This window comes from Reichenbachiella sp. (genome assembly GCF_039941815.1).
Classification (GTDB): Bacteria; Bacteroidota; Bacteroidia; order Cytophagales; family Cyclobacteriaceae; genus Reichenbachiella.
Genome location: NZ_JBDVDW010000061.1, coordinates 346029 through 403699 on the forward strand (window position 1 = coordinate 346029; position 57671 = coordinate 403699).

Annotated in this window: 51 protein-coding genes (1 of these 51 only partly in view); 15 read left to right on the forward strand and 36 right to left on the reverse strand. The window is 41.0% G+C overall.

Translation table 11 applies throughout. The features are described from left to right. The 7 genes from ABJF11_RS15515 to ABJF11_RS15545 all read right to left on the reverse strand — a co-directional run. On the reverse strand, window positions 1-1636 hold the 5' portion of the coding sequence (locus ABJF11_RS15515) for a hypothetical protein (RefSeq protein WP_348120912.1). Its footprint begins 92 nt before the window's first position; the window shows 1636 of its 1728 coding nt (coding positions 1-1636); it begins with the start codon at window positions 1634-1636; its stop codon lies off the left edge, out of view. Window positions 1637-1705: 69 nt separating this feature from the next. Beyond that, complete coding sequence (locus ABJF11_RS15520; RefSeq protein WP_348120913.1) at window positions 1706-2692, reverse strand: hypothetical protein; 987 nt, start codon at window positions 2690-2692, stop codon at window positions 1706-1708. Continuing rightward, complete coding sequence (locus ABJF11_RS15525) at window positions 2693-4675, reverse strand: FG-GAP-like repeat-containing protein (protein ID WP_348120915.1); 1983 nt, start codon at window positions 4673-4675, stop codon at window positions 2693-2695. Between the two features lie 98 nt (window positions 4676-4773). Continuing rightward, complete coding sequence (locus tag ABJF11_RS15530) at window positions 4774-5559, reverse strand: response regulator transcription factor (protein WP_348120916.1); 786 nt, start codon at window positions 5557-5559, stop codon at window positions 4774-4776. Between the two features lie 3 nt (window positions 5560-5562). Continuing rightward, window positions 5563-6654 (reverse strand): histidine kinase, encoded by a 1092-nt coding sequence (locus ABJF11_RS15535; RefSeq protein WP_348120917.1) that lies wholly within the window; start codon window positions 6652-6654, stop codon window positions 5563-5565. Between the two features lie 42 nt (window positions 6655-6696). Continuing rightward, entirely contained in the window at window positions 6697-7107 is a 411-nt protein-coding gene (locus ABJF11_RS15540; protein WP_348120918.1) for a hypothetical protein, read from the reverse strand. A gap of 124 nt (window positions 7108-7231) precedes the next feature. Further along, entirely contained in the window at window positions 7232-7840 is a 609-nt protein-coding gene (locus ABJF11_RS15545; protein WP_348120919.1) for a DNA-3-methyladenine glycosylase, read from the reverse strand. Window positions 7841-7908: 68 nt separating this feature from the next. Here ABJF11_RS15545 and ABJF11_RS15550 point away from each other — a divergent pair, with 68 nt between their 5' ends. The 3 genes from ABJF11_RS15550 (at window position 7909) to ABJF11_RS15560 (ending at window position 11398) form a co-directional block, all read left to right on the forward strand. Further along, window positions 7909-8787, forward strand: a complete 879-nt coding sequence (locus ABJF11_RS15550) for a DUF2911 domain-containing protein (protein WP_348120920.1) — start codon at window positions 7909-7911, stop codon at window positions 8785-8787. 184 nt (window positions 8788-8971) lie between these two features. After that, the gene (locus tag ABJF11_RS15555; RefSeq protein WP_348120921.1) at window positions 8972-10798 is read left to right on the forward strand and encodes a hypothetical protein; all 1827 of its coding nucleotides are present in this window, start codon (window positions 8972-8974) and stop codon (window positions 10796-10798) included. Window positions 10799-10816: 18 nt separating this feature from the next. Then, complete coding sequence (locus ABJF11_RS15560) at window positions 10817-11398, forward strand: FISUMP domain-containing protein (protein WP_348120923.1); 582 nt, start codon at window positions 10817-10819, stop codon at window positions 11396-11398. Window positions 11399-11400: 2 nt separating this feature from the next. On the opposite strand, the gene ABJF11_RS15565 is transcribed toward ABJF11_RS15560, so the two are convergent. From ABJF11_RS15565 to ABJF11_RS15575, 3 genes are all read right to left on the reverse strand, one after another. After that, window positions 11401-12240 carry a tetratricopeptide repeat protein gene (locus tag ABJF11_RS15565; protein WP_348120924.1) on the reverse strand — a complete coding sequence of 280 codons (840 nt, stop codon included), beginning with the start codon at window positions 12238-12240 and terminating at the stop codon, window positions 11401-11403. A 30-nt stretch (window positions 12241-12270) separates the two neighbouring features. Further along, window positions 12271-13131 (reverse strand): alpha/beta hydrolase, encoded by an 861-nt coding sequence (locus ABJF11_RS15570; protein WP_348120925.1) that lies wholly within the window; start codon window positions 13129-13131, stop codon window positions 12271-12273. A 96-nt stretch (window positions 13132-13227) separates the two neighbouring features. Then, window positions 13228-15393: a glutamine synthetase III gene (locus tag ABJF11_RS15575; protein ID WP_348120926.1), complete on the reverse strand. Its 2166-nt coding sequence runs from the start codon at window positions 15391-15393 to the stop codon at window positions 13228-13230. 231 nt (window positions 15394-15624) lie between these two features. On the opposite strand from ABJF11_RS15575, the gene ABJF11_RS15580 reads away from it, so the two are divergent. Continuing rightward, window positions 15625-16329 carry an RsmE family RNA methyltransferase gene (locus tag ABJF11_RS15580; RefSeq protein WP_348120927.1) on the forward strand — a complete coding sequence of 235 codons (705 nt, stop codon included), beginning with the start codon at window positions 15625-15627 and terminating at the stop codon, window positions 16327-16329. Here ABJF11_RS15580 and ABJF11_RS15585 read toward each other — a convergent pair. The 5 genes from ABJF11_RS15585 to ABJF11_RS15605 are packed head-to-tail and all read right to left on the reverse strand — an operon-like array spanning window position 16326 to window position 19117. Further along, complete coding sequence (locus ABJF11_RS15585) at window positions 16326-16856, reverse strand: acyl-CoA thioesterase (RefSeq protein ID WP_348120928.1); 531 nt, start codon at window positions 16854-16856, stop codon at window positions 16326-16328. The two genes, ABJF11_RS15580 and ABJF11_RS15585, sit on opposite strands and share 4 nt — an antisense overlap. Beyond that, on the reverse strand, window positions 16849-17373 hold the full coding sequence (locus ABJF11_RS15590) for a DinB family protein (RefSeq protein ID WP_348120930.1): 525 nt from the start codon (window positions 17371-17373) through the stop codon (window positions 16849-16851). The genes ABJF11_RS15585 and ABJF11_RS15590 overlap by 8 nt, the downstream gene beginning before the upstream one ends. Window positions 17374-17378: 5 nt before the next feature. Then, on the reverse strand, window positions 17379-17861 hold the full coding sequence (locus tag ABJF11_RS15595) for a hypothetical protein (RefSeq protein ID WP_348120931.1): 483 nt from the start codon (window positions 17859-17861) through the stop codon (window positions 17379-17381). A 3-nt stretch (window positions 17862-17864) separates the two neighbouring features. Then, window positions 17865-18377 (reverse strand): gamma carbonic anhydrase family protein, encoded by a 513-nt coding sequence (locus ABJF11_RS15600; protein WP_348120933.1) that lies wholly within the window; start codon window positions 18375-18377, stop codon window positions 17865-17867. A gap of 23 nt (window positions 18378-18400) precedes the next feature. Continuing rightward, window positions 18401-19117 carry a pyridoxamine 5'-phosphate oxidase family protein gene (locus ABJF11_RS15605; protein ID WP_348120935.1) on the reverse strand — a complete coding sequence of 239 codons (717 nt, stop codon included), beginning with the start codon at window positions 19115-19117 and terminating at the stop codon, window positions 18401-18403. A 35-nt stretch (window positions 19118-19152) separates the two neighbouring features. Between ABJF11_RS15605 and ABJF11_RS15610 the strand changes: the two genes are divergently transcribed. From ABJF11_RS15610 to ABJF11_RS15625, 4 genes are all read left to right on the forward strand, one after another. Beyond that, window positions 19153-20586 carry a PLP-dependent aminotransferase family protein gene (locus tag ABJF11_RS15610; protein WP_348120937.1) on the forward strand — a complete coding sequence of 478 codons (1434 nt, stop codon included), beginning with the start codon at window positions 19153-19155 and terminating at the stop codon, window positions 20584-20586. 146 nt (window positions 20587-20732) lie between these two features. After that, window positions 20733-21875 (forward strand): FIST N-terminal domain-containing protein, encoded by a 1143-nt coding sequence (locus ABJF11_RS15615; RefSeq protein WP_348120938.1) that lies wholly within the window; start codon window positions 20733-20735, stop codon window positions 21873-21875. Continuing rightward, on the forward strand, window positions 21872-22753 hold the full coding sequence (locus tag ABJF11_RS15620) for a HAMP domain-containing sensor histidine kinase (RefSeq protein WP_348120939.1): 882 nt from the start codon (window positions 21872-21874) through the stop codon (window positions 22751-22753). The genes ABJF11_RS15615 and ABJF11_RS15620 overlap by 4 nt, the downstream gene beginning before the upstream one ends. Window positions 22754-22823: 70 nt before the next feature. Continuing rightward, complete coding sequence (locus ABJF11_RS15625) at window positions 22824-23240, forward strand: VOC family protein (RefSeq protein ID WP_348120941.1); 417 nt, start codon at window positions 22824-22826, stop codon at window positions 23238-23240. Window positions 23241-23365: 125 nt separating this feature from the next. On the opposite strand, the gene argH is transcribed toward ABJF11_RS15625, so the two are convergent. From argH to ABJF11_RS15705, 16 genes are all read right to left on the reverse strand, one after another. Next, window positions 23366-24700, reverse strand: coding sequence for an argininosuccinate lyase (gene argH / locus ABJF11_RS15630; RefSeq protein WP_348120995.1), 1335 nt, complete (start codon window positions 24698-24700; stop codon window positions 23366-23368). A gap of 61 nt (window positions 24701-24761) precedes the next feature. Further along, on the reverse strand, window positions 24762-25841 hold the full coding sequence (locus ABJF11_RS15635; RefSeq protein ID WP_348120942.1) for a M20 family metallo-hydrolase: 1080 nt from the start codon (window positions 25839-25841) through the stop codon (window positions 24762-24764). Further along, entirely contained in the window at window positions 25826-26611 is a 786-nt protein-coding gene (gene argB / locus ABJF11_RS15640; RefSeq protein ID WP_348120943.1) for an acetylglutamate kinase, read from the reverse strand. Before argB ends, ABJF11_RS15635 begins: the two co-directional genes overlap by 16 nt. A gap of 18 nt (window positions 26612-26629) precedes the next feature. After that, window positions 26630-27571, reverse strand: coding sequence for an N-acetylornithine carbamoyltransferase (locus ABJF11_RS15645; protein ID WP_348120944.1), 942 nt, complete (start codon window positions 27569-27571; stop codon window positions 26630-26632). Between the two features lie 91 nt (window positions 27572-27662). Continuing rightward, a complete protein-coding gene (locus ABJF11_RS15650; protein WP_348120946.1) occupies window positions 27663-28790 on the reverse strand; it encodes an aminotransferase class III-fold pyridoxal phosphate-dependent enzyme in 1128 nt (375 codons plus the stop codon). Next, window positions 28791-29597 carry a pyrroline-5-carboxylate reductase gene (gene proC / locus ABJF11_RS15655; protein WP_348120948.1) on the reverse strand — a complete coding sequence of 269 codons (807 nt, stop codon included), beginning with the start codon at window positions 29595-29597 and terminating at the stop codon, window positions 28791-28793. A 16-nt stretch (window positions 29598-29613) separates the two neighbouring features. Then, window positions 29614-30579: an N-acetyl-gamma-glutamyl-phosphate reductase gene (gene argC, locus ABJF11_RS15660; RefSeq protein WP_348120949.1), complete on the reverse strand. Its 966-nt coding sequence runs from the start codon at window positions 30577-30579 to the stop codon at window positions 29614-29616. Beyond that, the gene (gene argG, locus ABJF11_RS15665; RefSeq protein ID WP_348120951.1) at window positions 30576-31760 is read right to left on the reverse strand and encodes an argininosuccinate synthase; all 1185 of its coding nucleotides are present in this window, start codon (window positions 31758-31760) and stop codon (window positions 30576-30578) included. The genes argC and argG overlap by 4 nt, the downstream gene beginning before the upstream one ends. Next, on the reverse strand, window positions 31757-32377 hold the full coding sequence (locus ABJF11_RS15670) for a GNAT family N-acetyltransferase (RefSeq protein WP_348120953.1): 621 nt from the start codon (window positions 32375-32377) through the stop codon (window positions 31757-31759). Before ABJF11_RS15670 ends, argG begins: the two co-directional genes overlap by 4 nt. Before the next feature lie 283 nt (window positions 32378-32660). Then, window positions 32661-33650, reverse strand: a complete 990-nt coding sequence (locus ABJF11_RS15675) for a GSCFA domain-containing protein (protein WP_348120954.1) — start codon at window positions 33648-33650, stop codon at window positions 32661-32663. A gap of 634 nt (window positions 33651-34284) precedes the next feature. Continuing rightward, a complete protein-coding gene (locus ABJF11_RS15680) occupies window positions 34285-38985 on the reverse strand; it encodes a glycosyl hydrolase family 18 protein (protein WP_348120956.1) in 4701 nt (1566 codons plus the stop codon). Between the two features lie 309 nt (window positions 38986-39294). After that, complete coding sequence (gene rplI, locus ABJF11_RS15685) at window positions 39295-39738, reverse strand: 50S ribosomal protein L9 (protein ID WP_348120957.1); 444 nt, start codon at window positions 39736-39738, stop codon at window positions 39295-39297. A gap of 9 nt (window positions 39739-39747) precedes the next feature. Further along, window positions 39748-39999, reverse strand: a complete 252-nt coding sequence (gene rpsR, locus ABJF11_RS15690; protein WP_348120958.1) for a 30S ribosomal protein S18 — start codon at window positions 39997-39999, stop codon at window positions 39748-39750. Beyond that, entirely contained in the window at window positions 39996-40352 is a 357-nt protein-coding gene (rpsF, locus tag ABJF11_RS15695; RefSeq protein WP_348120959.1) for a 30S ribosomal protein S6, read from the reverse strand. The genes rpsR and rpsF overlap by 4 nt, the downstream gene beginning before the upstream one ends. Before the next feature lie 151 nt (window positions 40353-40503). Beyond that, complete coding sequence (gene surE / locus ABJF11_RS15700) at window positions 40504-41274, reverse strand: 5'/3'-nucleotidase SurE (protein ID WP_348120960.1); 771 nt, start codon at window positions 41272-41274, stop codon at window positions 40504-40506. 99 nt (window positions 41275-41373) lie between these two features. Beyond that, complete coding sequence (locus tag ABJF11_RS15705) at window positions 41374-42006, reverse strand: DUF4136 domain-containing protein (RefSeq protein ID WP_348120961.1); 633 nt, start codon at window positions 42004-42006, stop codon at window positions 41374-41376. Between the two features lie 178 nt (window positions 42007-42184). Here ABJF11_RS15705 and ABJF11_RS15710 point away from each other — a divergent pair, with 178 nt between their 5' ends. Together ABJF11_RS15710 and nspC are read left to right on the forward strand one after the other, a co-directional pair. Continuing rightward, window positions 42185-43387 carry a saccharopine dehydrogenase family protein gene (locus ABJF11_RS15710; RefSeq protein ID WP_348120962.1) on the forward strand — a complete coding sequence of 401 codons (1203 nt, stop codon included), beginning with the start codon at window positions 42185-42187 and terminating at the stop codon, window positions 43385-43387. After that, window positions 43387-44514, forward strand: coding sequence for a carboxynorspermidine decarboxylase (gene nspC / locus ABJF11_RS15715; protein WP_348120963.1), 1128 nt, complete (start codon window positions 43387-43389; stop codon window positions 44512-44514). The genes ABJF11_RS15710 and nspC overlap by 1 nt, the downstream gene beginning before the upstream one ends. Before the next feature lie 21 nt (window positions 44515-44535). On the opposite strand, the gene ABJF11_RS15720 is transcribed toward nspC, so the two are convergent. Beyond that, window positions 44536-46404, reverse strand: a complete 1869-nt coding sequence (locus tag ABJF11_RS15720) for a T9SS type A sorting domain-containing protein (protein ID WP_348120964.1) — start codon at window positions 46402-46404, stop codon at window positions 44536-44538. A 97-nt stretch (window positions 46405-46501) separates the two neighbouring features. Next, entirely contained in the window at window positions 46502-47347 is an 846-nt protein-coding gene (locus ABJF11_RS15725) for a PASTA domain-containing protein (RefSeq protein WP_348120965.1), read from the reverse strand. Window positions 47348-47567: 220 nt separating this feature from the next. Between ABJF11_RS15725 and ddlA the strand changes: the two genes are divergently transcribed. Beyond that, entirely contained in the window at window positions 47568-48644 is a 1077-nt protein-coding gene (gene ddlA / locus ABJF11_RS15730) for a D-alanine--D-alanine ligase (protein WP_348120967.1), read from the forward strand. On the opposite strand, the gene ABJF11_RS15735 is transcribed toward ddlA, so the two are convergent. The 3 genes from ABJF11_RS15735 to ABJF11_RS15745 form a co-directional block, all read right to left on the reverse strand. After that, window positions 48645-51587 carry a choice-of-anchor J domain-containing protein gene (locus ABJF11_RS15735; protein WP_348120969.1) on the reverse strand — a complete coding sequence of 981 codons (2943 nt, stop codon included), beginning with the start codon at window positions 51585-51587 and terminating at the stop codon, window positions 48645-48647. 142 nt (window positions 51588-51729) lie between these two features. Beyond that, the gene (locus tag ABJF11_RS15740) at window positions 51730-51993 is read right to left on the reverse strand and encodes a NifU family protein (RefSeq protein WP_348120970.1); all 264 of its coding nucleotides are present in this window, start codon (window positions 51991-51993) and stop codon (window positions 51730-51732) included. A 27-nt stretch (window positions 51994-52020) separates the two neighbouring features. Then, the gene (locus ABJF11_RS15745; protein WP_348120972.1) at window positions 52021-53109 is read right to left on the reverse strand and encodes an Mrp/NBP35 family ATP-binding protein; all 1089 of its coding nucleotides are present in this window, start codon (window positions 53107-53109) and stop codon (window positions 52021-52023) included. Between the two features lie 132 nt (window positions 53110-53241). Between ABJF11_RS15745 and dnaG the strand changes: the two genes are divergently transcribed. The 4 genes from dnaG (at window position 53242) to ABJF11_RS15765 (ending at window position 57624) form a co-directional block, all read left to right on the forward strand. Next, complete coding sequence (gene dnaG, locus ABJF11_RS15750; protein ID WP_348120974.1) at window positions 53242-55161, forward strand: DNA primase; 1920 nt, start codon at window positions 53242-53244, stop codon at window positions 55159-55161. A gap of 11 nt (window positions 55162-55172) precedes the next feature. Continuing rightward, a complete protein-coding gene (locus ABJF11_RS15755) occupies window positions 55173-56378 on the forward strand; it encodes a bifunctional 3,4-dihydroxy-2-butanone-4-phosphate synthase/GTP cyclohydrolase II (RefSeq protein WP_348120975.1) in 1206 nt (401 codons plus the stop codon). Then, window positions 56371-56985 carry a hypothetical protein gene (locus ABJF11_RS15760; protein ID WP_348120976.1) on the forward strand — a complete coding sequence of 205 codons (615 nt, stop codon included), beginning with the start codon at window positions 56371-56373 and terminating at the stop codon, window positions 56983-56985. Before ABJF11_RS15755 ends, ABJF11_RS15760 begins: the two co-directional genes overlap by 8 nt. Window positions 56986-57117: 132 nt before the next feature. After that, entirely contained in the window at window positions 57118-57624 is a 507-nt protein-coding gene (locus ABJF11_RS15765) for a hypothetical protein (RefSeq protein ID WP_348120978.1), read from the forward strand. Window positions 57625-57671: the final 47 nt, after the last annotated feature.

The window sequence follows — 57671 nt, forward strand, 5'->3', positions numbered from 1 at the left end:
AATAAACTCTGTAGGTTCCCTTTTCAAGCATGAATGTTTCATTGAATTCTCGGTTTTTTCTGGCACCACCACCATGCTCTGAATTTCGATAGTCCATTTCCCAAACTATCTTACCGGTATCCATGTTTTTGATGAATCCATAATCATACATCTCTCCACCACTTCCTTCGCCAAGACCGATTACTCTTACTCTTGAATCACCGTCTAAAGAAAATGTTTTCTTCACAAGAGCTCTGTCTCCCACCATGGTAATTACGGCAAGTTCATTCTTGTTTTTGTACTCTTCTGGGTGAAATGGAGCTACATTTTTCAAGTCAGACTCATTGGTTGCCCAAAGTGTGATTCCCCACATTTCAGGTTCATACGGTTGACTTGAGTTCCAATCGCCATAGGCATGGGAATCATCCGTAGCATAGTAGACAATATAGTCGCCGGCATCAAGTGTGATAACCTCTTCTACATATCTGTTTTTATCTGCTCCTCCACCATGTCTGGTCTTGTATGGTTTCATTCTCCAGATTCTTTCACGCGTGGTGGCATCCACGATCCAACCGAAGTCAGCCATGTTATCACCACTTCCTTCTTCTCCCAGACAATAGATTCTGACGTCCATATCTTTTTTGATAGTGATCCCTTTTGCCAACATCTCGTCATCTCGTGCTCGAGTAAGGGCGACTATTGGCTTCACAGTTTTTGGTTCCTGATAGGCTACCACGTTTTTCTTGTTTTTGGCATCAGCCCAAACTGAAATTCCCCAAAATTGGATGTCGTCTGGTGGAAGTGCATTCCATCGCTCGAATGAATGCGAACCGTCTGTGGTATAGTTAACAAGATAACTACCTGCGGGTAGCGTGATTTTTTTGTTTACCTTCAAATTTTTTCGAGCCCCACCAGCATATCTTGAATCTCTATAGTCCATTTCGAAGACTCTCTTCCTTGAATTTGCATCCATAATCCAGGCGTAATCAAACATCTCGTCATCATCACCTTCTCCCAAAGCATATACTTGTAGCTCAGTTGACGCGGTCAGGGTAAACCCCTCACTGAATCGTTCATTGTCTCGTGTTTTGATTATTGATACTATGGCTTCATTTTTCTTGCTATCTACAAACTTGGAAGCGTCCTCGGGTTTGATCCCGGTACCGGTAAGTTTTATAAAAAGGTCATCTTGTGCTCTTCTTCTGTAGGTTTCTTTTTGCCTCGAGCCAAATAGCCAGTCCATCGTTTCGCTGAATCCATTGAGTGACCAATCATTGTCCCAATCTCGTCTGTTATTCCAATTGCGACTGTCGTACATGCCAGCAAAATAGAGTTCATAATTGCCTTTATCCAATTTCAATTTGGTACGAAACTCAAAAGGGCCATCCACATCCGCATCTTCTCCTTTCATATAGTCAAATAGATGCCATACCACTTCACGCGTCTCAGCATCTACAATCCAACCGTAGTAGATGAGCAGTTTCCAATTATCTTCAAATACGGCTCCAGCCCCCGTGATTTCTACATCCCCTGTTTGAGATACACTGAAGCCTTGAATCTTAACTTCTTTTGGATAAACATCTCCTACTGAGATTGATTGTGCAAAGCTTGTAGAACACATGAGTAGCGCCAGCACAATTGTATTTAATACTTTCATAGTCATAATGAGTTTTTTCTTTCACAACTAAGATGACCATGGTTTGAAAAAAGTTCTAGTGTCGTGAATTTATTTTTCAAATACTGACATTTCTTTAATTTCTGACATGGGGATGCTATAAATATTATCAAATCCATTTTGAAAGTTTTCCATTTGACTTATTAGACTTTCAACACTCTGTATGGCCTCGCTCCTATATCTATTGCTAGTAAAGTACATGGTACGACCATCTGCGGAGACAAAGGGACAGTAATCAAGCTGACTAGAATTGATACCCTGGCTTAGATGGATGGCGGGTTGCCACAGACCATCCTTTCCTTTGAGTGAGAGATAAAGGTCTCCTCCGCCAAAGCCATCAGTACGACCATAAGAGCTAAATAACAGGTACTGCTCTGCGGGATCTATGAAGGCATTAAACTCATAGGTGGATGAATTTATTGCGCTATCCAAACTCAAGGATTTTTGATATTTCCCATCTTGCCAACGACTCATATAGATATCTTCTTTTCCCTTACTGTCCGATCTGGTGGCTGTAAAATACAGATTACCATTATTTGAAATGGACGGATAATATTCGTCTCCGGGTCCATTGATTGTGGAATTCATGGGAACGGGTCGTCCCCAACCTGAGTTGTCTTTTGGGACATACCAAATGTTGAAGTCTCCTGATTCATCTCCTTTTTCCAGGGGTCTATCCGATGCAAAAAAAAGCCGATCCTGTGAGGGGTCAAACATGGGTTCGAGGTCTTTGTAGACTCCCGAAAAAGAAACTACTTTCGGACTACTCCACTTTCCTGAGGTCCTTTTCATTTCTACGATCATTCGAACACCGTCTTTGTAATCGTGCATTGAAAACAAGAGGTGATTTCCATCCTTCGAAATAGTCATGTCACGTTCCTTAAATATAGTGCTAACCTGTCCGGGTAGAAACAGTTCTGGATCCTGAGCCATAGTACGAATGGAATGAAGAAGGACTAGTACCACTAGCCCCTTCTTCAACCATTCTACCGAAGAATTCTTTTCAAATCTCCTTGTTGTTGTGGTGGTAGATATCATTTATTTCTGAATTAATAATTTTACAACTTCTTTAGTTTTATTGCCATAGGCAATCAAGGTATACTGACCCGGACTCAAGCCAAGCGCTTCCAAATGTAAAGACGAAGTGCCTAAAGTGGTCATGCTTTGGCTCTTGATCAATCTTCCATCTATCGCACGTATTTCTAATTTTTCGATTACAAATTCAGATTTGAAGTTTATCCAATCTGTAGTGGGATTTGGATAAACAATCATTCTTGGTTCAATACCCTTCTTCTCTACATCCAGCAAGGTAGCTCTGACTTTTACATAGTCAGTTTTGATTTTCTTTGCTGATTTGTCGCCGTATTTCACTACCAAACTTACCGTATAGTCACCTGTCTCATTATAGCTAGTGGTGGCATCAGCTTCTGTAGCATCTACTTCGCCATCATTATCAAAATCCCACTCATAGGTCACTGATTCGCCTTCTGGATAGATGGACAAATCTTTGAATTCGATTGTACTTCCGGCAAGGTATAAGTCTTCGCTTAACGCAAAATCTGCTCTCAGAAAATCAGCTGGGACTGATTCTTTTGCCTCTATGATTTCATCAATGGAAATATTGTCAAGAATCTCAGAATTACCATTAGGCCAGATTATCTCTACTTCATCAACTTTCGTAGCGTCACCAAGCCCAAAATGGGCTCGCAGACTATTCTGTCCATTATAGCTGGACTGACTTGAGATTTCACGCATTTGCGTCGTTTCCACATCGTCTATGGTGGCAGTTACTTTTACTTTGGCTCCAATAGCAGATCTATTGGAAGCAGTTCCTTCCAGATCAAGAATCAACCAGTGGTTGTCATTACCCAGATTATGATATAGGCTGTTTGTTTGGCTTTCATCAAAAGTATTGGCTACGAACAGGTCGAGTGCTCCATCGTTGTCATAATCGCCAAACGCCGCACCAAATGACCAGCCGGTTTCAGCAACTGTAGTATGGTCTGTATCTTCGGTAAAGGAGCCGTCCCCATTGTTGATATGGAGTCTATTGACCACCCTTTCTCCCGTTTTGAAGCCATTGGCAACATACAAATCCAAATCACCATCATTGTCTATATCGCCCCAGGCAGTACCAAATGAGTCATCCGAGCCTGTGACCAGGCTTTCGCCTGTAACTCGTACAAAGGTGCCATCACCCTGATTGTTGAACAACTCATTGGCAAAGCCGAAATTAGCGACATACAAATCGAGGTCCCCATCATTGTCATAATCTGCCCAGCTGCTTCCTGTTGAGTTGCTTTCTGAAGTCGCAATCACTCCTGTGGTCACAGCTGTAAATTCTCCATCTTCATTTTGATAAAGCTCATTGGCAGCTTCCTCATTGGACACAAAAAGATCCAAATCATTGTCATTGTCATAGTCAATCCAGTTGACGCTTCGTGCGTTCGTCACAGCGCTGGTGATACCGGCATCGCTCCCTGAACTAAAGGTGCCATCGCCATTATTGATATAAAATTCATTGGCTGATCCGTTGTTCCGCGAGCTGTTGGTTATATACAGGTCCAAATAACCATCTTGATCATAGTCCCCCCAACTGGCGGTTTCCGAAAAGCCGGAAGATTCAATAGATGAGCTTTCGGAAAAGTCACCTTTTCGTTGATGATATAAATAATTCTTTTTTCCGTACCAGGTCACGACAAACAGGTCTATTCTCCCATCATTGTCCATGTCTCCCCAAGTTGCTCCGTCTGATGGGCTCATATCATCGCTGATAATGGTGCTTCCATTTTCTTCAAATTCACCAGTTCCATCATTGATAAAAAGCCTGTTGTTTTCTCCATTCTCAGGACCATTGGTTACAAATATATCCAACCATCCATCATTGTCGACATCCACAAAAGTGGCCGCTCGTGAGCCTTCGGCTGACTCTGTCACAACATTATCCACTTTTTCAAAGGATTGCGCCTGGAGCTGAGCCGCAGCAAGAAATATAATTGCCAGTAAGTTTAGTTTCATCATTATTATAGTTTGATCTAACAATGAAACAAAGGATATTGGCGAGGGCACTACTCCATATATGGCTACTCGGCAAACTGAATTGTATTCTAGACGAACTGTTAGATATTGCTGCTGGTCAGATCAGAAATTGAGGTTTTATAGGTTCGTCCGGACTTCACTATCTGGCCATCGACCAAGTGAAAAAAATACTCACCGTTAGTATGAGGACGTATTTCGGAGATCATTTCTGTATTGATGATAATAGATTTGTGTATACGCCTAAAGGTATTGGGATTCAGTTTTTGCTGAAATTCGGAAATCGATTTGTAGAGAAGAAACTTACCGTCTTTCTCATTGATTTCTATATAATCACCTGCTGCATGAATGACAACAATATCAGCTACTTGGATATGTTTTATTCTTTTGGAGTCCTTGACTACCAATTTGGACGGGAATTCGGAAGAATGTTTTTCTATGACCGCATTGTCATAATCTATTCTAAATCGAGCCAGCTCATCTTGTAAATCTCTAATGTCTATCAGCTTGAGTTTCTCCAATGCTTTGTTCATGGTGCGATGAAACCTGTCTCTATCAAACGGTTTCATCAAATAGTCGGTAGCATTAAGTTCAAATGCCTTCAAGGCATATTCATCATAGGCAGTGGTAAATACAACCATTGGATGATGCTTGATTTCTATACTGTCCAACACAGCGATTCCATCCATTTTAGGCATTTGAATATCAAGAAACAGAAGGTCGGGTTGGAAGGTATTGATCTTCTCTAGTGCATCCAGACCATTTGCTGCTTCTTCTATGCTTCCAACTTGCCCAAAGTCTTCCAGATATGAAAGAATAATTTCACGTGCGAGTGGCTCATCATCGGCTATGAGAATTTTTAGATTCATATATTATCTAGGTGAAATGGGTACAACAATTTTTGAAGTATAGCCACCATCGGAATTGATTTGGGAAGAAAATTCAAATTGATCCTGATACAGTGAGGAGAGTCTTTTTCTAGTATTTTTCAAACCCAAACCTTCAACATCGGTTTTTTCCTGACCCAAAAAATTGCTACCATTATCCGTAATTTGAATGCAGAGTGATTGATCCTGACCAAAAACTTCAATGCTAATATGTCCCTGATTATCATTTGGCACAATGCCGTGTACCAGTGAGTTTTCTACAATTGGTTGAAGGATGGCCGGAGGAATCAGAACACTTCTTTTTTGCTCTTCCACATCTATTGAATAAGTCAGTTGTTCGCCAAATCTCAGTACATATATTTCCAAATACCTATTGATGAATTCTATCTCCTCTTCTATCGGAATCCATTTTTTTTCGTCCATAGAGAGACTTTCTCTAAGCAGATCACTCAGCTTGGCTATGACAGTGATGGCAGTTTCATTTTGCTTCTTCAATATCAATCCTGAGATAGCGTGTAAAGAGTTGAATAAAAAATGAGGCTTCATTTGAGCCTTCAATACTCCTAGTTGGGCTTCTATAAGGCTTCGACTTAGCTCTATTCGCTGTTCTTCTGAGCGTTTGGCTTCGAAGTAAGCCATGACAGCTACTGAGATAGCAGCGAAACCCAGATAGAGGATTAAGTTGGTATTAAACCTAAACGAGATCAGTTGAAGATATATATTTGAGAGTGTTCTTTCCTTTTCGGTATTCATTAGGTCTACATAATGAATGATGGATTCCATCCCAATGATCACCGCAATAGCCAGTGCTCCCAGGGCCAGGGTTTTTAAAATAAAACTCAACCATTTGGTTTTTTTCAGATACCAAGTCCTGATTATTATAAAGAGAATAGGTGATATCGGTGCCCAGCACAACATGAATAGGTCGTTGACGATTATGCTTCGATAAGGCGCAGGTTGATCATTGATCTGATAGAAGAAAAGACTTTCGGATACCGTAAGCGCAAAAAGTAGGAACCAGAGTGCTGCTATGACTACGATGAATTTACTGCTGATATAAAGATCTTTACTCTTCAATGTGTTTAAGACAATCTTTTGGAATTAAAAATGAAAAGATAGTTACAATCCTTCATTTCCAGCATCGAACACGAATTTCCATTCGCCCTCCTGATTTCTTTTCCATATACTGACATAGGTGCCTACTCCCAGTGAATCGCCTTGCATGGATGAAACCAGATAGGTTCCGTAGGTATATCCCATATCACCAGCAAGGGCCATATCGGCAAACATGGGCTCCCATGTGAGACGAAAGGTGGTATCAGATTGCTGGTTCAATCTAGAGATTACGTTGTTTCTTCCTATGATGGGATAAGAATTGTTTCTGAGGATGACACCACTTTCCGCACAATACTCTGCAAATGCGTGATTCATCCCTTTTTGAAGTGATAGCGCTGAAAACTCTCTATCCACGTTCAGGAGTTCTGCAGAATCAGGCTTAGCATTTGGCTGACAGGCCTGGACCAAAATCATACATAGGAAAGTATCAAATTAGTTTTCATGGTACTAGCTTTATGATTCCAACAATCAAGATATTGACTAATCTTACTTTTGTATAACCACTCATGTAAATGTTTGAGCGCAGCGCTTGTTTCTGTTATTTTTTACTCACCCATGAATTACCTTTTATATAAAAACGCCAGGGAAGGTACGCATCTTCGCCCGCATAGTCCACACCGATACGAGTAGTGGCTACTTGTTGTTCTTCACTTATTGGTTCGCCATTTTCGATCCATATACAATTGGCTGCCGATAATTCGGAAGAATTCAGTGCTGTCGTAATGCCCATTGATTTAGCCAATATTCCTGGCCCATTAGTGAGCATCCGATTAGATGAATTGAGTCTATCCTGCATCGTCTGTTGCCCTTGTAATGGTTCTAGCGCTCGAATGAGCACAGCATCAGCGATCCCTTCTTCATTAGTCACTACATTAAATAGGTGATGTATTCCATAGCAGAGATAAACGTATGCACAACCGCCTGCACGATACATAATTTCCGTACGCTTGGTTCTCTTCCCGTTGCTGGCATGGCACGCCTGATCATTGTGTCCAGAATAGGCTTCAACTTCGACTATTGTACCCTTGCATACTTGATTTTCTATGTGAGTACACAGAACCTTTCCCAAGAGATCTCGAGCCACATCTAAAACATTCGGTCTGCGGTAAAAGCCGTTCGGCAAAATATTTAAACTATCTTTCTTCATGCATAAACCTGAATCCAGGATAAACGTATAAAACCCCGTAAAATTTAACAATCAAAATGAACTCTATTATGTACAAAACCAAACTGTTTAAACTCAGTTTCGTGGCAGCACTATTTGCGCTTGCTTTCGACGGAACTGCTCAAATTCAAACTCCGGCACCTAGTCCAGCTGGCTCTGCTTCTACAGTAGTCGGACTTACTGACATTGAAATCAATTACTCAAGACCTCAAATGAAAGGTAGAAAAATCTTCGGAGATGGTGATGCGTTTTTGGTACCTAATGGCCAACTATGGAGAGCTGGGGCTAATTCTGGTACTACTATCAAGTTCAGCGACAATGTAAAAGTTGCTGGTCAGGATTTAGCTGCCGGGGAATATTTATTCTTAGCCACTCCTGGAGCGTCTGAGTGGGAAGTTGTTTTCTATTCCGACCTTACGTTAGGTGGAAACATGACTAACTATGATGATTCCAAGGCCGCCTTGAAAGCAAAAGTAAAGGCGGGTAAGCTTACTGAATCGGTTGGGACGTTGACTTACAACATTGCTGATATCAGTGAAAATAGCGAGAATGCAAATATCCAAATGAGCTGGGAAAATACAGTAGTAAACATTCCTGTTCAAGTTTCATTTGATGAGGCTATCATGAAAGCTATCGCTGAGAACACTGTCGTAAATCCTGATAACCTTATGGCTGCTGCACGATATTATCTATCTGCGGACAAAGACCTGGATAAAGCACTAGAATGGGCCAATGCCTATCTTGCTGCGGGTGAAAACAGCAAGCAGTTTTGGAATGTGCACATCAAAGCGCAGATTCTAGCTAAGCAGGGCAATAAGAAAGAAGCAATCAAAGTGGCAAAGGAATCTATGGAAGCAGCTAAGGCTTTTCCATCAGGTGACTTTGGATATATCAAGAGAAACGAAGAATTGATCGCTTCTTTGAAATAAGAGCATCAAGTAATCTTACTTACAAAAGCCATTCTACAGTGTAGAATGGCTTTTTTATTAACTCCACATTCAATTTGGCTTCGGCCGTATTCTTGTATATTTACTGCCCAAAACAACCCTTTCGATCTTGGCAGCAAACTGGTTTCTCTTTTCAAAATGGTCTATTACAAAAATACTGACCGCCATGAGTTTCATACTATTCATAGTAGGCAATACAATAGGCCAACTGAGAATAGATAAAGTCACCCCTCCTTCCTTTGATGCAAGTTCACTCATTAAATATTGTGATCATCCGGTGGGAAATAAATATGGAATTCCCAAAATAAAATATCCAATAAAGACACTGGTAAATAAGGATATGTATCTCCCCATCTCCCTGACTTATCACACTATCGGAATCAAGGTAGAGGAAGAGGCTACATGGGTAGGGCTAGGTTGGCGGCTCAATGCTGGTGGGCTGATCACAAGAATCATTCGGGGAGAAAACGATTTTGGCATTGTAGAGGCTAGTAACACACAGCAGGCTCTGGGCTACCCGTTCGAGCATATTAAACCATGCTTCGATGATTGCGAAGAGAATGAAAATGATGAATTTCATCAGAAAGTATGTGCTGGCGAAATTGATTCTGATCCAGATATTTTCTTTTTTGACATTCTTGGCAACAAAGGTAAATTTCTACTGACGCCAGATCACAATACTGATCAGGAGTTTATCGAAATCAATATTGTGAGGCCAAGAAAAATGCGCGTACGGTTTTATATCAAGGAGAACTATTGGACGGCAGTAGACAGTCGCAACTTCACTTATACATTTAAAGCTCGCGAGATCACCAATTCTTTTGACAACTATTATGATTATAAAATCAATTCGCATAAGCTGCAATTTTTAGAGCATTTCAATCAAGCCACGACCTCTTGGTATCTTACGAAAATCGAGTCTGCGCAGGGCGCCATAGCGGATCTTACCTACGACATCACTGCTCCTGATCAAAGCCCATATGCAAGTAATAGTACGAGTCATAAAATGAACATCAATGATGGAGATGTATGGGATCTGCATTACTCCTCTTATTGCTTTCCGAATGAGATCGAAAATGTACAAATAGTATCTGAAAATCAGCATCGGGATGTTTATCTAAGCTCGATAAAAAGCGGTGAGTATGAAGTAAAGTTCACGAAATCTGAACAGGAAAATCAAGCAGAACTGAAGCTTAAGAAAACCAAAATGGCTGCCGGACAATATCTTGATAAAGTTCCAGAAGGATATGGACGCCAGCAGTTGGACAAAATCGAAATTCTGAAGGGTGGTGAATTACTAAATACAAGCATTTTTCATTACTCTTTTTTCAACGGTTCGTTTTATGGCAATGATGCCTATCTATATCAGCGTCTGCGACTAGACAGTCTTCAAATTATTGAACCTAAAAAACAGAAGGCGTACAGATTCTATTATGAAGAAGAGGTCATTTTACCCTCCAGAGAGAGTCACGCACGTGATTTATGGGGATATTACAATGGTGAAGAAGACCTGTACAATATCACTCCATCTGATTATTACAATTATAGTCAGCCCGAAAAACTACTACAGGAAGAGGGCAAATCAAGGCACTATTCATTGAATTATATCAAAGCAGGCATTCTAAAAAAAATAGATCACGGACAGGGCCGAACCATAGAATACATATATGATCATCAGGAATTTGAAGAAATTGACGAGGAGATTTCAAGTCATTTCTCAAAAAACATGGAAGGATCAAATTTTAGGGAGCATTTAAATCCCTTCCTTTTTGGAGGCCTCCGGATAAAAGAAATCATTGACTCCTATCCTTCTGAAAAAATATATAAGGAATACAATTATAAACCTGACGGAAAAGAAACTGGCAAATTGATCATCACGCATTACAATCATGATCATCATGGCTATGGTCATAAGACTTCCGGCAATCATGGAGTCAAATACCAAAGGATTAAAATTAAAACCGGCAAGCTGTTTAGAGGTAAAAAATTCTAATAATAGAATCACGATTATATGAAATCATCAATCATACTCTTCTTATACATTGTTACCACGGTTCATTCTGTGGCGCAGGACCTGACAGGTGTATTTTATGACCCAAGAGATGGGCAGGAATATGAAACTGTAATTCTTGAATATGAGATTGATGGCGTAGTACTGGAACGTGAATGGTTTACCTCCAACCTAAACTTTGAGAAGGAAGAATCATACTGCTACAAAAACTATCAAGAGTATTGTAATACGTATGGTCGGCTATACGCCTGGTCAGCCGCTATGGATGCTTGTCCCCAAGGATGGCATCTTTCTACACAAGGTGAATGGGATATGCTAACATCTACCTATGGTGGTGTAAAAACGGCAGCTGCAGAAATCAAAGAGGGTGGTGACAGCGGGCTCAATATATTGATGGCCGGATTCAGTGAAAGCGATGGGTCATTTATCGACATAGGAGTGAATGGTTACTATTGGAACACCCCTGACATCAAGTCAAAAATACCTGGACTCATCACGTTTCATACCGGTGAAGAATACTTGAGCTCTGATCAAATCAACGAAACACATAGAAACAGTATTCGCTGTGTAAAGGACTACTAAACTTACCTTTTCGAATTTAATAACTCAAGATTTGTTCGTGCCTCCTCGTTGCTGGGATCCAGTATCAGGCTTCTATTGATAAGAGAATCAGCCAACGCATAGTTTCCCAAATGTATTTGGATGAGCCCTTTGTTGTTGAGGAAATAAGCCTGATCCGCCATCAAACCTATAGCAACATCAATGGTTGAATCTGCTTGCTCAAGTTTGCCCTGATTCAAATAGACCAGTGACAGTGGGTTGAGTACTTCCGGGGAATTTCCTCGGATTTGAAGAGCCCTTGCAAAATCGGACTCGGCCTTGTCATATTCTTTAAGATGAAAATTTATTACCCCGAGGTTTGTCCATGCGTCAAATTGATTTGAGTCTTTGACCAGCGCTTTTTCGAAGCTGTCTTTTGCTTCGATAAAATTTTTCTGTTGACCAAACATGAGCCCCCTTATCACATCGACCAAGGCTGTATCAGGATATAATCGTGTCAGTAGCTCCAGGTCATCGGTAGCCATATTGTAGCGTTCCATGGCAAGGTAGGTATAGACTCGGTTGAAAAGTACGTCGTTGAAATCCGGTAGCTGCTGTCTGACATGATTATAATCAGCCAGAGCTAAGCTAAAATGTCCAGTTTCATAGTAGGCCACGCCCCTATTCAAATAGGCATCTACAAGCTCGTGATCCATTTTAATTACCTGGCTATAGAGTACAATGGCATCATCATAGTAGGCATCATCAAGTTTTTGGGTCGCCAGTTCAAAACTTTTTTTTATTCTATTTCTCTTATTAATTGGACTACAGGCTGAAAAGAAGATTACACAGAGTAGAGAATAAACAATCGATTTGGCAAGCATGATTCTATTATTAAATATGATATCACAAAGCTATAACTTCCCTTCCAACTTTAGAATACCATCGACAATCAAATCAGGTCTATTCCATGGTATAAAATGATTGACTTGTGGCTCCAACCATACTTCCAATTCTTTACTGGCCACATGTTCTTGAATAAAAGTGGCATTTTCCATAGGTACCAGCTGATCAGATTCGCCTTGTATTACGATTAATGGGATTTCGATTTGCTTCAGCTCTGGTCTTAAATCCAGCAACTGGTCCTTCAAGAAATAAATTTCCTCATTGGTCACAATCAGAGAGGCTGGCAAAATAAACTCTGCGAGACCGTTTCGAAGCCATGTACGATACCACTCTACTGGCTCTTGATCTGGGTCCATTGACCCTGCCACCATCACAAGACCAGCATAAGATTTTGGGTTTTCAAGCGCCGCTCTGGCGATAATAGGTGCTCCCAGTGAATGTCCCAATAAAATAACATGATCAAGGGACAGGTCGGCTACAATTTCCTGAATCACTTCTGCCTGCGACTCGAGAGATGGCTCCGCTTCTCCATATCCTGAATAGCCGTACCCTAGCCTATCAATACTAATAATGTTAACTTTCGATCTTAGATCCTGATTGTGAAAAAAATCGATGAATGCAGATGAAGAACCGGGTGCACCATGTACCAAAATGACTGTTGTCTTATGACCATTGTTTTGCCACAAATATCTAACCGTACGCTGTCCTACTTCAAGATATTTGACTTCTGGTGGTGTGGTTTGCCCAAAATAAGAAATCACCTCTGAATCAGACATCCTAAACTGAAAGCTATTTGAAAACCCTATGATCAGGGCAACAAAAAGTATTGAAAACAAATATCTTTTCTTGAGATTGATTCTTTTTCGCATTAATGGTAATTCTCCAAAGTCTATTGTAATGGAAAAGTAACAAAAAAAGCTTCGAATAAATTCGAAGCTTTTACTTAGTCCTGTTTATCTGATGTATTATCTAATAAACAATAGTTCTCTATATTTCACAAGTGGCCAATCTTCGTCATCCACAAACAATTCCAGTTTATCTACAGCATATCTGATTTTGTCAAAGAATTCTGCCTTCACATCGTCGCAATAAGCGATTGCCCTTTCTCGGCTCTCCTCGATATCATTTGCTTTTTTACGAGCTTCAATCATTGCCAGTGTGTTGGTCTTCACAACTGAAGTGTACTCAGAAATATTCTTTATGGTATTCACAATTTCAGAGTTATCGAGCCCAAGATCTTTTAACCCCTGCGCGTTTAATATCAACTTGTTTTGATAGGTAGTTGCAGTAGGTAGAATATGATTCAAGGCCAAATCACCTATCACTCTGGATTCAATCTGTATCTTCATGATGTAGTTTTCCAACATGATTTCATGACGGGCGTCTATTTCAACATCGGTCATAATTTTGTTCTTTTTGAACACCTCACGAGCTGCATCAGTGACATAGAAATCAAGTGCTCGTGCCGTGTCTTTTACATTCGACAGGCCTCTTTTTTCAGCCTCTACTACCCATTCATCAGAATAGCCGTCTCCTTCGAATCTAATGGCTTTGGACTCCTGGACATACTCTCTAAGTTTTCCGATGATTACAAGCTTCTTGTCAACACCTTCCTTATCGACCCTACTGGTTACCTCTTCGTAAAACTGATTTAGTCTTTCAGCTACAATTGTATTGAGTACTGTCATAGGATTGGCAACATTGGCATCTGACCCTACTGCTCTAAACTCAAACTTGTTTCCAGTAAAAGCAAAAGGAGAAGTCCTGTTTCTATCTGTATTGTCCAAAATGATCTCAGGGATTTTATCAATTCCTAGTTTCATATAGACGTTGTCTCCCTTATCTACTTGTACGTCTCTATTGCGCTCTAATTCGTCTAAAACGTTGGTAAGTTGCTCACCAATAAACGCAGAAACAATTGCTGGCGGTGCTTCATTAGCACCTAATCTATGATCATTACCTGCAGAGGCGATACTCGCCCTGAGTAAGTCTGCATGCTCATGTACAGCTTTTAGTGTACATACCAGATAGACAAGAAACTGCAAATTTTCTCTGGCACTACTGCTAGGCTGAAATAGGTTTATCCCTGTATCAGTAATCAATGACCAGTTGTTATGCTTTCCACTACCATTGAGTCCAGCGAATGGTTTCTCATGGAATAAGACTTTCAAGTCGTGTTTCAAGGCTACTTTGTCCATCACATCCTTCAATAGTTGGTTGTGATCAGTTCCTTTGTTTACCTCCTCATACATAGGCGCACATTCAAACTGTGCCGGAGCCACCTCGTTGTGACGAGTCATGACGGGTATACCGAGTCGCTGACATTCATATTCAAATTCTTTCATGAATTCAAATACCCTCGGAGTAATTGTACCGAAGTAGTGATCATCCAGCTGCTGGCCTCTGGCTGGGTTGTGCCCAAATACGGTTCTACCAGCCATGACCAAGTCTGGTCTTGCTGAGTATAAGGCTTTATCTACTACAAAATATTCTTGTTCCCAACCCAATGAAGCGGTGACCTGCGTCACGTTTCGATCAAATAGCTTACACACCTTAGTGGCAGCTTTGTCTATGGCATCCATCGACTTGAGTAGCGGGGCTTTATAATCCAGAGCCTCACCTGTGTAAGCCACAAATATGGTAGGAATACAAAGGGTGGTGTCTATAATAAATATCGGAGAACTTGGGTCCCAAGCGGTATAACCTCTGGCTTCGAAGGTACTTCTGATTCCTCCATTAGGAAATGATGACGCATCAGGCTCCTGTTGTACAAGGGCACTTCCTTTGAACTGCTCCATGCCTTTTGACGGATCAAAAAAGGAATCATGCTTTTCAGCGGTAGCACCTGTCAATGGTTGAAACCAGTGAGTATAGTGTGTCACGCCTTTGCTCATCGCCCAGGTTTTAACTGCAGAAGCTACTGCCTCGGCTGTTTCAGTGTCAATTTTTCTACCCCGGCTAATCGCTTTATCTACTTTCTTGAAGATTTCAGATGAGAGGGACGCTTTCATTTGTTCTGTGCCGAATGCCAACTCTCCGAAGTAATCAGAAATTTTGCCGGCTGGCAGTTCAAATGTTAGGTTCTTTCTTGACTGTACCGTGTCCAGTGCTTTGAATCGAAGATGCGCCATGTTTTTTATGTGGTTTATTTATCAAATTGAATGTTGCAAAAATAGAAAATACATACATGAATCACCTAATTAGGCGTATATTTTCGTAAATTTTTAATTTTTCGGCTCATTTTTTACCCTATTCGTGATAATTTTTCATTTTTCAGTAATAAATCATGAAAAATGCAAATCATTTGCCCCAAGCTGCTTTAGAGACTGTGTGTAATTCATTATTTTAGCAAAAACGGAAAATTGAATTTCTATTATCACCCAAATCCTGAGGAGTATTTGTTCTTGAGTGCAGAAGAATCTGGTCACGTAGTGAAGGTACTTCGAGGAAAATCAGGAGATCAGTTTACAATCCTTGACGGAAAAGGCCATAGTTATATAGCCGAAATCACCGACCCAAAGCCTAAGGCATGTGCCTTTAAAATCATAGATAAAACCGCCGCCTCCTCTAAGGAGTTTCGCATCCATCTCGCCATAGCACCGACAAAAAGCACCGATCGGTTGGAATGGTTTGTTGAGAAGGCTTGTGAATTAGGCGTAGACGAGATCAGTATTCTATCTACCCAGAGAACAGAGAGGAAGAGAACTAAAACCGACAGGCTAAACAAAAAAGCCATTAGTGCTTTGAAACAATCAAAAAATGTCTGGAAATGTCAAATCAACGAACCACAGGATTTGAAGAAATTCGCCAATCTAAATAAGCGTGCTGCTCAGAAATTTGTCGCTTATGTTGAAACGGGCGATGAAGATCTGCTCCAACATAAGTTGGATGCTCAGACCGAAGTACTCATTCTAATAGGGCCAGAAGGAGATTTTTCACCGGAAGAAATTGACTTACTCAAAAATCTCGGCTATGAGCTAGTCAGCCTCGGGCAAAGTGTCCTACGTACTGAAACCGCAGGAATAGTAGCGGTACATACGGTGAATATGGTGAATCAGGCAATCTAAAATATCTGAATAGCGGCATTAGCCACTTCGTTTTTGACCTGACGCACTCGGATATCAAAATCTATATCTTCGTAGTCGATATTGTCATAAGCAACGGATGACAAAAATTCTACCAGCTTGGCAGGGTGAGTAGTAGAGTGCCCTTGCTCATTGATATATCGAAGTTTGGTCCAGAGGATAGTTTTTAGTTCTTTTTCTTCATCATCTGTCATGAAATACTCTACGACCATGGAGTTGTGATTGTGCCATATGATCCTGGAGAAAATCTTAACCCACTCCCCCATGCCGGCAGATTTGATATAGGCAATCTGATGATTGTAAACTACCCAGATAGAGTTGAAGGCGCGATAAATCTCTGACATTTGAAGGCCATAGAGCTTGGGTACTTTGTCTTCTCTGGCATTAAAGAAATAGTCGAAATACTTAGCGTTATTCAGGTGTTTCAAAGGATCACAGTCCTGAAAACGAATTACTACTCTTGATTTTGTGGTCTTTTGATACTTCTTAGAAGGGTCAAATTCAAACATGTGTTAAATATCTTTCCGTTATTACTGTTTTATGATGGCGCAGATGTCCTGCAATAATAAATATAATTGCCCTAACTGAAACTTGTGATCCGTTGGCATTTCCTATTCTTTTGGTAGCCTGTGGTGTGAAGTGAGAGATCATACTTACGTTGGAGGTGCGCAGGCTCTCAAATTCCTCGAGAAGATCAGACATAGAATTATTTGAATCATCGGATCGATCCACGAACCCTTGCTCATCGAATCCCGGCAACATGGTTTGTTCGCCCCTGGCAATGGACATGGCCCGAAAAGCAAACATCCGCTCGGCATCGATTATGTGTCTCACCAACTGTTTAATAGTCCACTTGCCTTCGGCATAAGCGTAGTTGTATTTGTCCACTGGGATTTTTTGAATGAACCGAATGAACTCGTCTTTTTGATCAGCCATGTACCGGAGAATATCATCTGTATTCGGAAGATTGACATAGTTGGAATAAAATTCGTGATATTCGTTTGGCTCAGGTTTTAGAATAGGCATAAGTATTATTCATTAAGCGTGAATCCGTTTAGAAAAGTGAAAATTTCCTCGCGACTGTAGGGTTTGAGTTCACCATTTTTGTAAGAAATGTCAATTAGGAGTTGTTTTAGTACATCGATTTGACTGCTGTCTACAAGCAAAATATCATTCCCATTTTTTAACACATAAACGGGAGACTTCTCTTTTTCAATATGAAGTACGACAAAAGCTTCATAGATATACCATTTGCCTGTTTGCTTAGCAGAAGTGGCTTGAAATCCTTGATTTAATATTTTGAATCGTCCATTTTTCTTAAAGAATAGGGACTTTTTTCCCATTTCGTCTCTTGTCTCCCACCGCGTATCAAATAGCTCACTTTCCGCGACTATACTTTTGTTTTCTAATAGAAATTCATCGACATAAGCGACAACTTGCTCTTCCATGGTTTGCGCCTGAAGGAGTCCGACGGTAATAATCATGAAAATTAACAATGGGGTTAGTGTTTTCATGATTTATTCTTTGAACCAGCCTGCATACTTCACATAGTTGTCAGCAGTGCGCTCGATCATACCAAGACCCTTTTCTCCAATCTCCTTGACCTTACGAGCCGGATTTCCCACGTATATTGAATTGGGTTCTATGATTGTATTTTCAAGCACAATCGTCCCAGCGCCAATAATAGACCCACTTTTCACCACCACATGATCCATCACAATTGCTCCCATACCTATCAATACATTGTCCTCAAGCGTACAGCCATGGACGATTGCATTGTGACCGATAGATACGCGATTGCCAATCACAGTCGCTGCCTTTTGATAAGTGCAATGAATAATGGCTCCATCCTGAATATTGGTATAATCTCCAATGGAGATGGAGTTGACATCTCCCCTCACGACGGCGTTGTACCATACGGTGCAGTGATGCCCCATGGTCACGTCACCAATCACCGCAGCTGTCTCCGCAAACCAGCATTCATCCCCATATTTTGGCGTGATGCCATTCACTTTTCTTATCAAACTCATATCCAGATTTGTTTACAACAAATCTATTCTTTTGAGTTTTGCCATGCAAGTGTGGCTGCCTCACTCACAGCTATACCTGGCTTTAATTTTTCATCAGCCACAGGTTCCTCGTACCGATTCGAAATGGGTAGTTCTCCTGCCCAAACATTGAGATCATAGTCGCTGGCCTCATCGACCGGCCCGCCAGATCTGACTTTCGCTGAAGCGGCATTTATTTTAAACCTCAAGACTGAGGTAATATCCAATTCCTTCTCGCTAGGCAATCTGCATTCATCCCAGCGACCCTTGAGGATATTTTCTGTAATCACAAACAAGCCGTGATTTTTCTCGTCTCTAGTTTCCAGTTCTTCAGCCTCACCGAATAGTATAACTGATCTGTAATTAGCAGAATGATGAAATGCTGACCTTGCCAGTACCAAACCGTCAAAATGGGTAACTGCCATACACACCGGAACGCCTTGCTTCACAGCTTTCATTGCTCGGCTTTTAACAGAACCATGGACATAGATAGTCTCTCCCTCTCTCCCATAAGCGGTAGGTATCATAAATGGCTCGCCGTTGATCACAAAGCTTAAATGACATATGCACCCGGCATCAAGAATGTCGAATACTGTCTTTTTATCATATGTAGCCCGCTTAGCTCCTCTTACTACTTTGTTCTTTTGTGTTTTTTCAAACTGTTCCATCCGATTGTTTTTTTTAATAATCTTCTCAAAACTATGGAGTAACTGGATTATCATTGTAATCCATTTTTGATAATTTAACTGGTCCAGATATGTTGCCATGGAAATCAATCATCACAATAGACAAGTCAGACAATAGGCCGGTCTATCTTCAAATTTCAGATGGCATCATTACTGAGGTGATGAAGGGTCGGATCATGAAGGGACTGAAAATGCCGGGTAGCAGAAAGCTTTCAGAACTGCTAGGATTGAATAGAAAAACAGTGATACAAGCATATGATGAGCTCATGGCACAAGGCTGGCTGGAAATTCAGCCGACTAAGGGTACCTTTATAAAGAAAACCCTTCCAGAAGTCCGCCATCAACCCTTAGGAGGTGCAGTAAATCATGTCAATACTGGCGTACAAAAGAAGACAGTGAGCAAATATGATATCCCCAGAGGGGAATTTATCATCGACGACGGAACTCCAGACTATCGGTTGGCTCCTATTGATCATCTACTCAAAACTGCAAGATCCATTTCAAAAGGAGTCATAGGAAGGGCTGTATTGCAGGGCAATCATTTTTTTGGTGAAGTCACGCTACGTAAGAATCTAGCTACCTATTTGTCATCCACTCGAGCTATAAATGGTAGCCCCGAAAACATTCTGATCACACGTGGGAGTCAGATGGCCATTTACCTTGCGTTCGCCACTCTTCTTGATCGTGGGGATCGAGTGGTCGTTGGAGAATTAAATTATCATTCTGCCGACCGAGCGATAGAAAGTTTAGGAGGTGTACTATCCAAGGTGCCCGTGACCAGTGACGGCTTGGACATCAATGCCATCGAAAAAGCTGCTCAGAAGAATTCTATTAAAGCTTTGTACATCACGCCACATCACCAATATCCTACGACAGTCACCATGCCTGTAGAAAATAGGATGAAGCTACTGGCACTCGCAGAACGATATGACTTTTACATTGTAGAGGATGATTACGATTACGACTACCACTACAAGCATTCACCCATTTTACCTTTGGCTAGCATTGATAGAAATAGTCGAATCATTTACATAGGATCCTTTAGCAAAATTTTGGTTCCTGCGATTCGTATAGGCTATATGTTTGCCAGCGAGCGGGTTATTAATTCTTGCGGCCAATTGCGAATGCTAATAGACAAAATGGGAGACCCTATCATGGAGCGTGCTCTTGCTGAAATGATTAGTTCAAATGAGATCGATAGATTTCTAAAAAAGGCCATCAACCACTACAAAATTCGCAGAGATCTTTTCTGCGGTTTGTTGAAGCAAGGCCTTGGAGAAGCTGTAGATTTCATGAAGCCAGAAGGAGGTATGGCTGTATGGGTGACCTTTAAGAATGCCAAAATCGCAGATTTGATGTTAGAAACTGAGAAGCTTGGCCTCTCACTCAAAATTGACCTTTATAAGGGATATGAGAACGCCTGTCGATTTGGATTTGCTTCCATGACACCAGATGAAATCAGGGCAAATACTGACATGCTGATTAAAGCAGTCAGAAATTGTTAGAAATTCATGTTTAACATCACTGAAATCTAATGTTATTCTGATCAATATGCCATAGTTTAAATATCTTGCCATATATTTAATATCGCAACTGCCATTTCGTACCAGCTAACTACAAATCTCAAATGTAATGAAGTAAAGATTTTTGGATGCAAGTAGAGCAAAGAATATGGAGTAATAACAATAAATGGGAGATCATATCAAATCATGACCTTGGCGAATCGGCAAACCTTGTTTTCGTTTTCGGGTCAACAGAATTAGTACAAGATCAATCCAAATTTGATGAAATCAGAGCACTTTATCCTTCAGCAGAAATTGTTGTTAGCTCTAGCTCAGGAGAAATCATGGTAGACCAGGTTACTCTAAATACCATGTGCGTAACGGCCATACATTTCGAGCATACGACTATTAAAACTTTAGAAATCAAGCTTGACCAGGTAAAAGACAGCTTTGATGTAGGCGCTCATATTTCAGCACAGATTGATAAGGATGACTTATCTAATTTGATGATATTTTCCAATGGCGACCAGATTAACGGATCTCACCTTCTCACAGGTCTTCAATTTAATCTATCGGAGTCAGTTCCAATTACTGGAGGACTTGCAGGTAGTTACGAGCCCTTTTCGGCGACTTATACCGGACTAAACGGCGTTGGCATTCAAGGGAGTGTAATTGGTATTGGCTTCTACGGAACCAAACTAAAAATTGGTCATGCTTCCCGAACTGGATGGACTCCATTTGGACCAGAGAGATTTATCACCAAGTCCAACAACAATGTCTTGTACGAATTAAATGAAGAACCTGTACTCGACTTCTATAAAAAATACCTTGAAGGTCTATTCGATGACATGGTCGAGGCTATCAGAATCTATCCACTCGGCATCAACACTGAAAATGGACAACCAAGACTCCTAAGAGCATTTTTGGACTACGACCCTGAGAAGGGAGGAGCGCTTTTTGCCGGTGATATGCCAGAAGGAGCTAAAGTCAGAATGATGAAATCGAATATCAATTCGTTGATTGATGCTGCGGGTGAAGCTGCGCTGGCCAGTACCGAACCGTTTGACATAGATCAACCGGATCTCGCTTTATGTGTCAGTTGTGTTGGCCGACAATTTGTGCTTGAAGAATGGATTGGCGAAGAAATTCAAAATGTCAATGAGGCTTTCAACTCTAAAGTCCCCATCGCAGGATATTACTCGTATGGAGAAATATCTCCGCAGCGCCAAAATCAGAAAAGTGCCTTGCATAACCATACTATGACGATTACAACATTCAAGGAAATAATATGAAGCCGGACTTGAACAAAATATTGAACCGTCAAATAAAGAAGTATGCAAATGGCGAAGGCATACCTGAAAATCTCGAACCATTGTTCAACAGTATCAGTCTCTTCTACGACAATTTCGAAAGAGATCAAAAGCTAGTCGAGCGGGTCATGGATCTTAGCTCTGACGAACTGATGGATTCCAACATGGAGCTCAAAAAACTCAATGAAGAGATGGACCGTTTTGTGTATAGCACCTCTCATGACCTGCGTGCACCATTGCTTTCCATACTTGGCTTGCTCAATATTATCGAAAATGAAAATACTCAATATGATATCAAAGGGTATCTAAAGCTGCTAAGAGACAGTACAGTAAAACTCGACCGCTTCATTAGTGACATTATAGACTATTCAAGAAATACCCGATTGGAAATCAATTGTATCGAAGTTGATTTCTCATTGTTAATAGAAGACAGTTTCAAGCACCTCAACTATATGCCAGGGTGCTCTACCCTATTGAAATTGATCAATATTGATGAGCATGCCAAACTTTATAGCGATGATCGCAGGTTATCTATCATTTTTAATAACCTCATTTCAAATGCGATCAAATATCAAAAAACGGAAATAGAAGATAGCTTTGTCAATATTGAAGCGGAAATCACTCAAACTGAGTTGCGTGTGGAAATAGAAGACAATGGTGTGGGTATCGCAGAGCAGTACATTACAAACATTTTCGACATGTTTTATCGAGCTTCTCCAGAGGCCAAAGGATCGGGATTAGGGTTATACATTGTACAAGAGACTCTTGAAAAGTTAAATGGTACGATAGAGGTGGAATCCACCCTGGGAGAAGGTACCAAATTTATCGTCACAATTCCGAATATGACACTTGGTAGTTAAAGCCTATTGAAATGAAAGTTCTGCGCACAATTCTCCTCCTCACCATTCTATCACATTTAAGTTTTGGACAGTGGCTGACCTTGATGATCCCAAGCCTTACTTCACTGCTATACTAGTGAAGGATATGACTAAATCTTTGGATTGGTATCAAACGACGCTAGGTTATGAAATCATTGACAGCAAAGAATACCCAGAGATGAAATTCAAGCAAGCCAATTTAAAAAGAGGCGATTCTGCACTGGAACTCATAGAACTGGGCAATGCTCAAAAACCGGAGGACCTTATTGCTGACTTCAACTCAAAATCGAAGATCACTGGTCTATTCAAAGTGGGATTCAGCGTTACTAAATTTGATCTGTGGGTCGAGCATCTTGAAAATGCTGGTGCTCAATTCCACGGCAATGTGGTAGAAGATCCGGTTTCCAAAAAACGAATGCTTATTCTTCTCGACCCTGATGGAAATCGAATTCAAATTTTCGAGCGATAGTCCTTTATCCAGATCCATGAGGTCAGATTCTAGCTTCATCGCTAACCTGATCCATTTTCTTCAATTGACAAAAAAACTTGAGTTTACCCAATAATCATTGGGAATACAACTAATTGTTCACACTGTTACTCCGTCAGGTTTTTGATGGATTGTTCAGCTTTTTCAAAATTAAAAGCACTTATGATCTGCTGTAGTTTGTTCTCGATTTCTTCGTTAGCCGGATTGCCGATGCTTCCAAGATGAGTATGCTTCACTTCTTTATTTAATGTACTCCCTCCTGCTTCCATGGCCTTACCCACTTGAATATATGCCTCTCGAAATGGTATACCTTGATTGACCAGTCGATTGACCTCTTCCACACTGAATAAGTCGTTGTATTTTGGGTCTTCCAGCAGTTCAGTTTTCACTTCTATTTTTTTCATCGCGAATGTGCAAATCGAAAGTGTTGATTTCAAGTCATCAAAGGCTGGGAGAAACGTTTCTTTGATCGTTTGCATATCTCTATGATATCCAGAAGGCAAATTGGTGGTAATCAAAGAGATTTCACCAGAGAGTACCTGCAGCTTATTCATTTTTGCTCTAATCAATTCAAATACGTCAGGATTCTTTTTATGCGGCATGATGCTGGAGCCTGTTGTCATTTCTACAGGCAACTTAAGAAAACCAAAATTCTGAGAATTGTACAAGCATATGTCCATGCTCATTCGAGAAAGTGTAGCAGCTATACTGCTCATAGCAAAAGCGACTGATTTCTCTACCTTGCCCCTGCTCATTTGTGCATATACCACGTTATAACTCAAATCGTCAAATCCAAGTAAATCAGTAGTCATTTGCCGATCCAGCGGAAAGGATGAACCATACCCGGCACCAGATCCAAGAGGATTCTGATTGGTAATTTTGTAGGCCGCCAGGAGCAGTTGCAAATCATCCGTTAGACTTTCCGCATACGCACCGAACCAAAGTCCAAAAGAAGATGGCATTGCCACTTGCAAATGAGTGTATCCAGGTAACAGAACGTCTTTATGTTGCTTGCTCAAGTCATTGAGTGTAATGAATAGATCAGTAATTAAACTTGTCAACTGTTGAATTTCATGGCGGATAAAGAGTCGGAGATCAACAAGCACCTGATCGTTTCTAGAACGGCCACTGTGAATCTTCTTTCCTACGTCGCCTAGTGCCCGGGTCAGTAGCAACTCGACTTGTGAATGCACATCTTCGATACCTTCCTCAATGACGAATTCATTCTTCTCGACTGTCTGATTAATTTTCTTAAGTTCGATCAACAATTGACCCAATTCGTCGTGGCTGAGCAGACCTATACTTTCAAGCATAGTGGCATGAGCCATAGAACCATACAGATCGAATGGAGCCAGAAGCAGGTCTAGTTCTCGATCTCTGCCTACTGTATAAGCTTCGATTTCTTTTGATATCTCATTCGTTCCTTTATCCCAGAGTTTCATAATATTCTCATCATTGATCAATGGTTTGACACTCAATAAGTAGGTCAATCCATTAACCGGTTTACAATTTCAAATCTTTCAATAGGTTGATGTATCCACTAATACCCTCCTCTATTTCGTTTATTCCAATGTACTCATCTGCGGTATGTGATCTTGCAGAGTCCCCTGGCCCAATCTTGACGGTATCAAAAGACATCAGGGATTGATCCGAAAGCGTGGGTGAACCATAAACTTCCATACCCAGCCCGATTCCTCTTTCCACGATCGGATGGGTGGCAGGCAATCCTGATGGATTAAGACGTACTGATCGTGGTGATACTTGCACATCCATCAACTGCTTTATTTGATCCACAGTCTCCATGTTGGAATAAGCATCAGTTGTTCGTACGTCGACCACAAACTTGCATCTGTCAGGCACCACATTGTGCTGAGTGCCAGCTTCTATCATGGTAACAGTTTTTTTGATAGGGCCCAGCCATTTAGATTCTTTATCAAAGCGATAAGACTTCAGTTTTTCAATTTCTGTCAGAGCTTTGTAGATCGCATTGGCTCCCTCATCTCTGGCCGCATGCCCACTTATCCCTATGGCTTCACAGTCCAATACTATTAACCCCTTCTCTGCGATTGCAAGATTCATTTGTGTAGGTTCTCCTACGATTCCCAAGTCGATGATACCCAGCTGTGGTAAGACAGAAGCCACGCCATTTGCACCAGATATTTCTTCTTCTGCCGTGGCTGCCAATATCAGATTGTAAGGCAATCCCTCCATGTCATGGTAGTGCAAGAAAGTTTGAATCAAACTAACTAATGGTCCACCTGCATCATTGCTGCCCAATCCATATAGTCTGCCCTCACGGTGAATTGCCTGATAGGGTTCTAGCGCGTAGGACTCGGCTGGCTTCACTGTATCAGTATGCGAGTTCAACAAAATAGTCGGCATGTCATTGTTCCACTTTTTTGACTTGAGCCAAATGTTATTACCATGACGGTCGGTATCTAAGTCTTTGGTCTTAAAGTAGGAAATCAAATAATCAACTACTTCACCCTCGTCTCTGCTAAGAGATGGTATCTCGATCATGCCTGACAAGAGACCGACCGCTTCACGTGTCTCCTTGTTATAGATATTTAGCCCTTCTGACATAGCACTGTTCCTGAATAATGTTCTGAGTCAATTGTGTCTATTTTATCAAAGTGACAGACCTTGACATGTTTCACTCCCGCATCGATTGCATCAAATGCATTATCTATTTTTGGGATCATCCCGTCGTTGATGATTCCTTTGGTTTTCAAACCTTCATAATCCTTCTTCACAATTAATGGAATCACAGTTTTGTTGACAAAATCACTGAGCACACCGGGCTGTTCAAAACAATAAACCAGGTCTACGTCAAACCTCTCACTCAGCGATGCGGCGAGCGCAGAGGCAATGGTATCTGCATTAGTATTCAACAGCTGACCATTGTTATCGTGAGTCAAAGCACATATCACTGGAGTGATCTGAAGATTGATCAATGAGTTTAATATATCATCATTAACTTTCTCAATATCACCAACATAACCGTAGTCAATTACAATATTCATTCGCTTATATGCTCTGATGAGATTTAGATCGGCCCCGGACATACCTAGCGCCTGAAGATCAAGGCTTTGAAGCTTGGCGACAATCTGTTTGTTTAATCCAGCATAAATCATGGTTACGACCTCGATGGTAGCCTGATCAGTAATGCGCCTGCCTTCTATCATCTTGGGCTCGACTCCTAATTTTCTTTGCCATTCAGATGCAATATTTCCACCGCCATGGACAAGAATTTTCTTACCTTCCAGCTGAGAAAATTTCTTTAGAAAGGCATCGAGCGCTTCTACTTCGTTGATTACTTTCCCACCTATTTTTATGATTGTCAGCTTTTCCATAGATCCGTTAGTTTGCTTCTATCCTATTAATTTTCTAAGTACCAGATTTGCTGATGTCACGCGATGTGCTGCCTGCTGCATCACGATGGAGTCATCGCTATCGATCACCTCGTCAGTGACAATTACATTTCTCCGGACAGGTAGACAGTGCATAAATTTGGCCTGATTCGTCAGTTTCATTTTCTGTTGATCTACAATCCATTTTTTGTCCTGGCTAAGCACTTGTCCATAATCAGTATAGGATGACCAGTTTTTTGCATATATAAAATCTGCTCCCTCAAAGGCTTTGCGCTGATCATATTCCAGGGTCGCACCTTTCACAAATTCCGGATGGAGATCATAGCCTTCGGGATGAGTAATGACAAAATCAAAATCCATATGAGAGGCCCATTGCGAAAAGGAATTGGCTACTGCCTGAGGCAGGGCCTTTGGGTGCGGTGCCCAGGACAAGACCACCTTTGGTTTGTCCACTTTTGCAAATTCTTTGATGGTAATCATATCGGCTAAAGACTGTAATGGATGCAAGGTCGCAGACTCCATATTAATGACAGGAATACTACAGTGTTTTACAAACTGATTGAATACTTTCTCGCTATAGTCATCTTCTTGATTGCTCAATGAAGCGAATGAACGTACGCCTATGGCATCAAAGTAGCTACTCAGAACGCCAGCGGCTTCCTTGATGTGCTCGCTGGTGTAGCCATTCATTACAGTGCCGTCCTCAAATTCAAGCTGCCAACCTTCCTGATTCAGGTTGAAGATGAAAGACTGTATACCGAGATTAAAGGCTGCTTTTTGCATACTCAACCGTGTCCTTAGACTTGGATTGAAGAATAACAGACAAATAGACTTGCCAGTATATACATGAGGCCCATAGGTCTCAATTTCGTTCTTAAGCGCTATTGCTTCATCTACCCAACTCTGGGGGTCATCTACATCATCTATCGAGCAAAAATTCATGCGTCTTGTTTTAATTTCTTATTTTAATAACGTCTCTCAAATACTTCCCCTAGTGTATAGCATCGAGGGAAGTATTCGACTATTGATTTATTCAATCAACTATTTCTCTTAAAGCATTGACAAATGTGTCTGCTTCCTTTTTACCTATTCCTAATGGCGGCAATAACCTCAACACGTTAGGGCTTGTGGCCGCACCTGTGAAAATCTTATAGTCACTGATCAGTCTTGAACGGATTTCTTTCACTGATCCTTCAAACTCCAGACCGAGCAGAAGGCCTTTGCCACGGGTTTCTTTGATAGCCGAAAGCTGTGCCAAGTTACTCTTGAGATACTCACCTATTTCGAGTGCGTTCTGCATCAGATTTTCCTCCTTCAATACTTCAAGTACAGCAAGTCCCGCTGCACATGCGAGATGATTACCTCCAAAGGTGGTCCCAAGTTGACCATAAGTCGCCTCAAACCTTGGAGAGATCAGTACTCCGCCGATTGGAAAACCATTGCCCATGCCTTTAGCAACCGTGATCAGATCAGGCTTAATCTCAGCGTACTGAAAGGCAAAGAATTTACCTGTACGTCCATATCCTGACTGTATTTCATCTAGTATCAACATGGTACCTGTCTCATGACAGATTTCTTTTAGCTTGCGCAAAAACTGAATGGATGGTTCGTGGATTCCTCCGATTCCCTGAATGCCCTCGATCAGTACCGCAGCATATTCTTCTGTGGCCAGCGCCGATTGAGCAGCATCAATATCATTAAGTGCTATTAGGTCGATATGATCAGTAGGATTGACTGGTGCCTGAATCTTGGGATTGTCTGTAGCAGCCACTGCCAGTGAGGTTCTACCATGAAATCCATTTTTGAATGCCAATATCTTTTTTCTACCGGTTTGAAATGAAGCCAGCTTTAAAGCATTTTCATTTGCTTCTGCTCCTGAGTTGCACAGAAATAGTTGATAGTCTGATAGTCCGGATAGAGTGCCTAATTCTTCAGCCAAACGATCCTGAATTGGAATCTTGATAGAATTGGAATAAAATCCAATTTCACCTACTTGCTGGGTCAGACGGGCTACATACATTGGATGTGAGTGCCCAATGGAGATGACTGCGTGCCCTCCATACATATCAAGATAGCGTGTATTATTATCATCCCACACGTATGCTCCTTTGGCTTTCACTATGTTGATATCAAAAACAGGATATACTTTATAATTCTCCATCTACTTGTCTGATATGATGTCAGAAATTTTGTCATACGACTTCATCAGTCCTTTGATTAAGGCAGAGCTCATCCCCTCATGCTCCATCTCGTTCAATCCTGATATGGTACAACCTCTTGGGGTGGTAACTTTGTCAATTTCCTCTTCGGGATGACTGTCAGAATTGAGCAGGAGGCTCGCAGCACCCATACAAGCTTGTGTAGCCATGTTTTTAGCATCGGGAGCATCGAATCCCAGCTGAATGGCTCCCTGGGTAGTGGCACGAATCAAGCGCATCCAAAAGGCGATTCCGCTTGCGCAAATAACCGTAGCTGCCTGCATCATATTTTCTTCGATAATCAGCGATTGTCCTAAGGCATTGAATATCTGCTGAGCCAATCCCAACTTGTCCTGGCCCTCTTCATTGGCACTCAGACAGGTCATGGACTGACCGACGGATATAGCTGTATTCGGCATGCTTCTGATCACGGCTTTATCCTTACCGATTACCTCTTCAATATTGGCTATTGCACGGCCAGTTACCGTAGAGATAATAACATGTCGGCCTTCCAGAAGGACTCCTTTGATCTCTTGTAGGACATTGTTGATCTGGCTGGGCTGAACACATAGAATAATCACATCCGACTGCTGTACAGCTTCAATATTACTCGAGGTGACTTTTACTTTGTTGCTGTCAAATTTATCGGCCAATCCAGTCACATTTCGTTTGGTCAATGTCAGTTGATCCACCTGAAATTGGTTCTGACCGGCGATACCCTGGGCAATCGAAAATCCCAAATTCCCTACTCCTATTAATGCTATTTTCATTGTATTTTGATCAATGTTAAAATCCACTACTTTTCAATCGCAGTCCTTCTTTTTGGTCCGAGCCAAACATGATATTCATATTCTGTACGGCCTGGCCTGAGGCTCCTTTTATTAGGTTGTCTATCACCGAGGTCACCAATACTGTATCACCATGTTTCTCCACATGAATCAGGCACTTGTTGGTATTAATGACTTGCTTCATATCGGGTGCTTCGTCCAATACATGTACAAAGGCAGCTGACTCATAAAATTTGCGGTAAGAATCGATAATCACTTCTTCGGTTATCTCACATGTGGTGTACATGGAGGCGAAGATTCCTTTGGCAAAATTTCCACGCACCGGAAGAAACTTTATGTCATGAGAAAAATCGTTTTGCAACTGCAATACGGATTGATTGATCTCGGCCAAATGTTGGTGATTGAATGCTTTATAGATGGAAATATTGTTGTTTCGCCAGCTATAATGCGATGTGCGACCCGGTTGCTGTCCAGCACCGGTAGAGCCTGTTAGTGCGTTGACATGCACGTCTTCTACCAGCCAACCATTGGCTGCTAATGGCAATAGACCCAGTTGAATGGCTGTAGCAAAACATCCCGGGTTAGCTAAATACTTGGCTTCTTTAATAGAATTTAGATTCAATTCTGGGAGCCCATAAACAAAATCATTACCTGCTGCCTTGAGTCTAAAATCGTTGCTCAGATCAATCACTTTGATGCCTTCAGGAAGGGCATATGAATCCAAAAACTCCTGCGTCTTTCCATGCCCTGAGCAGATAAAAATCACATCTACAGAAAGGGCAACTTGATCTGTGAAAGACTCTTCTAGTTCTCCAATCAAATCTTTGTGAATCGTATGTATCTTTTCACCAGACTGACTGCTGCTGTGTACAAAGGATATTTTCACCATTGGATGATGAGCCAATATTCTCAGCAACTCTCCCGCTGTATACCCCGCACCGCCAATTATTCCCGCCTTTATCATGAGTTGATTGAATTAAAGATTTTTGACTGGTTGGCTAATATCTTTGTGAAGCCTTTCACGTCTTCTCCTGACCAGCCATTATTCATTTCCCCATACTGCCCAAATGTTGAACTCATCAGATCTTTGTCAGAGGAGATCCCAAGTACTTCAAATCGATAAGGTGCTAATTTGACCTTGACAGTCCCGGATACATTTTTTTGAGTGCTTTGCAGAAAAACCTCGATGTCTCTCATCACTGGGTCCAGGAATTGACCTTCATGAAGGAGCATCCCATACCAGTTAGCCAGCTGTTCTTTCCAGTGTTGCTGCCATTTGGTAAGCACATGTTTCTCAAGCGTATGATGAGATTTGAGTATAACTACGGGAGCGGCAGCTTCAAAACCAACTCGACCTTTGATTCCGATGATGGTATCTCCTACATGTACATCTCTGCCTATTCCATATTCAGACGCAATCTCATTGATTGCGAAAATAGCTTCCACAGGATTCATAGATTTCCCATTTAGCCCTGCTAGTTCTCCATTTTCAAATTGCAATTCTATTTCTTCACTTCCATCTTTCTCTACCTGGCTAGGGTAGGCGCTTTCTGGCAATGAAAGATGAGAGGTCAGGGTTTCATCTCCACCGACGGAGGTCCCCCACAGTCCTTTGTTTATTGAATATTTGGCCTTCTCCCAGGAAATGTTGACTCCTTTGGTCGCCAGATATTCGATCTCTTGCTGTCTGGTAAGTTTATTATCTCTGATGGGTGTGATGATTTCAACATCAGGGCAGATGATTTGAAAGATTAAATCAAAACGGACTTGATCATTTCCAGCACCTGTACTTCCATGTGCTATGCAATCTGCATCTATGGACTTTGCAAACTTGGCTATAGCCAAAGCTTGAAAAGCTCGCTCTGCACTTACAGACAGTGGATAAGTATTGTTTTTCAAGACATTGCCGAAGATCAGATACTTTAGACAATTATCATAAAAGTCAGATGTCTCCTCTAAGCAGCGATGCGAATCTACACCATAGGAATGTGCTCTTTTTTCAGTCTGTTCTATCTCTTCTGCCGAAAAGCCTCCTGTATTGACCAACACGGTATGGACTTCATAATTTAGATCCTTGAGATAAAAGGCACAATAGGTCGTATCCAATCCTCCGCTAAATGCTAGTACTACTTTCTTCTTGCTCATTTCTTTTTATTCAATATTCCTTTTTTCTTAAAATTGGTGAGTCGCTGGAGTCGTTTAGCGATCATACCTTGCTGCTTCGGTTTTGTCTGAGATTTTTCATCCATCAGCATACCGGTACAAAGACAGTTAGAGCGATTGTTTCGTTCTAAAATGTCATGATTTGGACAGCTTTTGCATCCATTCCAAAATGCATCATCTGTAGTTAACTCTGAGAAAGTCACCGGACGATAGCCCAGCTCGTAATTGATTTTGAGAACTGCGAGACTCGTAGTAATACCAAACAATCTCGTATTTGGAAATTTTTCCTGAGAGAGAAGCAGGACTTTCTTTTTGATTTTCTTCGCCAAACCAATATTGCGAAATTTTGGACTGACTACAAGTCCCGAATTGGCAACATACTCTTTATTCTGCCAGGTTTCTATATAGCAAAACCCTGCCAATTCGCCAGCACTGGTAGCTATTACCGCCTGCTGTGTTTCGATTTTATGTCGAATATATTCGGGTTCTCTTTTTGCAATTCCAGTTCCACGAGCTTTTGCCGCAGATTCAATTAAATCACAAATTTCCTGAGCAAATTTCACATGCTCAATGGTTGCATATTGCACATCCACGTTCATAATGTATGAACTTTAAACGTTAAATAAATATTTTGAAATCAATGTTGGAATAGAGGTTACCGCATAGGCAACCTATCACTAGCAGACCCCAACGGGCCTGTTGTTCCTCCTAGGTGCAGGAGTAGTAGCAATGAAAGCGATATGTGCTTGTGTGTTTTTCATCTTTGAACGACACAAAGGAAAGCAAACGATTAACAAACCCGCAACTATTTGTCCTGATATTTAATTAATCATTGAATTTTTAGAGAAAACGTAATTTATACCCTGAGTTATTGAATAAATTTCAAGAGTCCAGATCCAATAATTGTTGTTCGAGTATATTTTTTTCTTCTGTGACATCAAAATACTCGGAGTATATATCAAGTTTGGTCAGCTGATTCCTTAAGAATTTCTGATGATTATCGGACATCGGATTGAATGGTCTATGTGACAAAGCTGCTCGGATTTTGTCCCATTCGGTGAGCATTATTTGGGTTTGATTTGAGAAGTAGGCGAGTTGAAATTTTTCCCAGAGGTAGTCTTCAGCCATTTCACTAGGATGAATCATATCGTTTTTATAAAAACGATAATCTCTGAGGTCATCAATCATCATCTCATAAGAAGGAAAATAGGACATACTCGAGGATTTTGACCATTCATGACAACATACTCTTAAAATTGATTTGCTCAGTTGGTTTTCAACTAAACCATCTTTGATATGTCTAACCGGACTTAGAGTGAATATGATCTTGAGATCCGGATTAATGGCTTCTAATTTGGCTTTAAATTCTTGAAATGCTGATGACATCTCATCGAGTGTCAAAAGGCGCTTATCAAATTCTCTCTGAGGAACTTTATGACAATTGGAAACGATCTCATTTGTTGATTTTAGTTCATATACGTATGCGGTGCCCAAGGTAATGAACAAAAAACTTGCTTGTTTCAATTTTTCAACGCTCTCATTCCTGACTAAGCTCAGAAGAGTCATTAGGGTTTCTTCGTCACGAGCAGTAAACTTTGAATGGAAATCGTGATGATAGTATTGTCCTCCAACTTCAACCAGTTTCCGCTCGTCAATCTCACAAGATGTAAGCAATTTAAAAATCGACATTGGATTGTATACAGTTCCAAAAGGATTAACGTCTACTGAAAATTTGCTGTTATGAAGGCGTTGTCCAATGGTTTCAGAAAAACATGAACCAACTGTAAACAATCGATCTGAGTGATTGATTTGCAATGAGGTCGGTTTTGGATGGTACTCTGTTCTGAAATTATTTGAATTGACAATAACCATTTATCAAAGATAAGGCAATATTAAACTTGACGAACTCAAAATGTCCCATTCATACCACTAGATACTTTAAACATGTCCGTTTTATTGACTATTCTGGCCTAATAGTCGCCTCAAGAGTCCTATTTGTCATCGGCCTGACCATTAATTTAGTTCTATGAAATTAGTCATGGTTGGATTTCTTCTTGACATCTAAATTGATGCGAAAGTCATCCTAACCAACACGATCTGGCTATTGATTAATTAACTAGTCTAACCACTTAAGCAAATTCAATTTGTAAGCACACAATTGAAACACATTCGTCAAGAGGTAATCTTGAATTATTTAAAGCTAACAGTCTATTGATAACTATTTAAAAACTCGATTATGACATTCTTATTTAAAATTGTGAACAAGGTTATAAAAAAACAGAATCATGCTCCAGCTGAAGTAATTGATGTGGAGTACTATCTCAAATGTAAGGAAATTAAGAACCGAGAATCATTTAAAACCTCTTACATTGGGTACAGGTAGTATTTTTCAACAGCATATGAATGATAGATGGGCACTAGAATAAAAACCAGAAATAACACTAAGGCTATTCCTGGTTTTTACAATTTGTTTCTATTAGAAGCGTTGGCTCCAAATTTATTCTAATTAATGTTTGACTACCCTGTGTATTTTGGTTTCGTTTCCAATACCCAGCCTAAACAAATATAAGCCTTTCGACATTTGACTGGCATCCCACAATACTCTATGAGAACCTGCGGAATAAGTCTCGCCCTGGATCAAATCTAACACTTTGGCTCCTATCTGATTGTAAATAGTTAGGGTCACCTCGTGTTCTTCTTCCAACGAAAAAGAAAATGTCACTTTTTGACTAAAGGGATTGGGGTAACATAATATGGTATTCAAATCACTATTTACCAGCTCCTCTTCATTGGCTTCGCTACCAACTCGCGCATTAGCAGGGCCCAAATCATCCAAATAGGTTCTGTGATTGTTTGAATACTCAAAGTTGTAGAACTCATCCCAGTTAATCGACCAGGTCATCAATCCTCTAAAATTCGGATAGCCGGACGAATTCACCAAAGTATAATTTCCTCCATATGGGATCCCTTTTACTAAATAATCAAGTGCCTGATGTACCGTAGATGGACTGGTATACCCTCCTCCTGCTGCTTGTGGTGATGCTGGCAATCCGATGGCGACTTGATCTTGTCTCAAAGCAGGAAATCCCTGTACGTGACCCGGTACTGGAAACCCTTGCAACAGCATCTCCGCCATAGCCACTTGAAAATCAGCAGTCCCCTGCTGGTAACATGGACTATTTTGGCCCAAGCCCAGCATACAACCTGTATTATAATGCTGAACATGGATGTAGTTCAAACGATCTTTGAAGGCATAAATGACTGGTAAATAAGCTCCAGCACCTCCTCCATAGTTGTTTAATCCACCTTGAACATAGAGTGTTTCTGGTGCAGCTGTAAGAATCAATCCAGGTCCAAAATGATTAAGAATCGTCTGTGTACCGTTAATGAAATTGACAATCTTTGGACTTGTTGGATTTCTGAAATCGCTATCTCCAGCATTCAACGAAAGTGAACTCCCTTCTAAATCTATGTCCAGCCCATCAAATCCATATTCGGTAATAATGTTAATCATGGAATTGCTATAAGCTTGGGCGTCCGCCGCAGTATTCAAATGAATAGCTCCGTTGGCTCCGCCCAAAGAAATCAGCACTTTCTTACCTTGACTTTGCAGTGCGGCTACATCGTTTTTGAATTCTTGAACTGTCGGATAAATGGAGTTGTCTGGAGTAAATACCATTGTAGCACCCAGTTGAGTTGACGGCTCTGCAAAGGAGATATTGATTACATCCCATTTGTTTGAGACTTCGCTAAGCTTCATACCTCCGGCGCCATTGATAAAATTGTGCCAATAGCCTACTAATAACCTATCGGGCAAATCTCCAGTGGGAGGTGTCACAGTGCCTACGGTAATATTGACAATGGCAGATTCGGTTGATGCGTTTTCATTGTCGGTAGCCTTAGACATTAGCTGATGAGTACCATCCGATGAGGTCCAATAAAAGTTGTAAGGTGAAGACAAATCCTCTCCTACTTTGACGCTATTCACATAAAACTCCACTTTTGAAATGGTGCCATCCGGATCTGAAGCTGAAGCTGCAATATTGATTGATGTCCCGGAGTTAAAATTGGTTCCACTTGATGGGGATGAAATAGAAACCACTGGCACCTGATTACCTGGTGGGTTTGTTCCGCATTCGCCCAAATCATTCCAGGCGTCTTGCCAATGATTGCCGATTCCAGGCTCATAAGCCCAGCCCGAACCGTTGCACCATCCGCTAAACGGATAATCCTTGCACTGGTATTTCTTACCACCATTTTGCACTTCACTACCTGCGACATATCCTCCGCCTTCCTGATACTGAGGTGCGTCACATGTCCCAACATCGCCTGTTACACTGATATTGATACCAGCTGAGGTAGTTGATGCATTTTCATTATCTGTTGCCACAGCAGTCAAAGCAAAACTCCCTTCCGAGCTAATCCAATCAAAGCTGTATGGAGACGACAAGTCTTCTCCTACTTTTGATCCGGCTACGAAAAACTCAACTTTAGTCACTGTGCCATCTGAATCACTGGCGTCTGCCTCGATAGACACGATAGTCCCTTCGGTTATACTTAACCCGTCTATAGGATTGGTAATATTAACCGATGGCGGAACATTGCTACCAACTGCGGTGACAGTGATATTCACTATGGATGAGGTAGTGCTATCACCAAAATCATCTGTAGCCACAGCAGTTAATGAATAGTTGCCAACGAGAAAAGATTGAGAGATCGAATATGGCGCTGCACTGTCGTCTCCAATTTTGACTCCATCAACAAAAAACTCAACCAGAACAACGGCTCCATCTGAATCAGAAGCATTTACTTCAATAGAGATTGATCCTTCGTTGAATGATGTATTATCATCAGGGCTGGTGATCGTTAGAGTCGGAGCCATGTTCTGAGGATCGCCACAGGGACCCAGCTCCAGCCAGTGCGCGTACTGACCATTGTTAGTGGCGGGATTATTCCCTTGTGTCCAATAATTGGCTTGATAAAGTATACCCTCGTGAGCTACTTGATCTCCCCCAAGATAGACAATGGCATTGTCCCAATTGGGTGCCGAACAGGTAGTTGAAGTAGTAGAACTCACCAAGACTTGATCGGATGCAGTCATAGTGTCATTGTCGGACGCAGTGACCAGAATTGTATATGATCCATCCGAACCTGGCGTCCAACTTGCAACATAATTTGATCCACTCAAGACGGCTGGATAATCCTGTCCACCGATAGTAAATATTACACTGGCAATGACTCCATCACTATCAGAGGCTGATGCTGTTAGAGTGACAGACGAACCGGTTGTTAGCTCAGTGCCAGACAATGGATTGGTAATACTCACCTGAGGAGCGACCCCAGCCGTACTATCAGAAACAATTACGTTCACGGAAGATGAAATCCCTATGGCTCCTTCATTGTCCGTAGCTCTTGCGGTAAGAGAATAGCTGCCTATCGTTACATTAGACCAGCTATAACTATATGGTAAGGAGCTATCTTCTCCAATCTTTATTCCATCTGCATAAAATTCAACATTTGAAACAGTCCCATCTGAATCAGATGCATTGGCTTCTATAGTAATTGTTTCACCAGTTTGATAGGAAGCACCGTCTTGAGGGTTGATTAGACTTGCAGTAGGTGGTTGGTTTAGGGGTGTGCTTCCATCAGCGAATACCTCATTGATTGTATTTATAAGTTCAGAGCTTACATTCGACCATCTCTTTAGCTTGGTGCCAAATGACTCTACCGTACCGCTAATTTCAAGATCACCATATACGGTCCAAACAATTGTACCAGCCAGATGGTTGTCTATTACATATTGTGCTTTTAAACCGATCGATTGCTCATTATCATAACTTAAAAAGAAGTTATCCTTGGTCAGATAGGGCACTTTTGCCTGATCATCCCAGTGCTCTGTCCATCCACTATTTACTCCTAGAGCTTGTTGCTTTATATAAAAGTAATTAGGTGTACCATCATATACATCACGGGGCCAGTTGGTAAAGTCAGAACATGTAGTGATCGGCCCATCAGGCTGCACTGTCTCATTCCTTTTCACTGTAGTGGCATTTAAAGCCGCTGATCCATCGGTAATTACCCCTCTGCCGTAAAAGGCAGACCCCATATTAATTTTAGAAGCGGGTATTCCCATTCCTATTAATCCGGTCAAGGTGGAGTGCCAGTTAAACTCTGGAGCTTCCGCATTGTCATATGCATAAAGCGGGGAATTATGCCCGGCTTTGTTTGACCATCCTCCGTTGAAGTCATAGGACATGATATTGAAATAATCCATCGTCTGAGACAATGCAGGCCAGTCAAAACCTTGCAGTTTTGGTACTGAGGCGGCAAAAGCTGCGGTAATAAGCTTGTCGGCTCCGATGGCGTCTCTTATTTCCTGAACCAGGATAGTATAATTGGCATAATCTGCTACTGAACCAGTAAAATTCATTCCAGCATAGGGTCCGGGATACTCCCAATCCAAGTCTATACCGTCGAATCCCATGTTGATCAGCTTTTGGCAGTCGGCGACAAACGTGGCACGCTTGACTGGATCTGCTGCCATTTCAGGGAAATGCTTGCACATGCTCCATCCACCAATGGACGCCATCACTTTGACGCCATTTTGATGAGCCATTTCTAAGATGCCTGGTGCTCCGCCTTCTTTTGGAAGAGGCAATGGAAGAGACCCATTGAGACCCCATTCTGGGTGGCTCCAGGTGTTGCCTCCTACCTCTACAACATATCCATAGGATGCTGCACGTGTTTTTACCTCCTCATTGATAAACTGGACAGCATCAAGTTCTCCAAACAAAATGTGAAAATCCCAGCTACTATATATATCAGTAAACAACAAATCGCCAGGAGCTTGCACTTCTGTGGGTTGATATATATTCTTGTTTCTATGATCACCGCTATGGAGTGACCCATCTTGCGCTACACCAAAGAAGGAATAATTAAGTATAGTATACTTTGAATAATCAATATTCATGTGTGTCAGTGCACCTGCGGCGGGCAAACCTGCATTGGCTGCTTTCCATGCATCCCACTGAGTGATGTACCCAATTATTTGCTTAGAATGATCAGCTGTTGTTGCATTTCCTCCTGTGTTAACCTGAGCTTGGCTGTGAAAAATGAACAATAATTGCAATAATAAAATGTAGGATAATAGATGTAGTCTGCGATGGACGCACTTTCTCCAGCTCATATTTTGATATGAGTGTTTCATAGTTAGTTGGTTTAAGTAAATAATTAATTTAAACTAGGTATGCGCTTACCAATTTAGAAGCTAGATATTATGATCTAAGAATTGTAATTATTTAGCTCAATGGGTAAAGCCTGTAGCGGAAGTGCAAAATATGCTGTAACCAGGGTGAATCAGCACCCAATAGGGCATATTTGAACCGCTCAGCAAGTAAAACCCACCACTCAGCGTGTCGACATGTCACCAATACAGTTTAGAATTGTAATTTCCATTAGGCAAAAAAAAAGCGACACTATCGCTAGTGCCGCTTTCAATATTTTAAGCTTAATCAGCTTATTCAGCTACCACGCTAATGGAAACCTCATGCTGAACTTCTTTATGCAAGTCCAGGGATACTTTGTATTCACCCAAGTTTTTCACTTGAGTTTCAAAGCTGATTTTCTTTCTATCTATATCGAATCCTTTTGCTGTCAAAGCATCAGAAATTTGCAATGATGTAATAGCACCGAAAATCTTTCCACTCTCTCCTGCTTTTGTCTTGATTTCCAAAACTACATCTCCGATAGATTTAGCTAAATCTTCTGCATCTTGTCTAAACTTCTCAGCTTTGTGAGCAGCCTGCTTGATGTTCTCAGCGATCATCTTTCTATTTGATACGCTAGCGATAATTGCAAATCCTTGAGGGATCAAATAGTTTCTACCATACCCAGGCTTTACATCAACTGTATCATTCTTATAACCAAGGCCTTTGATATCTTCTTTCAATATAATTTCCATGTCCTTGTCTTATTTAAGTGAATCAGTAACATATGGCAACAATGCAATATGTCTAGCTCTTTTAACTGCTTGCGACACTTTACCTTGAAATTTCTGACTTGTACCAGTCAATCTTCTTGGTAAAATTTTGCCTTGCTCATTGATGAATTGCAAAAGGAAATTAGGATCCTTATAATCAATGTATTTGATACCGTTTTTCTTGAATCTACAGTATTTAGATTTCTGATCGGATCTGTTGATTTTTTCGTTTACTAATGTCATGATTTAGCCTCCTCTTTCTTTTTGTTGAACGCACCACCTTTTCTCTTCACATTGTAAGCTAATGCATGCTTGTCCAATGCTGTTGTCAAAAATCTTAAGATTTTCTCGTCTCTTCTGTATTCAGTTTCAAGCGCATCTACTAAAGTAGATTCTGCTTCAAACTCGAACAACTGATAAAACCCTGTTTTTTTGTGCTGAATCGGATAAGCTAATTTCTTAAGGCCCCAGTTTTCTTCATTGATGATTTTCGCACCATTGTCAACCAAAACCTTCTTAAACTTTCCGACAGCATCCTTCATCTGATCATCAGACAAAACGGGAGTTAAAATGAATACCGTCTCGTAATTTTTCATTATGAAATATTTAGTTTAAAAATTTTGAAGTGCAAAAGTAGATTAAATACTTAAAAAGAGCAACGCATTGATAATTATTTTACCAAGCTTTTTGATATTAAAACGGGTCAATTATTAATCAGTCGCACATTTGTGTTCTAGCTACTAAGAATCACAAGTCCCATTTTTCGTTCAAATGACTGAATGCGTGATGGCCAGTCAAATCAAACTGACAAGGAACTATAGATATGTAGTTGTTGGCAATAGCCCACTCATCATTGTCTTCTCCTTTATCATGATTTACAAAGTTGCCAACCATCCAATAGTAGTCCCTTCCGTGAGGGTCTCTACGCTTGTCAAATTCCTCCTCCCATCTGGCATTTGCCTGCCTGGTGATCTTAATACCTTTGATTCCTTTGTATTGTTTTGGTGGTATGTTCACATTCAATGCTATGCCTTCTGGCAATCCATGACTGAGTGCCTCATTCGCTATTTTCAAAACATATTCGTCGACATGAGAAAAATCGGCATGCCAGCTAAAATCACATAGGGAAAAACCTATGGCAGGTGTACCTTCTATAGCACCTTCTATCGCAGCAGACATGGTGCCTGAGTAGAGCACACTTATACTGGTGTTCGAACCATGGTTGATTCCACTTACGACCAAATCCACCTTTCTTCCTTTGAGTACTTCATGTTTGGCCAGCTTAATACAATCAGCCGGTGTACCTGAACATTTATAGGCCTGAATATCCCCAAATATATCCGTTTTAGACAATCGTAGTGTATCCCCTACCGTAATCGCATGTCCCATACCGGACTGTGGGCCATCTGGCGCTACTACCACGACTTCCCCAATTTGAGCCATGAGCTCTACCAGCTTTCTTATACCTGCTGAAGTCACTCCGTCGTCATTAGATATTAATATTAGGGGTTTGGACATTGTATCTATCTTTAATTAAAAGTTCGAGCTGGCAAAATAAGCTAAAAAAAAAGACCCAATATCTATTGGGTCTCTACATTTCTTGTTGTGGATCAAATATCAGCCACCTTTAATGACATATCCATCAGCTATTAGTCTGAATTCATTAAATATTTTGGAGGTCGCCACCTTGATATTTTTTCTAGAATCCTTTTTATCTTTTGAGAATACGCCTGATGCATATCCTTGCCAAACAGTTTGTTTTTTCTTTCTATCAAAGAAAACAACAAGCAGAGTTCCGTCATTCATTTCATAGTTACTCACTCGATATTCCTCACTAGTTACCTCATCATCTTCAAAGAAGTCATCTGAAGATGCCGTTTGTCTGCTTCCTTCTTCGGGGGCTACCTCATTATTGACCCAGTTTTCAAACTGTGGCTGATTGTACCCTCTAAGTGAAAAATCATCATAAAAGATTTTGTACATCACCAGTAAATCTGGCTTTTTAGCCTGCTTAAAGTATCCTTGAGCACCCATTCTGGAGGCTATAGTTTTCTCAAGTATCTCTTTATGATACAAAGTATCATTTTCAGGGCTAGACATGAAGCTATAAGTCCTGTACTTCTTAAATTTTCCTCCATAACTATAATCTGAGTCTGTAATGAAATCCTTTTGAGACAAACAGCTGCCTAGAAACATAATTACAGCAAAAAGAAAACAATTTTTGAGTGGCGTTGAATATGCTTTTATCATTGGTTTTTTTGATTTACAATTGAGGCATCAATCCCGTTGATTTAATGATTGCACTCTACAATTTAAATAAAATTTATGTATTCGTAATTAATAACCCTGATTTGAATTAATAAATTCCATCTGTGTAAAATAGACGACAACCTTATATAAATTTGAAATTTCAAAAACCCTATATGTGATGTCAAGAATATTAATAATTGGCGCTGGTGGTGTGGGTCGTGTTGTAGCCTACAAATGTGCGCAAAATTCAGATACTTTTTCTGATATATGGATGGCAAGCCGGACGCTATCAAAGTGCGATCAAATTGCTAAAGACGTAAAATCCGACCTCGGTATTGAGATTAAAACCGCTCAAGTCGATGCTGATTATGTCCCTGAACTAGTCTCGCTGATAAAAGAAATTAATCCTAAACTCATTATCAATGTCGCTCTTCCCTATCAGGATTTAACGATCATGGATGCCTGTCTGGCTACTGGTACACATTATCTTGACACTGCTAATTATGAACCTAAAGACGAGGCCAAATTTGAGTATAAATGGCAATGGGCGTATCAAGATAGATTTAAAGAAGCAGGACTAACTGCTGTATTGGGTTGTGGATTTGATCCTGGAGTGACTAGTATATATACTGCCTATGCCGCCAAGCATCATTTTGATGAGATTCACTATCTCGATATTGTAGACTGCAATGGAGGAGACCATGGTAAAGCGTTCGCTACAAACTTCAACCCCGAAATAAACATACGCGAGGTTACCCAGAAGGGAAAATATTATGAAAATGGAGAGTGGGTCGAAACCAATCCACACGAGATTCGCAAAGAATTGTCCTATCCAAATATTGGAGAACGAGCTTCGTATGTGATCTATCATGAAGAACTCGAGTCTCTTGTGAAAAATTTTCCTTCGCTAAAAAGAGCACGGTTTTGGATGACATTTGGTGATGAATACCTCACTCATCTTAGAGTTATTCAAAATATCGGCATGGCAGGCATTGAACCTGTCAATTATAACGGTCAAGAAATCGTACCTCTACAATTTTTGAAAGCCGTATTACCAGACCCCGGCAGCCTTGGCGAAAACTATGAAGGAGAGACGTCGATCGGCTGTAGAATCAAGGGAATAAAAGATGGCAAGGAAACGACCTATTATATATACAACAATTGTAAGCATCAGGAAGCTTATAATGAAACTGGGGCTCAAGGTGTCTCATACACCACCGGTGTACCTGCCATGATTGGCGCCATGATGGTACTCAATGGTGAATGGTCAGGGGCTGGGGTATTCAATGTAGAGGAATTCAATCCTGATCCATTCATGGACAAATTGAACACAGAAGGTCTCCCTTGGCACGAGCAACACAATATTGACCTTGAGGTGTAATGACTAATCCGATTCCCTCCCCTTGTTTTGTTCTTCAGGAAGAGGCGTTAGAACGTAATCTACGCTTAATCCAGGAGGTATCCGATAAGGCGCAGATCGAAATCATTCTTGCCTTCAAGGGTTTTGCCATGTGGAGTACTTTTCCTTTGGTCAGAAAATATATCAAAGGAGCTACAGCCAGTTCTGTTCATGAAATGATGCTTTGTAATGAGCACATGAAAACAAAGGCTCACACTTATGCAGTCGCATACAAGGAAAGTGAAATAGAACAAATACTGAATGGTTCGAGTCACATTTCATTCAATTCTCTGAGTCAGTTGGATAAATTTGGAAAAAGAGCAGTAGAAAAAGGAGTATCTATAGGTCTTCGGGTCAACCCGGAGTATTCGGACGTAGAAACGGAACTATATAATCCATCGTCACCGACTTCCAGATTAGGTGTAAAGTCCGAATCATTGACTGGCGGAATTCCGGACTTTGTAGAAGGCCTCCACTTTCATGTGCTCTGTGAATCAAACTCTTATGCTTTAGAGCAGACCTTGCTGGCACTTGAGACCAAGTTTGGAGATTTGCTAAAGCAAATCAAATGGGTCAACATGGGTGGCGGTCACCTCATGACGAGGAATGATTACAATACGAAACACTTGATTGAGATTCTGTCAGCTTTTCGCCAGAAGCATGATGTACACATTATTTTGGAACCCGGAAGTGCATTCGCTTGGGAGACTGGCACACTCAAAACTACGATTCTGGATCTTGTGGATAATGGAGGAATCAAGACAGCAATAATTGACGGGTCATTTACCTGTCATATGCCTGATTGCCTTGAAATGCCCTATCGCCCAAATCTAAAGGAGGGATACATCGACCCCAACAAGGGAACATATCAGTATAGATTGGGTGGAGTAAGCTGTCTGGCTGGTGATTACCTGGATCTCTATTCTTTTGATCGTCCCTTACATATTGGCGACGAGATTGAATTCTTAGATATGATGCATTATACGATGGTCAAGACTAGCACATTTAACGGAGTGCAGCATCCTGCCATAGCTATCCTCAAAAAAAGTGGAGAGTATGAATTGGTCAAAAGCTTTGAATACTCTGATTACAAAAACCGATTGTCTTAGCCAGCGACTTTTTCCAAATCTCTAATGTCTGACAATTATCTTATGGACCTGCGTCGATTCTCTTGCTCTAACCTTGAGAAGATATATACCATCCAAAAAGGAGGCGGTTGACAATGAGTTCGACTGACCAGAGTAAATCATTCTTCCGGATGGATCAAATACCTCAAAGCTCTCAATGTTGCCTTCTATGTGTAGTGTTTGATTTACTGGGTTAGGATAAATATTGATTTGTGATGGTTCATCAATAGCAGCATCTGCTACGACAAAATCCGAGTCGGCAAATACCGGTCTCATCATTATTATCCCTTCTACTTTTAGGTTTGGAGACCACGAGTCTTCAGTGTTAACCCAGATTTTCTGAAGACCCAGCAGATTATTGTTATCAAGACCAATCCCAATATAGTCATTGGTAAACTGCTGTAGGGCGATATAAAACTCTCCTGAGACGATGACTGGAAATTCGAATTCGAATCTGTCGTATTCATTGAGTTGTGCATCGCCAGGTATGATAAATTCTTCGACCCGCCTCACTGACCTGGGTTCGCCAGATAGATCACTCAGGACATATAGAAAAATTCTCTTGCCAGCAGAAGACGGATTGATCTGTGGGAAATATATATCTATATGAGTCAAGGTGTCTTCACTTGGGATATTGAAATAAACGGCAATCTGAGCATCCGTTTTATTGAGTCCAGCGGCGTATTCGGCCTGACCATCATCATATGCCAAGGTTTCATGAATCTCGAAGTAAGTCCTCACGGTATCGTTCAAGCGATAGTTGTAGTCTTCATCTATATAAAAAGTCTTTGTACGCTCTTCCTCAGAGCCAACCCCATCCACTGACTTTACAAAATAACCATCACTTGTCGAGGAAAAAATCAATTCTGCCTCTATAAATAATGAATCAAAACCAGTAAAATAGGAACTATTTAAAGCAGGAATAGAATTGGTATTTCTTCCGAATCTGGGGATCGAAAAATTGTCATCGACATCATTAATATATAGCAGAGTGGCATTAATCGCTGCACTATCAGTATTAGGATAGTCATAATTAGTAAGCGTGTACTCAAACTCGACAGGATGCACTTTGTTTTCTAAAGTCAGAAATTCAAATGATATATCCTGATAAATGGTATCAGGAAACTCAAATAGTATATCGTACGGAATATTGGTGTACTGACTAAAAATGGAGGTAGGAGGATCTGCCACAGCTCGATCAACTAAGGACTCGTTCTCTATGGCTCGGTCCTGATTGAGATAGACATAGTCAATGTGCCAGGCATCAAAAGGTCCGGTAGAATTTCCAACGGCGGTGAACTTAAACTGGAACCCGGAATGAAAATATTCTTCTCTATCTATTTTTATCTCATGTTTTGTAAATGCATCACTTTGATTTTCAGCCTCTCCTAATAAAAAAAATTCATTATTCCATTCACCTATGTTATTCAAAAAATCTAGCTTCAACGAATCTTTCTGTTCTGGCACTTCGCCAAACCCTTCCATTTGCCAATAAAATGATAAGTACACCGAGTCCTGTTTATCAGATGCGACTGCTTCCAAATCAATGGGCTGTGAAACGAGCACGTCTGTAGTTATGCTGGTGACCCCATCTGGATTATGAGGATTACCGCTTAAATCAACTCCATCAAACGAGGCCACATTGATGGTTGGAGCTTGCTTTCCCAGTGTACCATTTACAAATACTCCGGTATTGGATTCCCACAAGGAGGTGTCTGGAGTAATGGTGGTAAACGAAAAATCATCCCAAAATGGCAGATTGATGGTATCACGAGTTGCCAGACTTCTTGCCTGTGAATTCCCCTCATCACTATTAGATGTACCAAAGGGGCGGATACTGAGCTGACCATAGCAGGTAAATGATGCCAACATTATGCACGCAATCAAACCTATCCGATGTCTCTTCCAATTCATACAGTATAAACGGCCAGTGTAATTATTATTATTCAAGTAGTCAACAATTCAAATCTTATTCCAGGGTGGGCACTTCATCGATTTGGGTAGAATCCATTTCTACAATCCAGAGATCAATTTCCTGGCCAATTTTGGCGATTTTTTTAGCACTTGGTGAGTGTCGGAATACCCTACCAGGTTTCGCGTCTAAAGATTCGATTACTATCTCACCATCTGCATCTTCTTTTTCTCGAATAATCTTACCCTCCTTTTCATAGAATACATCGCCCAGCTTGAGCCCATACCCTCGCATGACAAAAACAGCCTCATCGAGTTGCATATCCGAGAGATTCATCATCTGAAAAGTCTGCTTTCCTAAGCCATCGCCAACCTCAAAATCGATCCTTGCTCCTTTTGGTATTTCTGAACCGGGCTGAATTTTTTCCCCTTTATAATATTGCCCAAGAATTGAATTCAATGCAAAGTCAGGTTTGTATCGCACATCACCAAGTAATAATCCAAGACTTCTCAACTGTAGTTGTGCATCTTTCAGCGATATCTGAACTAGTTTTGGCATTTTTACAACAGGAGGTTTCGCAGAGTTTAGTGTGATATAAATCTTTCTTCCTTCTTTTACCTTGGCATTCGCCAACGGAAACTGTTTTAGAACTGCGTATGGAGGATACTTGGGTGAATAGCCTGAGTCTGGCTCAACTTCGTATCTTAAGTCTCGCTCTTCCAAAAATTCATCCAGTTCTTCCAAAAGTATGCCTTCGAGATTTGGGACGGTCATACTCTCACCATGATTTGTACTTAGGGGTAAATAGATATAGAAGACAAATAGCAATATACCGATAGACGCTAACCCTGCCAATCCGATATGGATAAACAGCTCCTTTTTCCCTGGTTGGGGTTTACTCATTTTTTCTTTCAATAGGTGACGCGGCAAATTACGTTTAATCCTTCAAAAAAATAAAAAAAGTATTTCATAAATATCAAATTCAAATCTTTCCGAGATCCAGCAAGACTATTCGAACCGGTTTTCATCGAATAACTGATACCACAATTTTCTCTTGATAAACCAACTATCATTATCTTCGGGATCAGAAATTAAAAATCTTCTTATTTACATTTGCGCCTATATGGAGAAGAAAATTAAAGTCGGCATTCTGTTCGGCGGTAAATCAGCCGAGCATGAGATTTCACTAAGATCTGCCAAAAATGTCATCGAAGCGCTGGATAAAAACAAATATGAACCTGTACTTATCGGCATAGACAAAAATGGCCATTGGCTTTATAATGAGGAAACCAGTCTGATCCTAAACGCTGACAACATTGAAAAAATAAGCCTGAATCCACAAAGTGAAACGGTTGCTCTCACTCCACAAAGTGACGGAAAACTGTCTGGAACTGGTCAAAAAATAGACGTCGTTTTTCCCATTTTACATGGTCCCCTTGGTGAAGACGGAGCCATTCAAGGGCTGCTCAAACTGGCTAATGTTCCATTTGTAGGGGCTGGCGTACTTGGATCTGCTGTTGGCATGGACAAGGACATTATGAAAAGATTGTTGAGAGATGCCGGCTTACCAATCGGAAAGTACCTAAGCATTCGTTCTCATGAGCAGCGTCCTGATTTTGAAACTGTTACGGCAGCGCTAGGTCTGCCTTGCTTTGTCAAGCCTGCCAATCTAGGATCTTCTGTAGGAATCAATCGCGTGGACAATGAAGACCAATTTACAAAAGCTTTGGATGAGGCTTTCTCGTTTGACAGAAAGGTAATCATTGAAGAATTTATAGCAGGACGTGAAATTGAGTGCGCCATTCTTGGAAATGAAAATCCTAAAGCCTCCATTCCAGGTGAAATATCTTTTACTCATAGCTTTTATTCCTATGAAGCTAAGTATCTGGATGATCAAGGATACAAAATTGATATTCCAGCCAACATTTCAGACGAGCAGATTGAGCAGATACAAAAAATTGCGCTCGAAACATTTAAAACTCTTGAATGCGAAGGATTTGCAAGAGTTGATTTTTTTCTCACTGAAGACAGCCGCATTCTAGTCAATGAAATCAATACCATTCCAGGTTTTACTCAAATCAGTATGTATCCTAAATTGTGGGAGGCATCTGGGATTCCTTACCCCAAACTAATTGATCAGTTGCTGCAGCTGGCAATGGACAGATTTGAGCAAGAAAAAAAGATTCGAAATACGGTCTGATTATTTAACCAAATATACTTTGCTTACCAGGTTGGTGTTATCACCTAAAACATGGACTACATACAATCCATCGTTTGCAACAGCTAGGTTAGCTATTCTGTAAGTCTGATTTAGGGTATTAGGAAACGACTGTTCACTAATCACATCGCCATCCATACTGATGATCCGTACCAGCACTTCTTCTTTGATGTTAAAATTGAAGGTCAGGTCGATATAGGTAGAAGCTGGGTTTGGAAAAGTCAACACAGACTGTTCGATCTGTAAAGGGCTCGGATCGTCAGAAACATAAAATTCAATATCATCTAAATATAGATTATTGCCATTTTGATTGCTTACCACAAAAGCGATGCGCACATCTTCCTGTCCTACCAAACCACTTAGATCAACAAAATCTCTGCGCCAGTCCTCTTCGGATTCAGGTGTCCATGCTGATTCACTTTGAGTGACCGCCAGGCCTCCTCCCTTTTCACTGTATAGCTCCTGATCATAAGACACACCGCAATTTGTCGAGGCCAATATGCGTAACTCATCATTGCGACCGACTCTATTGGCATAAGATATATTGTAAAACACAGAAGCAACCTCTGCCTCAGAAAAATCAAGTATTGGGCTTACCAACCAATTTTCTATTCCCAACTCTGTTATCTCATATCCCGGAATCATGGCAGCGTAGTCGCTTTTACCATCATCATCTCTGAATTCAGCTATAGACCAATCCGAAGGTCCATCTGGTTGGATAAAATGCCAATCTGTATCCTCCATTTCCCTGGAGAATTTTTCACGCAATGGAATAGCTTCTACATTGAAATCGATATTAAAAAATGCTTCACTCACATTGTTTTCAGGGTTTTCATCTGTCTGACCATTTGGTTCGCTTACATTAAATACTATCTGATAATCTCCCTCCACGTTGTTGAAAGACTCTATTTCGATCTTCTCCGTTTTGCCCGGTGCTAAAGTTAGGTCCGTCTGCAAAAAAGTTTGTTGGCGTGTGCCAAAGGAATAGCCAACTGAGAAATTGTTGATTGTTTGCTTGCCATAGTTTTTTATAAAAACCCCCATCCCAAAATCTTCATTGCAAGTGACCACCGGAATCTCCTCGACTTGAAGAATGCCTAAATCATAATTATTAGAGGCACTCGAAAAGATTTCAATATCATCAAGGTATAAGTTATTCCCACCACCGTTGACACCAATAAATGCCACAATCACTTCAGGATTATTAGCAAACTCTCCAAAATTCTTCTCTACTTCTAGCCATTGGCTCGGGTCAGAGGGCACAAATAACGAACTGGTCGCTGTTGTGGTGGCTAGCGAAGCTCCTATTTTTTGAAAAAGTATGTTTTCTTCCGGAAAAGTTGCTCCGCAATCTGTGGATACAACTACCGTGAGTGCATCGCTATAGTTATCAGGATACCCTGAATAGGCGTATTTAAACCTAAGATCGGCAGTAGCCAGTTCTGTCAGATCAAAAACTGGACTGATAAAATAATCAAGCTCTCCAAACGATCCGCCTGGCGCTCCATAATAGCTTAGTACCGCAGATTCATTTTCTGTTGTCAGGTTAGGAGCCACCACATATCCCCAGGCAGATGGATTGTCATTGCTGTTTTTTAGGTTCCAGGATGAAGTACCTAAATCAGAGGACCCCGTGAATTCATCAACAAAGGGTACTGATTCTGTGACTGGGAAAAAAGTACTAATCCATCGACAGTCGTTGTCCACATTGCCATCTGTCTCATCATTGACCTGGTTGACTTTGAAGGTAATCAACTGTGAACTAGAGGCCACCGTGACTTCGGGAAAGTTTACAAAAATGGTCTGTAACTCCGTCATGGGTTCTGTGAAAGATTCGGTGCGCACAAGCTCGTCATCGACCAACATATCCAGACTAAAGCTATTGATAGTGTTATCTCCATAGTTTCTGACTTCAATTTCGGGCTGAAGGACAACATTACAATTGCCAAACGTTGGTGATTGAATTGATCTGATGCCCAGATCATTGGAAACTTGAGTCACTGCTGTGAGCCCTTCACTATTTAGTAAATCTTTTCGTCTTGGGCTGTTTTCGAGTACTATCCTCATTCTATCCGCCTGGCATAGCGTAAAAAGGTTCATACAGACATCGTCTGTATAGTCCATGTAGTTTTGGAACATATCTTCTGTGGAGCATGACACCTCGCCTTCATCCGGGCAACCAGACGTACTACCTGACTGAGTGGGAGTATCTGAACAAAAATCGTCCGCACTACAATTGCCATCTCCCCAAATATGGCGCAACCCCAACCAGTGTCCTATTTCATGGGTGAGCGTTCTACCTTTAGAAAAATCATCCGCATTGAATCCAGTCCCAAAGTACTCGTAGTCAGAAAATGCACCGTCAATAAGCCTATTCAAATTTGGGTCCTCATCCATCCCGGGTACATTGGATATGGGGAATTTGGCAAATCCAAGTAAACCATTGCTCAAATCCGCCACCCAAATATTAAAATACTCTTCTGCAGGCCAATAACTATTTGCTGCCAGCAGTTCGGCGTCATTGATTGTATATGAACTTTGATTGCCCTGTACTCTTACGATCCCATCGGTAGGGAGTCCTTCAGGGTCTCTTTTGGCAAGGATAAATTCAATCTTTACGTCAGCTGCTACTGATAAAAACGAGGTAGGCGTATTTTCTTGATCGACATTAAGTCGTCTGAAATCGTTATTCAATGAATCAATTTGATTGATGATTTGTTCTTCGGGAATATTAGCTCCTACTCCCTCCTCTTCACCCTTGTGCACTACATGTACAACTACCGGTATTTGATACACAGTCTCGCTATACGAATCAGCTTGTTTGGCTGCGACCTTTTTATCATCTCTTATTGTTTTCAGCCACGATTCAAACTGCTCGTTTACTCTTTCTGAACTCATCCCAGATTTTAATGCATTAAATGGCATTGCACCGCATTTATCTTGTGCTGTACTAAAAAATGGAAGGCAACAGATAAGGAAAAAAATTATTGATCTCATACTCAAAGTGCTACTAGAAGATGACTTTGAGCTAACGATGAGGTGGATAAATAATTTGATAGTAAACGATTTAGTTGGCTGGAGCAATATTGACGGCATTTATAGATTTCACTTCTGGTGCTACCCTTTTAACCGCTTCTTCGATTCCTGCCTTCATGGTCATTGGGGACATCGGACAAGCCTCACAGGCTCCTAGTAGCTCAACTTGCACTACATAGTCATCATCAATATCCAGAACTTTTACGTCCCCGCCATCTGCTTCCAGATAGGGTCTGATATTCTTGATCGCTTGATCCACTCTAACCAAAAGCTCTTGTTTTGTTTTTGCATCCATTTTTCCAATGACTAATTAAATACGAAATTAATTCATTTGAACCATCTTTGTCTTCTCTTTAGAAGCATTTCTAATGGCTACGCGTCTGGCGACATTTTGTGCCAATTCGCTAAATGACTCTTCCGTGATACCATCTTTCATCACGGCTGGATATCCACTGTCCCCACTCTCTCTTATCGACTGCACAAGCGGGATTTCACCAAGGAAAGGAATATCATATTTTTCTGATAGCAACTTACCTCCTCCCTGGCCAAACAAATAGTACTTATTGTCTGGCAACTCCTCTGGAGTAAAAAATGCCATATTTTCAATAACCCCTAATAAGGGCACATTGATCTGTGGTTGCTTAAACATTGCCAATCCTTTTTGAGCATCTGCGATCGCTACCTTCTGAGGGGTGGTCACAATCAAAGCTCCTGTCACAGGCACTGATTGAACCAACGTAAGGTGAATGTCACTAGTTCCCGGAGGCAAATCAATCAATAGATAATCCAGCTCTCCCCATTTGACATCGCTTATAAATTGCTTCAGTGCTGAACTCGCCATAGGTCCTCGCCATATGATGGCATTGTCCTTTGGAGTAAGAAAACCAATGGAAAGTAATTTTACTCCGTACTTTTCAATTGGAATCAACATATTCTTGCCGTCTTCCTCAACCATCCCTGGCTGTTCATGCTCACAATCAAACATGGTAGGAATTGAGGGGCCAAAGATGTCAGCATCTATTACGCCCACGTTGGCACCGGACTTAGCTAGTGCTACTGCTAGATTCGCAGTCACAGTGGACTTACCCACACCGCCTTTGCCAGAAGCAACTGCAATAATATTTTTTACATTGGGCAAGATCATTGATTTGCTCCTCACGCTTGTGACATTTGAGGTCATTTCAATATTGATTTCCAGATCACCTGCAACTGATTTCAAAGCATCAAGGCAATCATTCTTTATCTTTTCCTTCAAAGGGCATGCAGGTGTGGTCAATACCACTGAAAAATTCAACTCCTTGTCGGTGATCGAAATGTTTTCAATCATTCCCAGCGTCACCAGATCTTTTTTTAGATCCGGGTCTTGAACCTTACCCAACGCCTGCAGTACTTCCTTTTCTGTAATTTTCAAGATAATAATTGTCTCGTTTTAGAATTTTATTGCAAGTTAAAGGATATCACTGTTTTTGTATCAAATAATCAACCAATTTCGTACTAGATTTGCACTCCCATACGGGCAACATGAATTAACCATTAAAGTTACTTGATCCAGAATCAGACCATAGAAGAAATCAAAAGCAGGATGGATATCTATGAGGTGGTGAGTGATTTCGTTGCCTTAAAAAAGTCAGGTTCCAGTTATAAGGCACTAAGCCCCTTTACCAATGAGAAGACGCCCTCATTTATGGTTTCTCCATCAAAGGGAATATTTAAGTGCTTTAGCACAGGAAAAGGTGGGGATGCCATATCCTTTCTGATGGAAGTAGATGGGCTGAGCTATATCGAAGCGCTAAAGTATCTGGCACAGAAATATGCCATTACTATAGAAGAAGACGAAGCCGACCCCAACTATCTGGCAGAACAAAGCTTGAGGGAAAGCTTATTTATCACGCTAAACTTTGCCAAGGATCATTTTGTCAATAATCTCTGGCAAACGGATGAAGGAAAGAGCATAGGCCTCTCCTACTTCAAGGAGCGTGGATTCAGCGAAGAAACGATCAAAAGATTTGACCTCGGATATGCGTTGGATCAGTGGCAAGGCCTGATAGACGCTGCCAGTGCAGCAGGTCACAAGGATGAGTATCTAGAACAAACCGGTCTCAAGGTAGTGAAAGATGAAAAGGCCTATGATCGATTTCGCGGTCGGGTGATTTTTCCTATTCATAATATCACAGGCAAGGTCATCGCTTTCGGTGCCAGAACCCTTAAAAGCAACGAAAAAGGTCCTAAATACATCAATAGCCCGGAGACGGATCTTTATACCAAAAGTAAAATTCTCTACGGCATCTTCCAGGCCAAAAACGAAATAAGAAATCAGGAAAACTGCTATCTGGTAGAAGGCTACACCGATGTAGTATCACTAAGTCAGGCTGGAATCACTAATGTAGTGGCCTCCTCTGGTACTTCCCTGACTGAAGATCAAATAAAACTCATTCAGCGCTATACCAAAAATGTGACGGTGCTTTTTGATGGAGATAAGGCTGGGATCAAGGCGTCGATGAGAGGCATTGATATGATGCTGACAGGTGGGCTTAACGTGAAAGCGGTTCCATTTCCTGAAGGCGAAGACCCGGATAGCTACTCCAAGCTGCTTGGCGGCGCCGCCTTCAAAGAATACTTAGACGAGAATGCTCAGGATTTTATCGCTTTCAAAACTGGTGTCTTTCTTAAAGATGGTGGCGACGACCCAATCAAACGAGCGGAAAGCATAAGAGAAATAGTTCAAAGCATATCATTGATTCCTGATCCAATCCAAAGAACTGTCTACATTCAGGAGTGTAGTAGACTGCTTCATGTGGATGAAGGCACACTGATCAGTGAGACTAATAAACTACTGCTCAAAAACAGTCAGGAAAAATGGGAAGCCCCGCTACCGGAAATACCTCCTGAAGTCTTGGCACAGGAAGTAGTCGAACAAACTACAGACCCAAACGAAATCATCAAAGTCCAGGAGCGTGAGAGTATCAGAATGCTGATTAACTATGGTTCTGAAGTAATAGAAGGACTGGATGGAGTCGAAATGCAATTGGCGAATTACTTTATGACAGAATCTGAGGACATCAGTTTTGATACTCCGGTTTATAATCGAATTCTCAATATTTTTAGATCTAATCTCGAACAGGGCCTTGTATCAACGATCAAACACTTTCTCGATCATCAAGACCATGAAATAAAACAAGCCGCTGTCGATTTATCCACTGAACGATATGAAATCAGCAGCAATTGGGCTGAGAAATTCCAAATAAAAGTGGCACACGAATCAGACACTCTAAAAAATTCTACCTACACCAATATATTAAGATTAAAATTTCGTATCATCCAAAAGATGATTGTCGATAATGTTGAAAAAATAAAATCGGCACAAGAAGAAGAACAAGTAAACAAATTTTTGAGCGTCCAAGGTGATCTAAAAAGCATGGAAATGACCATCGCAAAAATCCTTGGAAATGTAACCGCAAAGTAAACCCACAAAACATGCTAGACAGTATATCAGAAGCCATCGAGGCAATAAAAAATGGAGAGGTAATCATCGTTGTAGACGATGAGGACAGAGAGAACGAAGGTGACTTTATCTGTGCAGCAGAAAGCATTACACCTGAGATTGTCAACTTTATGGCAACGCACGGTAGAGGGCTGATATGTACACCACTGATCGAAGAGAGATGCGATGAACTTGACCTCGAGCTCATGGTGGGTAAAAACACAGCAACGCATGAAACTCCATTCACCGTATCAGTTGACCTGATTGGCTACGGCTGCACTACAGGAATCTCTGCAAGCGATAGGTCCAAAACCATCAAGGCGCTGGTTGATCCTAATATCAAACCCGAAGAACTGGGTAGACCTGGTCATATTTTTCCGCTGAAAGCAAAAAAAGGTGGCGTACTCAGGCGTGCAGGCCATACAGAGGCGGCTATAGACTTAGCCAGATTGGCTGGCATGTATCCGGCTGGCGTATTGGTGGAAATCATGAATGAGGACGGCACTATGGCGAGATTGCCTGAGTTGAAAGTCGTAGCAGAAAGATTTGGGTTAAAACTCATTTCCATCAAAGACTTAATCGCCTATAGAATGGAGAAAGAATCTTTGATTGAGAAAGAAATCAAAGTTGACATGCCTACCGAATGGGGCAATTTTAAACTCACGGCATTCAAGCAAATCAGCTCCGGTGAGCACCATCTAGCATTGGTGAAAGGAGAATGGAATAAAGATGAACCGGTGATGGTTCGGGTTCACTCGTCTTGCCTGACTGGAGATATCTTTGGATCTTGTAGATGCGACTGTGGTGAGCAGTTGCACAACGCCATGAAGATGGTAGAAAAAGAAGGTAAAGGAGTGATCGTGTATATGAATCAGGAAGGCAGAGGCATCGGATTGTTAAACAAACTCAAAGCCTATAAACTTCAGGAAGAAGGCCTGGATACAGTCGAAGCCAATGAGAAACTTGGGTTTCAAGGTGACCACAGAGATTATGGCGTTGGCGCTCAAATTCTACACGACCTGGGCGTTAAAAAAATCAAATTAATTACTAATAATCCGACCAAAAGAGTGGGATTGATGGGTTATGGCCTGGAAATTGTGGAAAACATCCCGATTGAAGTCGACCCTAACATCCACAATAAAAAATATCTTGAAACCAAAAGAGATAAGATGGGTCATAGTATATTAAGGAATGGCTAATAAAAAACTGATAGTATTGATCGTCTGCGCCGGGCTGGCGCTACCAAGTTGGGCACAGGAATTTTCGTCTCGGACCTTTCACAAGGGCTGGCTAGTCACAGATAGTCAAGACACAGTCAGAGGCGATTTGAAGTATGACATGGAGTCCAACGCGGTCCAGATTATTGTTGAAAAGGAACGAGTCAATACTTACAGTAGCAAAAAAATTCTTTATTTCGAAATCTATGACAGCATCTTAAAAGCCTATAGACAGTTTTATGCCATCCCCTATCAGGTGGAGTCTAACTACAAAGTGCCTATTCTATTTGAGGTGCTTTATGAAGGGAAAATCTCTCTTCTGGTCAGGGAAAAAATAGTGATTACAACAGATCCATACAGCCAGGCCTACTTCAATGGCCCGTCAGCTACTAGTGAAAGACTGTCATTCACCTATTATTTTGTAGATACAGAAGGCAAAATGGTCATGTACAACGGGAAGAAAAACCATCTGTTTGAAATATTGGATAAGAACTCTGCTAAGGTGAAAGAGTATGTCAAGTCCAACAAGCTTAAAACCGACGAGATGCGTGACATTGTGAGGATCACCGCATTCTATAATTCTCTCTAATCTTATTATCAGACAACACGTAAGTACCTGAAAATAGGTAATTAGGAAAATTTTTTAGCCTTATCCTATTGATAAAAATCTATATCCGCTAGCTTTATTTCATAATTTATTTATGCCTTTAATTTACAAATTATGAAACTTAAGAATCTAATAACCCTTGTGTCGCTTAGCCTACTGATGATCAGCTGTGGAAGCGATGACGACAACAATGATCCATACGCCGATGTTCCAAGTAGTGAAATTGTCGAATTGGAGCTGAGGGACGCCGCGCTATCTGGCTCTGCCAGTTCATCAGGTAGAACTCAGGCTGTAGGACAAAAATGGTGGAAACAAAAAGTAAGCAAAGTCGACCTGAGCGGTGAGTGTGGAGATAATGAAGATCAGGAAGTCACAGACGGCTATTACTATGGGTTTTATCCGGCTGGAGAATACTATTATAAATTGGACATGGATGCTACTCCAATCAGAGTAGGCAGCTGGCAGTGGGCAGACTCAGATAAGGATGCGATTATAATTAGTAGCATTGAATTTGATCTCAGAGGACTCAATGACGACGAGTTAATCATTTCAAGTGATCAAAGTCAGGCCACATGTACGGTGATCACATGGGAGCAGTTTGATCAACCTTTCGAAGAATGATACTTCTATAAAAAAATGTTGAAGGAGGGCATAAAAAGTGCGCTCCT

What these genes read in the sequence shown, in the direction of transcription:
- argH (WP_348120995.1), bottom strand. Translation starts at nt 24,700, where the DNA reads ATGAAACTCTGGGATAAAGGAACGAATGAGATATCAAAAGAAATCGAA.
- ABJF11_RS15680 (WP_348120956.1), bottom strand. Translation starts at nt 38,985, where the DNA reads ATGAAACACTCATATCAAAATATGAGCTGGAGAAAGTGCGTCCATCGC.
- ddlA (WP_348120967.1), top strand. Translation starts at nt 47,568, where the DNA reads ATGGAGAAGAAAATTAAAGTCGGCATTCTGTTCGGCGGTAAATCAGCC.
- ABJF11_RS15705 (WP_348120961.1), bottom strand. Translation starts at nt 42,006, where the DNA reads ATGATAAAAGCATATTCAACGCCACTCAAAAATTGTTTTCTTTTTGCT.
- rpsR (WP_348120958.1), bottom strand. Translation starts at nt 39,999, where the DNA reads ATGACATTAGTAAACGAAAAAATCAACAGATCCGATCAGAAATCTAAA.
- ABJF11_RS15570 (WP_348120925.1), bottom strand. Translation starts at nt 13,131, where the DNA reads ATGCGAAAAAGAATCAATCTCAAGAAAAGATATTTGTTTTCAATACTT.
- ABJF11_RS15560 (WP_348120923.1), top strand. Translation starts at nt 10,817, where the DNA reads ATGAAATCATCAATCATACTCTTCTTATACATTGTTACCACGGTTCAT.
- argG (WP_348120951.1), bottom strand. Translation starts at nt 31,760, where the DNA reads ATGAGCAAGAAGAAAGTAGTACTAGCATTTAGCGGAGGATTGGATACG.
- ABJF11_RS15530 (WP_348120916.1), bottom strand. Translation starts at nt 5,559, where the DNA reads ATGAATCTAAAAATTCTCATAGCCGATGATGAGCCACTCGCACGTGAA.
- ABJF11_RS15575 (WP_348120926.1), bottom strand. Translation starts at nt 15,393, where the DNA reads ATGGCGCATCTTCGATTCAAAGCACTGGACACGGTACAGTCAAGAAAG.
- ABJF11_RS15550 (WP_348120920.1), top strand. Translation starts at nt 7,909, where the DNA reads ATGTACAAAACCAAACTGTTTAAACTCAGTTTCGTGGCAGCACTATTT.
- proC (WP_348120948.1), bottom strand. Translation starts at nt 29,597, where the DNA reads ATGAAAATAGCATTAATAGGAGTAGGGAATTTGGGATTTTCGATTGCC.
- ABJF11_RS15720 (WP_348120964.1), bottom strand. Translation starts at nt 46,404, where the DNA reads ATGTTGGCATCATTTACCTGCTATGGTCAGCTCAGTATCCGCCCCTTT.
- ABJF11_RS15725 (WP_348120965.1), bottom strand. Translation starts at nt 47,347, where the DNA reads ATGAGTAAACCCCAACCAGGGAAAAAGGAGCTGTTTATCCATATCGGA.
- ABJF11_RS15635 (WP_348120942.1), bottom strand. Translation starts at nt 25,841, where the DNA reads ATGTCAGAAGGGCTAAATATCTATAACAAGGAGACACGTGAAGCGGTC.
- ABJF11_RS15670 (WP_348120953.1), bottom strand. Translation starts at nt 32,377, where the DNA reads ATGAACGTGGATGTGCAATATGCAACCATTGAGCATGTGAAATTTGCT.
- ABJF11_RS15565 (WP_348120924.1), bottom strand. Translation starts at nt 12,240, where the DNA reads ATGCTTGCCAAATCGATTGTTTATTCTCTACTCTGTGTAATCTTCTTT.
- ABJF11_RS15755 (WP_348120975.1), top strand. Translation starts at nt 55,173, where the DNA reads ATGCTAGACAGTATATCAGAAGCCATCGAGGCAATAAAAAATGGAGAG.
- ABJF11_RS15600 (WP_348120933.1), bottom strand. Translation starts at nt 18,377, where the DNA reads ATGAGTTTGATAAGAAAAGTGAATGGCATCACGCCAAAATATGGGGAT.
- ABJF11_RS15620 (WP_348120939.1), top strand. Translation starts at nt 21,872, where the DNA reads ATGAAGCCGGACTTGAACAAAATATTGAACCGTCAAATAAAGAAGTAT.
- ABJF11_RS15765 (WP_348120978.1), top strand. Translation starts at nt 57,118, where the DNA reads ATGAAACTTAAGAATCTAATAACCCTTGTGTCGCTTAGCCTACTGATG.
- ABJF11_RS15740 (WP_348120970.1), bottom strand. Translation starts at nt 51,993, where the DNA reads ATGGATGCAAAAACAAAACAAGAGCTTTTGGTTAGAGTGGATCAAGCG.
- ABJF11_RS15735 (WP_348120969.1), bottom strand. Translation starts at nt 51,587, where the DNA reads ATGCCATTTAATGCATTAAAATCTGGGATGAGTTCAGAAAGAGTAAAC.
- rplI (WP_348120957.1), bottom strand. Translation starts at nt 39,738, where the DNA reads ATGGAAATTATATTGAAAGAAGATATCAAAGGCCTTGGTTATAAGAAT.
- ABJF11_RS15525 (WP_348120915.1), bottom strand. Translation starts at nt 4,675, where the DNA reads ATGATGAAACTAAACTTACTGGCAATTATATTTCTTGCTGCGGCTCAG.
- surE (WP_348120960.1), bottom strand. Translation starts at nt 41,274, where the DNA reads ATGTCCAAACCCCTAATATTAATATCTAATGACGACGGAGTGACTTCA.
- ABJF11_RS15645 (WP_348120944.1), bottom strand. Translation starts at nt 27,571, where the DNA reads ATGAATTTTTGCTCGATAGATGATGTAGATGACCCCCAGAGTTGGGTA.
- nspC (WP_348120963.1), top strand. Translation starts at nt 43,387, where the DNA reads ATGACTAATCCGATTCCCTCCCCTTGTTTTGTTCTTCAGGAAGAGGCG.
- ABJF11_RS15520 (WP_348120913.1), bottom strand. Translation starts at nt 2,692, where the DNA reads ATGATATCTACCACCACAACAACAAGGAGATTTGAAAAGAATTCTTCG.
- ABJF11_RS15650 (WP_348120946.1), bottom strand. Translation starts at nt 28,790, where the DNA reads ATGGAGAATTATAAAGTATATCCTGTTTTTGATATCAACATAGTGAAA.
- ABJF11_RS15540 (WP_348120918.1), bottom strand. Translation starts at nt 7,107, where the DNA reads ATGATTTTGGTCCAGGCCTGTCAGCCAAATGCTAAGCCTGATTCTGCA.
- ABJF11_RS15590 (WP_348120930.1), bottom strand. Translation starts at nt 17,373, where the DNA reads ATGCCTATTCTAAAACCTGAGCCAAACGAATATCACGAATTTTATTCC.
- ABJF11_RS15545 (WP_348120919.1), bottom strand. Translation starts at nt 7,840, where the DNA reads ATGAAGAAAGATAGTTTAAATATTTTGCCGAACGGCTTTTACCGCAGA.
- ABJF11_RS15710 (WP_348120962.1), top strand. Translation starts at nt 42,185, where the DNA reads ATGTCAAGAATATTAATAATTGGCGCTGGTGGTGTGGGTCGTGTTGTA.
- ABJF11_RS15610 (WP_348120937.1), top strand. Translation starts at nt 19,153, where the DNA reads ATGTTGCCATGGAAATCAATCATCACAATAGACAAGTCAGACAATAGG.
- ABJF11_RS15605 (WP_348120935.1), bottom strand. Translation starts at nt 19,117, where the DNA reads ATGATAATCCAGTTACTCCATAGTTTTGAGAAGATTATTAAAAAAAAC.
- ABJF11_RS15675 (WP_348120954.1), bottom strand. Translation starts at nt 33,650, where the DNA reads ATGGTTATTGTCAATTCAAATAATTTCAGAACAGAGTACCATCCAAAA.
- argB (WP_348120943.1), bottom strand. Translation starts at nt 26,611, where the DNA reads ATGGAAAAGCTGACAATCATAAAAATAGGTGGGAAAGTAATCAACGAA.
- ABJF11_RS15555 (WP_348120921.1), top strand. Translation starts at nt 8,972, where the DNA reads ATGAGTTTCATACTATTCATAGTAGGCAATACAATAGGCCAACTGAGA.
- rpsF (WP_348120959.1), bottom strand. Translation starts at nt 40,352, where the DNA reads ATGAAAAATTACGAGACGGTATTCATTTTAACTCCCGTTTTGTCTGAT.
- ABJF11_RS15595 (WP_348120931.1), bottom strand. Translation starts at nt 17,861, where the DNA reads ATGAAAACACTAACCCCATTGTTAATTTTCATGATTATTACCGTCGGA.
- ABJF11_RS15585 (WP_348120928.1), bottom strand. Translation starts at nt 16,856, where the DNA reads ATGTTTGAATTTGACCCTTCTAAGAAGTATCAAAAGACCACAAAATCA.
- ABJF11_RS15615 (WP_348120938.1), top strand. Translation starts at nt 20,733, where the DNA reads ATGCAAGTAGAGCAAAGAATATGGAGTAATAACAATAAATGGGAGATC.
- ABJF11_RS15760 (WP_348120976.1), top strand. Translation starts at nt 56,371, where the DNA reads ATGGCTAATAAAAAACTGATAGTATTGATCGTCTGCGCCGGGCTGGCG.
- argC (WP_348120949.1), bottom strand. Translation starts at nt 30,579, where the DNA reads ATGATAAAGGCGGGAATAATTGGCGGTGCGGGGTATACAGCGGGAGAG.